51 protein-coding genes (2 of these 51 only partly in view) are annotated in these 57,671 nt (G+C 39.7%); 19 read left to right on the top strand and 32 right to left on the bottom strand.

The window, feature by feature from the left end:
* The 8 genes from R2800_12825 to R2800_12790 form a co-directional block, all read right to left on the bottom strand.
* Positions 1–608: the 5' portion of a lysophospholipid acyltransferase family protein gene (locus R2800_12825; protein ID MEZ5017934.1), read on the bottom strand. It extends 136 nt beyond the left edge of the window; only the first 608 of its 744 coding nucleotides appear in the window; its start codon is at positions 606–608; its stop codon lies beyond the left edge, outside the window.
* A 4-nt stretch (positions 609–612) separates the two neighbouring features.
* Entirely contained in the window at positions 613–1,071 is a 459-nt protein-coding gene (locus R2800_12820; GenBank protein ID MEZ5017933.1) for a hypothetical protein, read from the bottom strand.
* A 72-nt stretch (positions 1,072–1,143) separates the two neighbouring features.
* On the bottom strand, positions 1,144–1,683 hold the full coding sequence (locus R2800_12815) for a putative metal-dependent hydrolase (GenBank protein ID MEZ5017932.1): 540 nt from the start codon (positions 1,681–1,683) through the stop codon (positions 1,144–1,146).
* Positions 1,684–1,685: 2 nt separating this feature from the next.
* Positions 1,686–2,861, bottom strand: a complete 1,176-nt coding sequence (locus R2800_12810; GenBank protein ID MEZ5017931.1) for a DUF3298 domain-containing protein — start codon at positions 2,859–2,861, stop codon at positions 1,686–1,688.
* A gap of 549 nt (positions 2,862–3,410) precedes the next feature.
* Complete coding sequence (locus R2800_12805) at positions 3,411–3,983, bottom strand: hypothetical protein (GenBank protein MEZ5017930.1); 573 nt, start codon at positions 3,981–3,983, stop codon at positions 3,411–3,413.
* Positions 3,984–4,100: 117 nt separating this feature from the next.
* Complete coding sequence (locus tag R2800_12800; protein MEZ5017929.1) at positions 4,101–7,436, bottom strand: vitamin B12-dependent ribonucleotide reductase; 3,336 nt, start codon at positions 7,434–7,436, stop codon at positions 4,101–4,103.
* Positions 7,437–7,751: 315 nt separating this feature from the next.
* Positions 7,752–10,277 (bottom strand): T9SS type A sorting domain-containing protein, encoded by a 2,526-nt coding sequence (locus tag R2800_12795; GenBank protein ID MEZ5017928.1) that lies wholly within the window; start codon positions 10,275–10,277, stop codon positions 7,752–7,754.
* A gap of 191 nt (positions 10,278–10,468) precedes the next feature.
* Positions 10,469–12,835: a T9SS type A sorting domain-containing protein gene (locus tag R2800_12790; GenBank protein MEZ5017927.1), complete on the bottom strand. Its 2,367-nt coding sequence runs from the start codon at positions 12,833–12,835 to the stop codon at positions 10,469–10,471.
* A gap of 269 nt (positions 12,836–13,104) precedes the next feature.
* Between R2800_12790 and gcvH the strand changes: the two genes are divergently transcribed.
* The 5 genes from gcvH to R2800_12765 all read left to right on the top strand — a co-directional run bounded on the left by gcvH (position 13,105) and on the right by R2800_12765 (position 16,793).
* A complete protein-coding gene (gene gcvH, locus R2800_12785; GenBank protein MEZ5017926.1) occupies positions 13,105–13,482 on the top strand; it encodes a glycine cleavage system protein GcvH in 378 nt (125 codons plus the stop codon).
* Positions 13,483–13,496: 14 nt separating this feature from the next.
* Positions 13,497–13,883 (top strand): VanZ family protein, encoded by a 387-nt coding sequence (locus tag R2800_12780; GenBank protein ID MEZ5017925.1) that lies wholly within the window; start codon positions 13,497–13,499, stop codon positions 13,881–13,883.
* A gap of 68 nt (positions 13,884–13,951) precedes the next feature.
* Complete coding sequence (locus R2800_12775; GenBank protein MEZ5017924.1) at positions 13,952–14,974, top strand: dehydrogenase; 1,023 nt, start codon at positions 13,952–13,954, stop codon at positions 14,972–14,974.
* A 5-nt stretch (positions 14,975–14,979) separates the two neighbouring features.
* A complete protein-coding gene (locus R2800_12770; protein MEZ5017923.1) occupies positions 14,980–15,678 on the top strand; it encodes a nucleotidyltransferase family protein in 699 nt (232 codons plus the stop codon).
* Complete coding sequence (locus tag R2800_12765) at positions 15,675–16,793, top strand: glycosyltransferase (protein ID MEZ5017922.1); 1,119 nt, start codon at positions 15,675–15,677, stop codon at positions 16,791–16,793. Before R2800_12770 ends, R2800_12765 begins: the two co-directional genes overlap by 4 nt.
* On the opposite strand, the gene ruvB is transcribed toward R2800_12765, so the two are convergent.
* On the bottom strand, positions 16,790–17,815 hold the full coding sequence (gene ruvB / locus R2800_12760; protein ID MEZ5017921.1) for a Holliday junction branch migration DNA helicase RuvB: 1,026 nt from the start codon (positions 17,813–17,815) through the stop codon (positions 16,790–16,792). The two genes, R2800_12765 and ruvB, sit on opposite strands and share 4 nt — an antisense overlap.
* 123 nt (positions 17,816–17,938) lie before the next feature.
* Here ruvB and R2800_12755 point away from each other — a divergent pair, with 123 nt between their 5' ends.
* Positions 17,939–19,093, top strand: coding sequence for a cystathionine gamma-synthase (locus tag R2800_12755; protein ID MEZ5017920.1), 1,155 nt, complete (start codon positions 17,939–17,941; stop codon positions 19,091–19,093).
* Between the two features lie 49 nt (positions 19,094–19,142).
* Here the strand turns inward: R2800_12755 and R2800_12750 are convergent, their stop codons facing one another.
* From R2800_12750 to R2800_12740, 3 genes are all read right to left on the bottom strand, one after another.
* Complete coding sequence (locus R2800_12750) at positions 19,143–19,883, bottom strand: GLPGLI family protein (GenBank protein MEZ5017919.1); 741 nt, start codon at positions 19,881–19,883, stop codon at positions 19,143–19,145.
* Between the two features lie 6 nt (positions 19,884–19,889).
* On the bottom strand, positions 19,890–22,709 hold the full coding sequence (locus R2800_12745; protein MEZ5017918.1) for a TonB-dependent receptor: 2,820 nt from the start codon (positions 22,707–22,709) through the stop codon (positions 19,890–19,892).
* Between the two features lie 113 nt (positions 22,710–22,822).
* On the bottom strand, positions 22,823–25,831 hold the full coding sequence (locus R2800_12740; protein ID MEZ5017917.1) for a glycoside hydrolase family 3 N-terminal domain-containing protein: 3,009 nt from the start codon (positions 25,829–25,831) through the stop codon (positions 22,823–22,825).
* Between the two features lie 117 nt (positions 25,832–25,948).
* Between R2800_12740 and mutL the strand changes: the two genes are divergently transcribed.
* Both mutL and paaE read left to right on the top strand, forming a co-directional pair.
* Positions 25,949–27,793 (top strand): DNA mismatch repair endonuclease MutL, encoded by a 1,845-nt coding sequence (gene mutL / locus R2800_12735; protein ID MEZ5017916.1) that lies wholly within the window; start codon positions 25,949–25,951, stop codon positions 27,791–27,793.
* Positions 27,794–27,866: 73 nt separating this feature from the next.
* Complete coding sequence (paaE, locus tag R2800_12730) at positions 27,867–28,952, top strand: 1,2-phenylacetyl-CoA epoxidase subunit PaaE (protein ID MEZ5017915.1); 1,086 nt, start codon at positions 27,867–27,869, stop codon at positions 28,950–28,952.
* 4 nt (positions 28,953–28,956) lie between these two features.
* Here paaE and arfB read toward each other — a convergent pair whose 3' ends face one another.
* Positions 28,957–29,349, bottom strand: coding sequence for an alternative ribosome rescue aminoacyl-tRNA hydrolase ArfB (gene arfB / locus R2800_12725; GenBank protein ID MEZ5017914.1), 393 nt, complete (start codon positions 29,347–29,349; stop codon positions 28,957–28,959).
* A 57-nt stretch (positions 29,350–29,406) separates the two neighbouring features.
* The gene (locus tag R2800_12720) at positions 29,407–30,921 is read right to left on the bottom strand and encodes a sigma 54-interacting transcriptional regulator (protein ID MEZ5017913.1); all 1,515 of its coding nucleotides are present in this window, start codon (positions 30,919–30,921) and stop codon (positions 29,407–29,409) included.
* A gap of 114 nt (positions 30,922–31,035) precedes the next feature.
* On the opposite strand from R2800_12720, the gene R2800_12715 reads away from it, so the two are divergent.
* Positions 31,036–31,986, top strand: coding sequence for a hypothetical protein (locus R2800_12715; protein MEZ5017912.1), 951 nt, complete (start codon positions 31,036–31,038; stop codon positions 31,984–31,986).
* A gap of 3 nt (positions 31,987–31,989) precedes the next feature.
* Here the strand turns inward: R2800_12715 and R2800_12710 are convergent, their stop codons facing one another.
* The 8 genes from R2800_12710 to R2800_12675 form a co-directional block, all read right to left on the bottom strand.
* On the bottom strand, positions 31,990–33,054 hold the full coding sequence (locus R2800_12710; GenBank protein MEZ5017911.1) for a hypothetical protein: 1,065 nt from the start codon (positions 33,052–33,054) through the stop codon (positions 31,990–31,992).
* 100 nt (positions 33,055–33,154) lie between these two features.
* Positions 33,155–33,505: an arsenate reductase (glutaredoxin) gene (gene arsC, locus R2800_12705; GenBank protein MEZ5017910.1), complete on the bottom strand. Its 351-nt coding sequence runs from the start codon at positions 33,503–33,505 to the stop codon at positions 33,155–33,157.
* On the bottom strand, positions 33,502–34,158 hold the full coding sequence (locus R2800_12700; GenBank protein ID MEZ5017909.1) for a CoA transferase subunit B: 657 nt from the start codon (positions 34,156–34,158) through the stop codon (positions 33,502–33,504). The genes arsC and R2800_12700 overlap by 4 nt, the downstream gene beginning before the upstream one ends.
* A gap of 3 nt (positions 34,159–34,161) precedes the next feature.
* Positions 34,162–34,860 carry a CoA transferase subunit A gene (locus R2800_12695; GenBank protein MEZ5017908.1) on the bottom strand — a complete coding sequence of 233 codons (699 nt, stop codon included), beginning with the start codon at positions 34,858–34,860 and terminating at the stop codon, positions 34,162–34,164.
* 56 nt (positions 34,861–34,916) lie between these two features.
* Positions 34,917–35,369 (bottom strand): hypothetical protein, encoded by a 453-nt coding sequence (locus R2800_12690; protein MEZ5017907.1) that lies wholly within the window; start codon positions 35,367–35,369, stop codon positions 34,917–34,919.
* Between the two features lie 46 nt (positions 35,370–35,415).
* Positions 35,416–35,961 (bottom strand): N-acetyltransferase family protein, encoded by a 546-nt coding sequence (locus tag R2800_12685; GenBank protein MEZ5017906.1) that lies wholly within the window; start codon positions 35,959–35,961, stop codon positions 35,416–35,418.
* Positions 35,962–36,008: 47 nt separating this feature from the next.
* Positions 36,009–38,201, bottom strand: a complete 2,193-nt coding sequence (locus R2800_12680; protein ID MEZ5017905.1) for a glutamine synthetase III — start codon at positions 38,199–38,201, stop codon at positions 36,009–36,011.
* A 102-nt stretch (positions 38,202–38,303) separates the two neighbouring features.
* Positions 38,304–38,942 carry a 4'-phosphopantetheinyl transferase superfamily protein gene (locus R2800_12675; protein ID MEZ5017904.1) on the bottom strand — a complete coding sequence of 213 codons (639 nt, stop codon included), beginning with the start codon at positions 38,940–38,942 and terminating at the stop codon, positions 38,304–38,306.
* 97 nt (positions 38,943–39,039) lie between these two features.
* Between R2800_12675 and dcd the strand changes: the two genes are divergently transcribed.
* The gene (gene dcd, locus R2800_12670) at positions 39,040–39,576 is read left to right on the top strand and encodes a dCTP deaminase (protein MEZ5017903.1); all 537 of its coding nucleotides are present in this window, start codon (positions 39,040–39,042) and stop codon (positions 39,574–39,576) included.
* A 44-nt stretch (positions 39,577–39,620) separates the two neighbouring features.
* Positions 39,621–40,247, top strand: coding sequence for a hypothetical protein (locus R2800_12665; GenBank protein ID MEZ5017902.1), 627 nt, complete (start codon positions 39,621–39,623; stop codon positions 40,245–40,247).
* Between the two features lie 20 nt (positions 40,248–40,267).
* Here R2800_12665 and R2800_12660 read toward each other — a convergent pair whose 3' ends face one another.
* Entirely contained in the window at positions 40,268–40,720 is a 453-nt protein-coding gene (locus R2800_12660) for an LEA type 2 family protein (protein ID MEZ5017901.1), read from the bottom strand.
* Positions 40,721–40,787: 67 nt separating this feature from the next.
* On the opposite strand from R2800_12660, the gene R2800_12655 reads away from it, so the two are divergent.
* Together R2800_12655 and R2800_12650 are read left to right on the top strand one after the other, a co-directional pair.
* Positions 40,788–41,303, top strand: a complete 516-nt coding sequence (locus R2800_12655) for a hypothetical protein (GenBank protein ID MEZ5017900.1) — start codon at positions 40,788–40,790, stop codon at positions 41,301–41,303.
* Positions 41,304–41,494: 191 nt separating this feature from the next.
* Positions 41,495–42,571, top strand: coding sequence for a hypothetical protein (locus tag R2800_12650; GenBank protein MEZ5017899.1), 1,077 nt, complete (start codon positions 41,495–41,497; stop codon positions 42,569–42,571).
* Between the two features lie 106 nt (positions 42,572–42,677).
* Here the strand turns inward: R2800_12650 and R2800_12645 are convergent, their stop codons facing one another.
* Genes R2800_12645 through R2800_12615 form a run of 7 tightly spaced genes read right to left on the bottom strand, consistent with a single transcriptional unit; the run spans position 42,678 to position 47,845 of the window.
* A complete protein-coding gene (locus R2800_12645; protein ID MEZ5017898.1) occupies positions 42,678–43,634 on the bottom strand; it encodes a transketolase family protein in 957 nt (318 codons plus the stop codon).
* A gap of 30 nt (positions 43,635–43,664) precedes the next feature.
* Positions 43,665–44,006 (bottom strand): translation initiation factor, encoded by a 342-nt coding sequence (locus tag R2800_12640; GenBank protein ID MEZ5017897.1) that lies wholly within the window; start codon positions 44,004–44,006, stop codon positions 43,665–43,667.
* A 52-nt stretch (positions 44,007–44,058) separates the two neighbouring features.
* Positions 44,059–45,258, bottom strand: coding sequence for a DUF3570 domain-containing protein (locus R2800_12635; GenBank protein MEZ5017896.1), 1,200 nt, complete (start codon positions 45,256–45,258; stop codon positions 44,059–44,061).
* Positions 45,259–45,269: 11 nt separating this feature from the next.
* Positions 45,270–45,491: a DUF4266 domain-containing protein gene (locus R2800_12630; GenBank protein MEZ5017895.1), complete on the bottom strand. Its 222-nt coding sequence runs from the start codon at positions 45,489–45,491 to the stop codon at positions 45,270–45,272.
* A complete protein-coding gene (locus R2800_12625) occupies positions 45,488–46,447 on the bottom strand; it encodes an FAD:protein FMN transferase (protein ID MEZ5017894.1) in 960 nt (319 codons plus the stop codon). The genes R2800_12630 and R2800_12625 overlap by 4 nt, the downstream gene beginning before the upstream one ends.
* Positions 46,444–46,881, bottom strand: coding sequence for a thioredoxin family protein (locus tag R2800_12620; protein ID MEZ5017893.1), 438 nt, complete (start codon positions 46,879–46,881; stop codon positions 46,444–46,446). The genes R2800_12625 and R2800_12620 overlap by 4 nt, the downstream gene beginning before the upstream one ends.
* A 55-nt stretch (positions 46,882–46,936) precedes the next feature.
* On the bottom strand, positions 46,937–47,845 hold the full coding sequence (locus R2800_12615) for a DMT family transporter (GenBank protein MEZ5017892.1): 909 nt from the start codon (positions 47,843–47,845) through the stop codon (positions 46,937–46,939).
* Between the two features lie 86 nt (positions 47,846–47,931).
* Here R2800_12615 and R2800_12610 point away from each other — a divergent pair, with 86 nt between their 5' ends.
* Together R2800_12610 and R2800_12605 are read left to right on the top strand one after the other, a co-directional pair.
* Positions 47,932–49,578: a hypothetical protein gene (locus tag R2800_12610; protein ID MEZ5017891.1), complete on the top strand. Its 1,647-nt coding sequence runs from the start codon at positions 47,932–47,934 to the stop codon at positions 49,576–49,578.
* 151 nt (positions 49,579–49,729) lie between these two features.
* Positions 49,730–50,566: a T9SS type A sorting domain-containing protein gene (locus R2800_12605; protein ID MEZ5017890.1), complete on the top strand. Its 837-nt coding sequence runs from the start codon at positions 49,730–49,732 to the stop codon at positions 50,564–50,566.
* Between the two features lie 143 nt (positions 50,567–50,709).
* On the opposite strand, the gene R2800_12600 is transcribed toward R2800_12605, so the two are convergent.
* Complete coding sequence (locus tag R2800_12600) at positions 50,710–51,786, bottom strand: glycosyltransferase (GenBank protein ID MEZ5017889.1); 1,077 nt, start codon at positions 51,784–51,786, stop codon at positions 50,710–50,712.
* A 151-nt stretch (positions 51,787–51,937) separates the two neighbouring features.
* Between R2800_12600 and R2800_12595 the strand changes: the two genes are divergently transcribed.
* The 3 genes from R2800_12595 (at position 51,938) to R2800_12585 (ending at position 53,979) form a co-directional block, all read left to right on the top strand.
* Positions 51,938–52,240, top strand: coding sequence for a hypothetical protein (locus tag R2800_12595; GenBank protein MEZ5017888.1), 303 nt, complete (start codon positions 51,938–51,940; stop codon positions 52,238–52,240).
* Positions 52,241–52,460: 220 nt separating this feature from the next.
* A complete protein-coding gene (locus R2800_12590) occupies positions 52,461–53,156 on the top strand; it encodes a ferritin-like domain-containing protein (protein MEZ5017887.1) in 696 nt (231 codons plus the stop codon).
* 13 nt (positions 53,157–53,169) lie between these two features.
* Positions 53,170–53,979 carry a ferritin-like domain-containing protein gene (locus tag R2800_12585; GenBank protein ID MEZ5017886.1) on the top strand — a complete coding sequence of 270 codons (810 nt, stop codon included), beginning with the start codon at positions 53,170–53,172 and terminating at the stop codon, positions 53,977–53,979.
* Positions 53,980–54,032: 53 nt separating this feature from the next.
* On the opposite strand, the gene priA is transcribed toward R2800_12585, so the two are convergent.
* On the bottom strand, positions 54,033–56,519 hold the full coding sequence (gene priA, locus R2800_12580; GenBank protein ID MEZ5017885.1) for a primosomal protein N': 2,487 nt from the start codon (positions 56,517–56,519) through the stop codon (positions 54,033–54,035).
* Between the two features lie 119 nt (positions 56,520–56,638).
* Here priA and clpX point away from each other — a divergent pair, with 119 nt between their 5' ends.
* On the top strand, positions 56,639–57,671 hold the 5' portion of the coding sequence (gene clpX / locus R2800_12575) for an ATP-dependent Clp protease ATP-binding subunit ClpX (GenBank protein ID MEZ5017884.1). The gene runs 218 nt beyond the window's last position; the window shows 1,033 of its 1,251 coding nt (coding positions 1–1,033); its start codon is at positions 56,639–56,641; the stop codon falls past the right edge of the window.

The raw sequence follows: 57,671 nt of genomic DNA, 5'->3' as shown, positions 1-57,671 counted from the left end.
CATAGCCTCCACCAGGCGCTGTAGTGCCATCTATGCACTGTATCCAGCATGATAAAAGGGACGATTGGTGTTTGGGTATTAATAGCCAGTTTAAAAGCTCCGTCGTAAAACTCCTTAAGAGGCTTATCCGTTTCGTTAAAAGTACCTTCGGGGAATATCCCTACGTTCGACTCGTTTCTAAGCACCCTGTTCATCAACCTCACACTACGCGCGCGACTATGAGGGCTGCTACGGTCTACCAATATGGCCATTTGCTTATAGATAAAACCAAAAAGAGGAATGCTTGACATCTCCTTTTTGCCCAATGTGCGGAAGTACTTGCTGATAGCAGCATATATCACCACCGTATCCATATACGATATATGGTTGCCTGCAAAAATATACTTCTTATCATCTGGCTTAAAGCCTAGTTTCTTTACAGGCATGGCTATAAGGTATAGCCATAATATGGACATATAATGCAGGAAGTAGAAAATAACTTTTCTGGCTCTTGCATCATCCCACAACCCTATGACGAATAGCACAGGATACATGAGCATAAAGAACGTAACAAACGAAAGTAGTACCCAAGCAGTATATACCGGCTGTAATAGCTTCCTCAACATCATAGCATTACATGCCCGGGAATAGAGGACGACCTACAAGCTCACGAAATGGCCAAGGTATAGTAGCTAATATGATAACGAAACCTATAAGTGTGAACCAAAATACCTTTTTGAATTTGGCCTTGTCTTCAATATTCTTCTTGATGGCACTATAACCAACGTGTATCAAAATGATACCTACAAGCATGCCGAAGATATGCTCCATAGCCCAGAAACGTTGTGCTGCATTTTTCATAAAGCCACCTGCAGTAAGCACTGTTCCCCACCCTTTGCTGATGTATAGATATAATCCTAGTAGCAACTGAATGTCTACACTTATCATTAAGAAAAGAGCAGGCTTTTTATCAGCACTGGAGAAAGCCTTGCCACCACTCATGCCGCCAATCATTTTCAATAATGTCCATACTGCAAATAGCACTACCAACCAGCGCATTAAATTATGTAGGTGTAACATTCCTGTAGCCATGATCATTCAATTTTTAGTTGCACTAAAGTACGGCTCAAATACCAAAACACCGCAAAATATATGGACAAAATACTACCAGCCCATTCGCTCTCTTAGTTGGCGTACGTGCTCCATATGATGGCGGCTATGCCATGCATAAGTACTCGTCATAGCCCATAGCGGTACATGCCTATCATCTTCAGGGTGGTAATACTCCTTCTTAAAGTCCTCAGGCGTCATATTTTCTAGTATAGCTACCCAGCGCCTATGCAATGCATGCAGTAATGTTATCGATACATTTACCGGTGTGTGCGCAACGTCGGGCAATAGCGCCCAAGCCTTTTCGTTATACGGCTTTATAGTTGGTTTATCTTCCGTTAGTGCAAACTTTAGTCTAGTAACGGCGTTTATATGACTATCCGCCAAATGATGTATTACTTGGTTTATGGTCCACCCTCCAGGCCTGTACGGCGTATCTAGCTGTGCAGCATCTAAGTTTTCTATACAATGGTCTAGCCATTGTGGTAGTGCGGCTATAACTGATATCCATTGTTTCAGCTCTGCTTCTGTATAGCTTTCAGGAACAACACATTCACCTATCGGGTATTGTAATTCTTTAATATCTGTACTCATTACTAAATGGGTTCATTCATATTCATCCTCTTTTTAAATGCAGGTGTTAATAGATGTGCTATCTGTTCATATGGAACAAATACACTCACTTCACCATCCGCATAAGAGGCAATTTCATAAGAGGTATACACAAAGGTTAACCCCTTATTGGTAAGAAAAAAGTTATCCGTAACGTGCATTTCGTCCACTAGCAATCTGCTATTAAGTGGCTGCCCTTTCCTTATAGCAAACTGCTTTCTAACGTCTTTTTCAACAATAGGTAGTAGTGCCGCTTTATCATTGATAACATCATCCAGAGACCAAATGCGTGTACCCGAGACATCAATACAAGTATAGCTGCTATTATAATTACCATGTGCGCCACCGGTATACATCCACAAATAGCTGCTTACACATAGCCATCCATTGCTATTGTAATAAACATATTGATTTTCAGCAGCGCCATAGTTTAGTGCATATCCTTTATCGTATACCCCCTGCTCTTCCATATCGGCCAGGTCTTTGAAGTACACCTCATAGTATTCTTCATTCTTTTTATCTATGCATTGTGCCAATGTGTTTCTGCTATGCACATCGCAAGACGTTAGCTTGCCAATAGCTGTAAAAACATATTTTGCATCCTGCCGCTTGGGAAAGATATATTGATATGTATTAGTGGCGTGAGGTTCAGTCTCCTTACCTTTATAATACCTGTCGTCTTCTTTATAAATCACTCCTAATGGTATTGCACTAGTATAATCTTCTTTTAAGTCTATCTTGTACGACTTGTGCGTTTTTTTATCTATCCAATTCCCGGTAATAATATTTTCATTTATATCCAATACCCACTTAATTGAACTTACATCTTCACTCCTCACAGCAGGATCTTCTGTTAGTATTATCTTACCTGTAGCACTATCAGGATTACTGGTACCATATAAGTTTATTATCTGCCCTATCTTATCATAATAGTAAGTACCACTTATGGTGTTGCTATACTGTACAATGTTCACAGTAACGGGTATATCTGCTATAACCCCCACATAGCTTTTATAATAGCCATTTAAATCGCTAACATCTTCTTGCTCATCAATAAATGCAGTACTATCTTCTGCTACTACATCCTCTCCTTCAGTAGACTCCTGCCCGCAACCTATTAATAGAAATAAAACGGCTAATGAGGTAATGTATTTTTTCATTATAGCTATTTAGCGTCTTGTGTTATTGAAACATCTTTTCCTCCTTCCATGGTCGTGATTTCTGCACTGCTTGATATTGTCAATTCCTTATCAGATTTTAATTAGTCAAATGTATAAAGAAGAATGCTCAATAATTCATATTTATGATACTGATTGTTTAAAAATGTTACGTTTTGTTACAGTTTTTGACCTCTACCACCAAAAAGGGATCTAAAACATTGATTATCAAACATAGGAGCTTTCAATAATTGATAAAATGTTACAGTTGTAACAAAATAATTAGTACGGTATCTCATGGTTTGTTATCCTTATATCTATAACAAATATACAATATTATACCGTTATTATAAAATCAATTTATACTAAGCTGCATAGCCGATAGATTAAAGGATACTTATTGTCACCCAACCTTATATTATGCTCAAAGGTCTATATATACAAGGGCATATAATTAGGAGTACCCTATAAAAGGGGCAAATCAATAAGGCGATTTTTTCATTTTCATACCGTTTAAGCCATTCTTTATAAAGAGTGGCTTTTTACTACCCATCATTTTACTTTTCTTCCTTTATAGTTGTAGATATAGGTAAGCGTAGGGCTAGTGTACGCGTGATCTATGTAAATACTATCGTAGTAATAAGATTTAACACTAGGGCTTATAAAGCCACCTTTATTAATATTGGAATCGATAGTGGACACATAGTCTCCTACTATCACTTCATTTTTCTGTGTACCTTCCTTTATACCCCATAGCTCATACTTTGTAGTATCGGTAATTCCATTATCATCTCTTATACTAACTCTTATAGCAGGCAACCGATACCATGGTGTAGCACCGCTTTTATTATAATAGGTAGAGTCTGTGCTTCTATAAAAAAAGGTGTAGTACTTGTTTTTATACACGGTGTCAAGTGTCGTCTTAGTGTTGCTCACCCTTCTATGAGTTACATCTAGCTTATATACCCCTATATATTTTTCTCTAAAATCTACTTTGACAGGTAGCTGTAAGGTAGTATCTAAGATCATCTTCCCGTCATCGGGCGATACTGGGGTTTTGCTACAGGAGAGTAGTACTGTACATGCAGCTACTACTAGTGCTAGGATAACGATAGGCGGCTTCATATATACAAGTTACATAATGCCTTTGAACCATTATTCACCAATTTGTAAAATAACACAGCCCACCTCATTTGAGGTAGGCTGTTTGCTTAATATATCAACTTGGTTAGTAGTTCTTCTTTAGCTACATCCTGTAGTAGTACCGCAGTTAGGGCACATATAACAAGTACCGTTGCGTAGGGTAATGTTACCACAGTTTCTACAAGCCGGAGCATCAGCACTGGTACCCATCATTTTCTTGATATCCGCTTCATTTTTAGCCGATACTTTTACCGCTTTCGGAGCTACAGATCTTGTGTCAGGCTTATTAGCAGGCATGCTTTTAGGAGCCGTTACACGCACTTGTGATAACTCTTGAGGTGTTGTATCCTCCGGCGCGATACGGTCGGCATCTAAAACATGAACCAGATCGTTTCTGTCAAGATACTCATAGGCCAACATACGGAACATATAGTCTAACACCGAAGTAGCACGCTTAATATTCGGATGCTCTACCACGCCGGATGGATCGAAACGAGTGAAGATGAACTTGTCTACATACTCTTCTAAAGGAACACCATATTGTAAACCTACAGACACGGCAATAGCAAAGCTATTCAGCAAACTACGCATAGTAGCACCTTCTTTCGCCATATCTACAAATATCTCTCCTAGCGTACCATCATTATATTCACCCGTACGAACGAATACCGGTTGTCCACCTACTTTACCTTTATAAGTATATCCTCTACGCTTAGCCGGCAGTTGTTTACGCTCTACTATTCGGCTCAGTTCTCTTTTCAGTTGCGTATCAGGGCTTTCTTGTACACGCTTGTTCACTTCAAATAGTAGCTCTTCAATGGTCAACTTGCCCATATCTACTATTTGGCTGTCTTCTGCGCTTTCTACTTCTGCAGTAGCTTCTGCATCGTCTGTTTTCTTTTTCTTCTTATCACTCTTATTACTCAATGGTTGGCTCATCTTAGAACCATCACGGTAAAGCGCACAAGCTTTGATGCCTAACTCCCAGCTTAGTTGGTAGCAGTCTTTAATTTCATCAACTGTAGCCTCATGTGGTAGGTTAATTGTTTTAGAGATAGCACCACTGATGAATGGCTGTGTAGCACCCATCATACGGATGTGACCGTGTGCATGGATGTAACGCTCTCCTTTCTTACCACATTTGTTAGCACAGTCGAATACTGGTAAGTGCTCATCTTTAAGATGTGGTGCACCTTCTACTGTCATAGTACCACATACATAATCGTTAGCAGCATCTATTTCTTCATCTGTAAAGCCTAGCTCTTCCAATAAGCTAAAGTCAGGTGCAAAGTATTGCTCAGAAGTGAATCCTAAGCGCTTCATGCATTCTTCGCCAAGTGTATAAGCGTTGAATACGAAACCTATTTCAAAAGCGCTTTCTACTGCTTTATCCAGTTTCTTCAATTCTTCTCCCATCAATCCTTTCTCGCTTAGCGTTTCGTGGTTGATGTAAGGCGCACCTGCAAAGGTTGCATGACCTTTAGCATACTTCACAATAGCACTAGCCTGCTCAGGTGTGTAACCTAATTTCTTCAATGCTACCGGTATAGATTGGTTGATGATCTTGAAATAACCACCACCTGATAATTTTTTGAATTTCACTAATGCAAAGTCAGGCTCGATACCTGTAGTATCACAATCCATCACTAAACCAATAGTACCTGTAGGTGCTATTACTGTAGCTTGCGCGTTACGATAGCCATGCTTCTCACCCAATTGTACGGCCTCATCCCATGCCTTGGTAGCCGATTTCAACAAGTAGTCAGGGCAATATTTAGCATTGATACCCATTGGCTTGATCTCAAGACCTTCGTAAGCATCGGTAGCATCGTATGCCGCAGCTCTGTGGTTGCGCATTACACGTAGCATATGCTCACGGTTCTCTTTGAAGCGAGGGAAAGCACCAAGTGCTGCCGCCATTTCCGCAGAAGTACGATAAGCTACACCATTCAAGATAGCAGTGATAGCACCTGCTATAGCGCGCGCTTCATCACTATCGTAAGGGATACCGCTTACCATTAGCATTGAACCAAGGTTAGCATACCCTAAACCTAATGTACGGTACTCGTAGCTTAGCTTAGCTACTTCAGGAGAAGGGAACTGGGCCATCAGTACCGAAATCTCCAAGACTACGGTCCACAAACGTACACCGTACTCAAAGCCTTCCACATCAAAAGTACTAGTCTCTTCATCGAAGAAACGACGTAGGTTCAATGATGCTAAGTTACAAGCCGTATTATCTAAGAACATATACTCTGAACATGGGTTGGACGCTCTGATCGGTCCACCTTCAGGACAGGTATGCCATTCGTTAATTGTAGTATTGTATTGTGTACCTGGGTCAGCACAACGCCATGCTGCATAAGCTATTTTCTCCCACATAGCTTTAGCAGGAATAGTCTTCATTGTTTCACCGTTAGTACGGTTGGTCATGTGCCAGTCTTCATTGTTAGCTAAGCAACGGAAGAACTCATTTGGTATACGAACTGAGTTATTCGAGTTTTGGCCAGAAACAGTACGGTATGCTTCACCTTCATAGTCAGATGCATAACCTGCGGCAATTAGTGCACCTACTTTCTTTTCTTCTTCTACTTTCCAATCAATAAAGTCTACAACCTCAGGGTGATCTAGATCAAGGCAAACCATTTTAGCTGCACGACGAGTAGTACCACCACTCTTGATAGCACCAGCAGCACGGTCTCCTATTTTCAAGAAGCTCATTAAACCACTAGAAGTACCGCCACCACTTAATGTTTCACCGGCAGCACGGATGTTAGAATAGTTGGTACCTACTCCTGAACCATATTTGAAGATACTCGCCTCACGCACCCATAGGTCCATGATACCGCCTTCATTTACTAGATCATCATCTACACTAAGTATAAAACAAGCGTGTGGCTGAGGACGCTCATATGCATTTTTAGAACGCTCTACTTCTCCTGTAATTGGGTCTACATAGTAGTGTCCTTGTGCTTTACCATCAATACCGTAGCTGTTATACAACCCTGTGTTGAACCATTGTGGTGAGTTAGGTGCACAACTTTGGTTCAGTATAAAGTATACCAACTCATCGTAGAATACTTGTGCATCTTTCTTGCTGGCAAAGTAATTATACTTTGTACCCCAAACTCTCCAGCAATCTGCCAAACGGTGAGCTACTTGCTTCACTGTTGTTTCACGACCTGTAGAGCCATCTTTTTGAGGAACACCTGCCTTACGGAAGTATTTTTGTGCAAGAATATCTGTTGCTATCTGAGACCAATGCTTTGGCACCTCAACATCTGTCATCTCAAATACTTTCTCACCGTTGGGGTTACGAATTACTGAAGTACGATAATCGTACTCAAACATATCAAAAGGGTCTACGCCATCTTTAGTGAAGTGACGAGTGAAAGAGAGCCCTTTACCATTTGCTTTTGTCTTAGTAGCAGCCATATGGGTAAAATATTTTTATATAGTGTAAAGAAATTTTCTCGAAGCGAGTGTATACGAAAGTATCTAAAAACTATGGTTTGAGTAGAAAGAAGAAATCAACCGCTGTGGAAAAAGAAAGCTGAACATGTCGATAGTCACTTACTGATTGATTTACAACTAGTTTTAACTATTTGTTTTATTTCTTGGCAAAAAGAGATTTTGAAATCTCATCTTTTCTTTTATATTATATATCCTCTACTCTAAAAACATATTTATAAACACAAAAAAGGGTTAGCAAATTTGCTAACCCTTTTGATATATAAACTAGATTATAACTTAGTCTACTATTAATTTACGCATTAGCTTTTGACCATCAGCTTGTAGCTCTACAAAGTATACACCACTTGGTTTACCTTCTAAGCTTAATGCTTGGTTGAACGTACCACCATTATGTGTGTATGTTGCTTCAAACAACTGCTGACCTGTAACGTTTGTAATACGTAGTTTCACTTCTTCTACTTTGTTTGGTGTGTCAAACTGTACGTGGAATTTACCAGTAGTAGGGTTAGGATATAATCCGAAACCATCTAACTTACCATGTACATTACCAATTGTAGTAGGGAACCTTCTACGGAAGATAACGATCATATCTTCAGTTTCACCTGATGTATACGGACCGCAAGCTTCGTCAGAAGGAACGTTTGGACCTACTTCATTGTTCAATACAAAACGCATACCTGTTGGAACGTCTGTGATCACATTATAAGGTATCTTCATTTGGTCAACTAATGTATGACCACTTACACTTGTGAAGCCTGTAAAAATACGTTCTTCAGGAATATCGTATTCTTTGTTATTATTAAAGTCAACGAATACTGTGATCTTAGCATCTCCATGTTGTATCACAGGTAGTGTATGATAAACAGTGAACTTGTAAACACTATCTGTAAAGAATTCTTTCGGTTTATCATCTGTATAATCCGTACGAGGTCTGTTTGCAACTGGATTTAATAAGTGTGGTCCGCCAGTATTAGTATTGAAATCTCCGATAGTAATACCACCAATATCACTGGTATCAACACCTTTACCACCTATTGCTTTACTATAGCAATAACATTTGTAACCAGCTTTTGCATTTACAAAAGTAGGTGTTGAGTACGCTGTATCATCTGTAGGAGGACATACTGTACGTAAACGGTAGTATAAAGGCTGACCGGTAAAGAATCTTTGAATAGTATCTTTATCAGCATCATTTGGTGTAGTGAACCAGTTGATATTATCAGCAGAAACCTGCCAATGACGATAGAAACCAGAACGTGCTCTCTCGTATGTTGTATCTGTCATTACGTAATCGTAGTTCTTACAGATAGAAGTATCTGATGTAAGTACTGTACCTGCATTCATCTTACCATCACATGGACGGTAATCGATCCTAACGATGTAATCTTCCACTTCACCATCATCTACTACTGAATCACAAGGAACTTTTGCTTCTTTTTTACCAAGAATAATACGCATACCAGTCAAGCCGATCTTAGCATTGCTAGGTACTTTCATATTAGCGATCACTAATTCCTTAGGATTGTTTGTTCCTAAAATAGCTTCTGTAAAGATGCGCTCACCTGATGCTTTAGAAGTATCATACTCACCATCTCTATTGAAGTCGATAAATGCTGTAACTATACCTGACTCAAATGTAGAGCTTGAGTTAATTTCTTTTATTCTGAATTCATAAGAGCTATCTCTATAAATAGAGAACGGTTGTACTAAATAATTATATTCAGTATAAGTGTTGTTCGCTTTACTATTATTTAATCCAGGGTTTGGATCACCATTGTTCATTAGAGTATCACCAGACTGTGCACTAATTACTGTTACATTACCTATGTCTAAACCTTTTGCGCTTTTAGCATAGCTAACACAGTAACAGAAATAGAATGGAGAAATTCCTACATGCTTAGGTGGTGTAGTAAATGTAAGACCACTGTTGTCACATTTGATAACACAACGATACCATCTTTGTGCGCTGATAGCATCAGATAGAACCGCAGCATTAGCACTAGCACCAGTAAAGTTTGTCCAACCAGTACCTGCACTCATATCAGAATATTGCCACTGATAAGAAAGGTTAGATAAAATTGGACCAGCAAGCGTTAAACTAAATAATCTGTTAGGACATACTTGGTATGGACCGTCAATTGTGAAACCAGACGGAACACCTGTACAAGGTGCAGCCCAAGACATAATAACATTAGAACGTCTTGTAGTAGAATATGACGTTTGTGTACATTGGCTACCAGAGCAGTCTCTTTGTACATATATACCACTATTAAAAGAAGTAGTAGTATACTCTACAGAACAGTTACGGGTATAACCACCGCAACGACCTGTAACACCATGACAAGTTTGTATCACAATGTTATCAGTACCATTCCATACTAATGGCGTAGGGAAGGTGAACACGTTCATACCTGTAGTAGCCGTGTAGTTAGCAGGACCATAAATAGTAGTACTTGCAGCAGTAGACCATCCCGTTAGAGAACTAGCTGTTGTAGTACCAATAGATACAGTATAGCCAGGTACAGTACCTTGACCATTGGTATTTTTCACATCCCATTTGATGGCTGTAATAATACCAGGCCCCATACCTGCAGCTTGCATTTCTGAAGCTAGGTATAAGAATTGGTGCTTATCTCCATCATACCAGTCATGTATAGGGGAAGGTGTACCTGTTGATGAGTTTACAGCAGTACCATTACCAATTTTGAAATCGGTTTGTGCAGTTGCCGTCATAGACAGACTGAACAGAACCGTAATAATGGCAGCTAACTTGCTAAGTTTGAGTAAAGAACTTGGTTTCATTGTTCTATATAGTTTTATGCTTACCTAAATTATTTTAGTTGGCCCGAATTTAGTCGGGCAATAAATATATATCTATTATATGATAAAATCGACATGAATATACCGAAATTTTATGATTAGTGTAACATTCACAATTAAAAAGGGGTAAAAATTGCTTTTTACCCCTTTTTATATTAATTAATAGCTAATATCTACTCTACTATCAGCTTCTTAAGCAGCTTCTGTCCATCGGCCTGCATTTCTACAAAATACACTCCACTAGGCTTGCCTTCCAGGCTTAATGCTTGGTTGAATGTACCACCATTATGTGTGTATGTTGCTTCAAATACTTGCTGACCTGTAACGTTTGTAATACGTAGTTTTATTTCAGCAATTTTATTTGGCGTATCAAACTGTACATGGAATTTACCAGTAGTAGGGTTAGGGTATAATCCGAAGCCATCCAACTTACCAACTACATTGCCAATTGTTGTTGGGAATCTTCTACGGAAGATTACCATAACATCTTCTGTTTCTCCTGAAGCATAGCCTCCACAAGCCTCATCAGAAGGAACGTTTGGACCTACTTCGTTATTCAATATAAAACGCATACCTGTAGGCACATCTGTGATCACATTGTATGGTATTTGCATCTTATCAACTAATGTATGACCACCCACACTTGTAAAGCCTGTAAAAATACGCTCATCAGGGATATCGTATTGTTTGTTGTTATTAAAGTCTACAAATACGGTGATCTTAGCATCTCCATGTTGTATCACAGGTAATGTATGGTATACAGTAAATTTGTAAACACTATCAGTAAAGAATTCTAGTGGTTTGATATCTGTATAATCAGTTCTAGGCTTAGTTGCCTTCGGGTTTAATACATGCGGGCCTCCTGCATTTGTATTGAAGTCCCCAATTGTAATACCACCTATATCACTACTATCGGTTTGACTACCACCAGTTGCTTTACTAAAGCAATAGCACTTATAACCATCCTTAGCATTTATAAATTTAGCTGCTGAGTAGGTAGTGTCATCCGTAGGCGGACATACAGCACGCAAACGATAGTATAAAGGCTGACCGGTAAATATTCTTTGAATAGTGTCTTTATTAGCATCGTTTGGTGTAGTGAACCAATTGATATTATCAGCAGACACCTGCCAGTTTCTATCAAAGCCTGAACGCTCTTGCTCATACTCCATACCAGTTACTACATAATCATAAGCAGGACAAAGCGCCGTATCAGAAATGCTAACAGTACCTGTTGTTATAGGACCATCGCAAGGGCGATAGTCAATTCTTACAATATAATCTTCAACCTCTCCGTCTACTACTACAGAGTCACAAGCAGTTGCTGCTTCTTGTTTACCTAATATGATACGCATACCAGTTAAACCTATTTTTGCATCAGAAGGTACCACCATTTTAGCAACTACCAGTTCACGAGGATTGTTAGTGCCCAATATAGCTTCTGTAAAGATGCGCTCACCAGCTAGCTTAGAGGTATCATATACACCGTCTCTATTGAAGTCGATAAATGCTGTAACAATAGCCGACTCAAATGTAGGACCAGAGGTCATCTCTGTAATTCTAAACTCATAAGAACTATCTCTATACATAGAGAATGGCTGCACTTGATAACTGTATTCTGTATATGCTTTGCTAGCTGCGCTATTAGCTACACTAGGTAATGGATTACCATTATTCATCAATATATCGCCCGACTGTGAGCTGATCACCGTTACATTACCAATGTCAATACCCTTAGTTGTTTTTGCTTGCGATAAGCAATAGCAAAAATAGAAAGGAGAAACCCCCACACGATATACAGGTGTTTGGTAAGTTTGGTTAGAGCTAAGACAAGTTACCGTACAACGATACCATCTTGGAGCCGTTATTGAATCTATAATTTTGCCACCAATAGCAGTTGCCGTTCCCGGGAAGCTCTGCCAAGAAGCAGCATTGTTATCTGAATATTCCCAGTTAAAGCTTAAACCAGAAGTGATCTGCAAACCGTTTAAAGCAAGTACAAAAGGTCTGTTAGGACATACTTGCGATGGGGCATCTACAGAAGTAACAGGCGTACCGGTACAAGGTATAATACCAGAATACACTTCAATTTCTCTATGGTTTGGGTTACTGCTACCTCCTACACCTGTGAAACGCAGGCGTGTAGTGGTAACTGTAGGGAAAGTAACAGAGTCAATACAAGTGACATTGTTATTATAGTTCATGATGTTTTGAAACTGTGTACCATCCCAATACTGAATAGTACAAGTTCTCATAGGTCTATTATCCTTATAGAAAATAACTTTACCTACCAGCTGGGGTGTAGTCCATGTATATTCTATCCACCCATTGGTACTCACCCAACCCCATGGCTGGCTTCCACAGTTGCTGATCACACCATCATTATATTCATCCGGCCCGAAGTTGAAGGCTGTTTGACCACCTCCCGAATGTGAGGCAACCGCTGAAAGGGCTAAGTTTGTTTGCGTTTGCCCTATTGCTACTCCACTATAGGAGACAACAATAAGCGCAATAGCTAAAATGTGTAGAAGGCGCTTCATATAAAATAGTTTTAAAATATAGTATGTCGTTATTAACATGTAGACAATAATTTGCAATAAATGGTTGGATTAAATTGGTATTAATGCCCTATATCTATGCTAACGACTAAAAAGCAACAAACATGAGTAACAATACTGTCATATTACCCCATAGCAGGATGGGCTGCACACGAGTGTACATATTATATAAAATGCCGTATAATTAAATACTATCTAATGATTATAATCATTAGGTTTTTTACTCTATTTTTATGGCAAATAATAAGATTATGCAATTTCCAGACAATCTGAAATACACAAAAGACCACGAATGGGTAAAACTAGAAGGCGATGTAGCTACTGTTGGTATTACTGACTTTGCACAGAGTGAACTTGGTGATATCGTTTTTGTGGACGTAGATACTGAAGGACAAGAACTAGCTGAAAACGATGTTTTTGGTACAGTAGAAGCTGTAAAAACAGTTTCTGACCTTTTCTTACCAGTTGCAGGAACGGTAACTGAAGTAAACGCAGAGTTAGAAGGTAATCCTGAAAATGTAAATAAGGATCCTTATGGTGAAGGCTGGATGATAAAAATGAAAGTAAACAACGTTGCTGATCTGGACGGTCTAATGGACGCTGCAGCTTATCAGGACTTAGTAGGTTAATAGCATTAATACATATGTGGCAGTTATTTTCAGAAAACTCCCCATATAAGAAAAAAGCAAGGTTTGCAGCTATACTGTGGACCTTGCTTATTTTTATACTATGCTTTTTGCCCGGCAACGATATACCCGATATCAATATACCCTTAGCAGACAAATGGGCACATATGGTGCTATTCGGCGCCTTTTCTTTTCTGTGGCTCTGTGCCTCACCTACTAAGAGTATTACTTATGCCTTTATACTGCTTGTCATTACCATATTTGTTGGCTGGCTTGTAGAGTATATTCAAGGGCACTACATACCCGGGCGGGCGCAAGACAGTATGGACACACTTGCGGATAGCGTTGGCGGCCTTTTAGGCATTATACTATTTCACCTTCTTGCACGCATAGGTGCAAAATGATTAGCTTTTAATTAATCCGTAGAACTTACTTACTTTTAAGGCTAAGTCTTAATACAACCAACTAGTAGATGATCTATAGAAGTAAAGCGCCCTTGCGTTTAGGTTTAGCCGGAGGTGGTACCGATGTGAGCCCTTACTGTGATATGTTTGGTGGCAATATTCTTAACGCTACTATATCTCTTTATGCTCATGCCAGTATAGAACTAACTGATGATAACAACATAACTATCGTAGCTACAGACAGAGGAGAATCCGTAACCTATGATAAAACAAACAAGCTACCTATTGATGGCCAACTAGATCTTGCCAAAGGTGTTTATAACAATCTTGTAGCCACCTATGGCGAAATGAGTAGCGGCTTTAAGCTGACTACTTTTGTAGATGCACCTGCAGGCTCTGGCTTAGGTAGTTCTTCTACACTTATGGTAGCTATTCTTGGTGCTTTTACAGAGTGGTTGCAACTTCCGTTAGGCGAATATGACATTGCACATTTATCCTACAAGATAGAACGTGAAGAACTGGATATGGCTGGTGGCAAGCAAGACCAATATGCGGCTACTTTTGGTGGGGTCAACTTTATGGAGTTTTATGAAGGCAATCGTGTGATCGTTAATCCTTTAAGAATAAAGAGACGTTACCTTTTTGAGCTGGAAAATAATTTATTGTTGTATTTCACATCTACCAGTCGCCTGTCTTCTACTATCATAGAAGCACAGACCAAAAATGTGAAAGACAAAAATGAAAAATCCATCGAAGCGATGCACCAACTAAAGGAGCAAGCTAAGATGATGAAAGAAGCCTTGCTGAAAGGGGAGATCGATAAGATAGGTTCCATACTAGACTACGGTTTTAAGTTTAAAAAACAAATGGCGAGTGGCATCTCCAATCCTGCCATTGACAAGATATACGATACTGCTATTAAAGCAGGTGCAACAGGAGGAAAGATCAGCGGTGCAGGTGGTGGTGGTTTTATGATGTTTTATTGTCCTGCCAATACACGTTATGCAGTGAAAGAAGCCTTAGCTACTTTTGGCGGAGAGTTTAAGAATTATCAATTTACAGAACACGGGCTGTATAGCTGGAGTATATAATAAGTATGGAGTGTATTATACTTGCAGGTGGTTTAGGTACAAGGCTACAAAGTGTTATTGGGGCTTACCCTAAATGCATGGCAGAGGTCAACGGACAGCCATTCCTGTATTACTTACTACAATATCTTAAACAGCAAAATTGCACCAAAGTAATACTCTCTCTCGGATTCAAAAGTGAGGTAGTACTCGATTGGATCAAGGATAAAGAGCTTCCATTTAGTATAGATTATGTGATAGAAGAAGAACCTTTGGGCACAGGCGGAGGCATTAGCTATGCCCTAAGTAAAGCTACGGAGGAAAATGTTGTGGTGCTGAATGGTGATACCATGTTTCAAGTACCTCTACAAGATATGTTGAAGGTGCATATTGCTAACAACGCGGGAACATCACTTGCGTTGAAAAAGATGTATGACTTCGACAGATATGGTGTAGTAAATTTTGATGATAAGGGCTGTATCTCTTCTTTCGAAGAAAAGAAAAAGCAAACGGAAGGTTACATAAATGGAGGTGTTTACATCATCAACAAAAACTACATTGCTACAAAACAGTTACCTACTAAATATTCTTTTGAGAAAGATTATCTGGAAACGTTTGTTGTAGACAAAACCTTATTTTGCTATGCCAGCGATGCTTATTTTATTGACATAGGCATACCTGAAGACTACCAAAAAGCACAAGTAGATTTTAAAGCATTATTTAAATGAGAGTAGCCATCATTGGTCCGGCACACCCCTTGCGTGGAGGCTTGGCAACATATGACGAGAGACTTGCTTTGGAACTGATCAACCAAGGGCACGAGGCAGTGAACTACTCTTTCTCCTTACAGTATCCTTCTTTTCTTTTTCCTGGCACTACACAGTATACCGATGAGCCAGCTCCTGAAAAACTCACTATACATTCTATTATCAACTCTGTAAATCCTTTTAACTGGATAAGCGTTGGCAACAGGCTAAAGAAAGAAAGGTATGACCTTATTATTGTGCGCTACTGGTTGCCTTTTATGGGACCTTGCCTAGGCACTATACTTCGTAGAGTAAGAAAAAACAACCATACTAGGATATTATGCATCGCCGACAACATCAACCCTCACGAAAAAAGACCCGGCGATAAACAATTCACCAACTACTTTATCAAGCCCGTACAGTCATTCATTACTATGAGTGAGCAAGTATTGAAAGACTTGAACGAAATAGCCAGAGATAAACCTAAGCAGTTTCACCCACACCCCACTTACGACAACTTTGGTCACCCTGTTGCAAAAGAAGAAGCCTGCAAAAAAATAAACCTCAATGCCGACAAGAAATACATTCTTTTCTTCGGATTTATAAGAAAGTATAAAGGCTTGGATATTTTGCTTGAAGCCATGAATGATGAGCGTATCAAGACTGCAAGAATTGAACTGATAGTAGCAGGAGAATACTATAGCGATAAAGAACTATATACAGACATTATCGATAAGCATCAGCTGAGTAATGTACATATGCTTACGGAATTTATTCCCAATAGTGATGTACGTTATTATTTCAGTGCAGCAGACTTGGTAGTACAACCCTATCGTACAGCTACACAAAGTGGCATCACACAAATTGCCTACCATTTTGAGAAACCAATGGTGGTCACCAATGTAGGCGGACTACCCGAAATAGTACCAGATGGTAAAGTTGGTTTTGTTACAGCAATAGACCCTACCGCTATAGCAGATGCTATTCTAAAATTCTATACTGAAGGCATCCCTAACATGGAACAAAACCTGATAGAAGAAAAGAAAAAATACAGTTGGGAGATGTTTGTAAAAAAGCTTTTAGACACCGCTTTTTAAAACAAAGAATTATCTGCACCTCTAAATCCTGTACGTCCTAAATGTTTATAAGCTTTTTCTGTTGCTTCTCTACCTCTTGGTGTGCGTATCAAATAGCCTTCCTGTATTAAGAATGGCTCATAGACCTCTTCCAAAGTACCAGACTCTTCACCCACAGCCGCTGCAATATTATTGATACCTGCTGGCCCACCTTTAAACTTTTCGATCAGCGTAGAAAGTATCTTATTATCCATATCATCCAGTCCGTTCTCATCTACATTCAGGGCTTTCAAGCCATGATCCACAATACCAAGATCAATTACGCCATTGCCCAATACTTGTGCAAAATCGCGCATACGGCGCAACAAAGAATTAGAGATACGTGGTGTGCCTCTACTCCTACTAGCAATAGCCATTGCTGCATCGGAGGTTATCTTCACATTCAGCAAATTGGCAGAGCGCATCACAATACGTTGTAGTACCTCAGCATTATAATATTCTAAACGCGACTTGATACCAAAACGGCTTAATAATGGTGAGGTCAACAAACCGGAACGCGTGGTAGCGCCTACCAGCGTAAAAGGATTCAAATTGATCTCTATAGAACGGGCAGCAGGACCTGTGTCTATCATGATGTCTATCTTAAAATCCTCCATAGCCGCATATAGATACTCTTCTACTACAGTGCTTAGCCTATGTATCTCGTCTATAAAAAGTACATCCCTATCTTCAAGGCTAGTGAGTAGCCCTGCTAGGTCAGCGGGCTTTTCTATTACAGGGCCACTTGTTTCTTTTATGTTTACCCCTAGCTCATTGGCCACAATTCTTGATAGCGTTGTTTTGCCCAAACCCGGAGGGCCATGAAACAACATATGGTCCAACGCTTCGCCACGCAGGTTGGCCGCTTTTATAAAAATGCGGATGTTCTCTACAAGCTTAGGCTGCCCCGAAAAGTCATCTATAGACTGGGGGCGTATACTATTCTCATATTCACGATCCTGCGGACTTAAATTACCATCCTGCCTAACGTGCGAATTCTCCATACTCAAAGTTAGTTATTCTACTTGCCATTATGCACTTATACATACAATACAAATATATCACCTACTATCGGTTTGTAAATCTATTACAAATAATACCTTTGCACACGGCAAAAGATATTTAAAATGGATAACAAAAATTACAAAATAGCTACTAAGCTAATACATGCAGGTGTAGAACCAGACCCAACTACCGGGGCTATCATGACACCTATTTACCAAACATCTACCTACGTGCAGGCTGCACCTGGCGACCATAAAGGATATGAGTATTCTCGTACACAAAACCCTACTCGTCATGCTCTAGAGAAGGCACTTGCCGCCTGCGAGAATGGAAAACATGGCCTATGCTTTGGTAGTGGTATGGCTGCTGCCGATGCTGCCATCAAACTACTATCTCCCGGCGATGAGGTGATTGTAGCTAACGATCTATACGGTGGTTCTTATCGTATCATGACAAAGGTATTTGTCAACTACGGTATCAAGTTCCACTTCATTGATATGAACGACCCGGAAAACATTCGTGGGTATATCAATGACAATACTAAAATGATATGGGCGGAAACACCAACCAACCCAATGCTAAACATTGTGGATATAGCTGCCTGCTCTAAAATAGCTAAGGAGCACAACCTTATTCTACTTGTAGATAACACATTCGCGTCTCCATATTTACAAAACCCGATAGACCATGGTGCTGACATCGTTTTGCACTCTGCCACTAAATATTTGGGCGGTCACTCTGATGTGGTTTTAGGCGCATTGATCGTAAATGATGATAGCCTTCAAGAGCGTTTGGCATTTATACAAAACAGTTGTGGAGCTGTACCTGGCCCTCACGATAGCTGGTTGGTACTTCGTGGCATTAAAACACTACACATTCGCATGCAGCGCCATTGTGAAAATGGTAAAGCCATTGCAGAGTGGTTATTAACACAACCAAAGATCGACAAAGTATTATGGCATGGTTTTGAAAACCATCCTGGTCATGCAACAGCGAAAAAACAAATGCGCGACTTTGGTGGTATGATCTCTTTCACTTTGAAAGAAGATACTATTGAAGCAGCTACTGAAATATTGAAGAAGACAAAACTATTTACACTAGCGGAATCGCTTGGTGGTGTCGAGTCATTAATCGGTCACCCACCAACTATGACACATGCGGCTATTCCAAGAGAAGAGCGCATCAAAAATGGTCTTACCGATTCTTTAATTAGACTTAGTGTAGGTATTGAAGATATAGACGACTTGATAGAAGATCTGAAAAATGCTATCGGGTAATTAACCACATACATAAAAAAGCCAGCAAAAACTTGCTGGCTTTTTTGCTTTATAACATCGACCACCAAATGGCCTTATAAGCATAGTTGCCCCACCGTTCCAGACTTGTGCTTATCATAGTATACATTTCCTTCTGGGTTACTTCCTTGCCTTTTTTAGGCACTTTAAAAGCATCTTCTTCTGGTTGTACACTTACTTGTGTTGCTATCCAGGTAGTATGCAATCTTGGTATGGCTATCTCCAATATCATACCGGGTAAACCTCCAAACATTTCAGGGCCACCACTCACCATGATATCATCGGTATAGAATGCGATTACATATACAGAGTCACATATTCTACCCACTGCTTTTCTGCATTTATAATTGGCGATCATCCTGATCTCGTCCATCACTTTCCATTCTATTTTTCTGGCAGAGTCTTTCACCAAAAACTTCTCCTCATATATATGCTTACGTGCCGTCACTCGACTCGTCGTAAAATCTGTATACACTTCGTTCTCATTTGCAGGAGAGCGGGCAAACCACATATTAAACGGTTTCTCTGGCTCTCTTCCCGGCTTGTAGATGCTATGCTTGGTAGTAAAGTTCAAATCATAATAACGAACATTATGCGTTGGGATTTTATCCCTTATACGCTCAATCCATTCCTTATTGTCATCCTCCATATCCTCTATTACCCTTTTCAGGTTGGTCTTTCTTTCGTACTCTATTTTGCCCTGATAGGTATGCTGACCAAATGCAGCAATACTAATCAGCAATAGAACAAATATGTTTATAGTGTGTTTCATGCTATACTAGTTTTTCTTAATTATCATTGATGCTGCATCATTTTCAGGTGTTGCTCCCATAGCTGTTTTTGTAAAGTTCCAAGTAAGGGATAACATACCATATCTACGTATCGTATTATAGCTTTGCTCTGTTACATAGTTGTTACTTGCATTACGTGTAAAACCAAGGTTTTGATTCAAAATATCGAAGACCGAAGCTCTTAGTTCTAGTTGATCGTTTTTCAGGAAACGCTGACTGATATATGCATTCCAACGGAAGACATTGTTGTTTCTATCAAATACAGCCGTTTGCTCCCTTACCGACCAATCAAAATCAGAACCTATCCTTAACTTGAATGGGAACTCGTATGAAGCATCAAAATTATAGTTGACCGACCAGTAGCTAGTTACCTGTGTGCTGATAGAAGAAGAGTTATCATTATAGCTAGGACCTACACCTAAGGATACCATTATCTTTTCATCTTTCGACTCATAGTTGGCATATGCATTCACGGAGTAGGAGTTATAGTTACTCGCATTTTTTACCCCATTTACAAGGTTATTCGCTTTTGATAAACTTACTCTTGTACGCCCTCCTATTTGTGTATTCAGTTTTCTGATACGCTTACCTACGTTGATACTGGCGCTACCATTATAGTTACCATCCAAATTAACGTACTGATAGGTAGTTCTACCCAAAGAGTCAATCGTTTGCGAACGGCTAATGGCATTATCCACTACATTGAAATAAGCATACATCCAGATATGTCTTCCGGAGAATACTTTGTAGTCAGAGAAGTTGGCATTGATGCTATGGCTGAACTCCTGATTCAAACCAGGATTACCAATTGATTGGTTGAGTGGATCTATATTGTTTTGTAATGGTTGTATTTGTTCTAACGAAGGTTGTCTAGTACGACCATTATAGCTTAAACTTACTCTGGTTTGTTTTTGAATATTATATCTGATACTTGCCGACGGGAAAAAGTTGGTAAATGAATATCTACGAGAAGTATCGGTCATTAAGTTGTCTTGTAAAAAATTGGCACGAGCTATAGATCCTCCAATTGAGGCATTCAATTTCTTCTTGTAGCTATACCTTAAAAAGGTAGACCCGGTATGTGTAGTAATATTGAAGGCGTAATTACTACTAAAGATAGAATCCAACTGGTCATAAGAATCAGAAAACGGTGCACTTTTACTAAATGTATTTCGTTCTGCACTATTATTCGTTACGTTTAGTCGATAGCTAAGGCTTAATGATAGATATTTAGATAACGGCTCTGTATAGCTGGCATAACCTGTCAAAGAAATATTCTTATCCTCATTCCTTTTTTTCTGATCAAACGTATCGTTACGTGCTGAAAGATTAGCGTATTTTATTAATGAGTTCAATAAGATATCTCCTGTTCGCTCTTGGTAGTTTTCTGACAAGCTCACGGTGATAGTTCGCCTATCTTTCTTAAACTTTTTACGATACATCAAAGAGCTATTGATCTGTGTTGTCAGTCCTTCGCTTCTGGTTTTTGTATTGTTGCTATTTATCTCATTGCCAGATGCATCCCTTGTGTTTTGGTTCGTTTCAGAGTTCCTCAAATTCTCTGTTCTATTCACGGTAGCGTTTACCCTAATATCTGACAGGCTATCTACCTTCAACTCATATAAGGCACTTATCCTGTTTCTATTTCCTGTTTTAAACGAATTGCTTGTCTGTGTTTCGTACAGGGCAGAATCTTGTAATATTTTTTCCGTAATAGTATTGTTTACCGTCTCTATATCTTGTTTTGCATAGCGATAATTACCTGCTACATGATGTTTATCCTCGTTCCATTTATTCGAGTAGTGCAGCCCACCTGTCCAAGCTCTTGGGTAGCCTCTACCGTTATATTGTCCATCCCAACTTTCAAAATCATCACTGCTGTAATATGTTGTTATCGACCCATCATCCCCAACACTGGTATTACCTCCTCCTGCATTAAACTTATCTTGATCTTCCCAACCCAAACCTATGGTACCTGTATTGGCCATGATGCCAAAAGCAGATAGCTTTCGCTTGCCTTTGAAGGAATTGATCATGGCTTGGTTCTCAAAATAGTTTTGTAGATCTCCTGCACCACCTCCGGCTTTTATCTTGCCGAAGTATCCTTTCTTCATATTCTCCTTCAACTCAAGGTTTATTGTTTTGGTGCGCTCTCCATCGTCTATACCTGTAAACTCTGCCTCGTCACTTTTCTTATCGTATACCTGCACTTTATTAACAGCCTTAGCGCCTAAACTTTTAGACACTACTGCGGGGTCGTCTGTAAAAAACTCCTCCCCGTCTACCAATAGCTTTTGCACTTCTGTACCTTGTGCCATTATTTTACCATCCTTATCTACTTGTATACCAGGTAGTTTTTTCAGAAGTGACTCTACTGTAGCATTGTCCCTTACTTTAAAACTATCCGCTACATATTCTATGGTATCACCTTTTACTTTTATGGCTGCATACTGGTCGGTAAGTACAAACTCTTTCAGCAAGTGTGTACGAGAAACCATCGGTAATTCACCTACATTAGTAGCAGGCTTAGTTACATTAATAACATCTATATAGTCTGCAAAGCTCGGGAAGGTAACCATGAGCAAATACTTCCCTTTGTCTTTTACTTCCAGTGCGAATGTTCCATCGGATTTAGCTCTTGCGAATGTGGCCAATACCGAGTCTTCTGCCCTGAGCAAAGTAATAGCGGCATTCTGTAGCGGATTGAGATTAACTGTGTCTGAAACTGACCCCTTGATGGTATATGTTTGTGCCTCTGCTGTAATGGTAAGGCATAATAGGACTAGGAGTAGGATTGTTTTTTGCATGAGGTCATTACATTAGTATGACAAATATTAATGTAATTAATAAGTACAGAAAACAAATTCTGTTAAAATAAATAAAACTATAGGGGTATAAAAAGGGGGATATTAACCCGCAGTTATTTTAACTGTTGCCTTTTTACCATTGGCCTATCTCTATTGATAGGAATACCTAAGGACTCATATATATAATCTTGTGCCTTGGTACGAACACTTTTTTGGTTGATCTTCCAGTTGGTAGCCGAAGGGTTAACTCTATTGCTAAGAAAAACAAATACGACACCAGTAGCTGGATCAGCCCAAGCACAAGTGCCAGTAAAACCCTGATGACCATAGGCATAACCACTAACTCTATCTCCTGTTGGTCCGGCATCATTCCGCTCCGCTTTAGGTTTATCAAAACCTAACCCCCTTCTGCTCAATGTAGAATTGTATGCAGAGAAATAGTCTATTGTCGATTTTTGAAAAAAGCGAACACCGTTATAAACACCACCGTTGAGCAACATTTGAAATACTATTCCTACATCCTCTGCTGTAGCAAACAAACCAGCATGCCCAGCCACACCACCAAACATAGCCGCGCCCGGGTCGTGCACAAAGCCATGTACCGTTTGTCTACGGAAAACAATATCATTCTCAGTAGGCGCAATGTTTTCTTTTTTTATTTTTTTCAAAGGGCGATAGGTCATTGTTGTTAGCCCCATAGGTTTGTAGAAGTTTTGCTCCATATACACATCAAGAGGCTGGTTGGTTAGTTTTTCTACAATTTTGGCTAAAAAGTAAAAGTCCAGATCACTATATACATACTTACCTTGGTTTTCTAAAGGTGTGGTCAATATGATATTCCATATGCTATCTGCATAGTCGCTACGCAGGTACAAATTTTCTGCTACCAATATACCGAACGTATTATCTCCTATCGGTCTATACAGGTCGGCTCTTAAATCGCCTAATGAGTCCAATGTTTCTTTATAAAAAGGTATCCAGCTCTTCAAGCCTGCTTGGTGCAGTAGCAAATTCTTTATCCGAAGGTTAGCCTTATCTGTTCCCTTTACCCAAGGCAGGTAATCTACCAAACGTTTATTAAGGTCTAATCGCTTTTGCTCATAGAGGCGCATTACGGCTAGTGTAGTAGAAAGTACTTTGGTCAAAGAAGCTACATCATACACCGTACTCGTTTCCACTCTACGCTTTTTGTAGACATCTTGATAACCATACGCTCTATTGAATAATATCTTTCCATCTTTGGCAGCAAAGACTTGACAACCAGGAAAGGCACCATCAGCCACTGACCTTTGCAAGAACATGCTTAACTCATCAAGCGCTGCGGAATTTACGACACCTGCCTCATCTACAAACAAGGTTTTGTCTTGAAGGTTGCCAGCTCTATCTAGCTTTTTTTTTACATCCTCTGCAGAAGGTGTAATAATTTTTATTTGTGTGCCTGCCCTCAATGTATTGCAAGGACTAACAGGTAAAGCACCTTTGGGCGATGTAATTTTCAACAAGGTAGTAGCAGCTACTTCCTCTGTGCTTTTATTATCCTCATAAGTAACTAGGATATTCTCAAAATCGCAGAAATGCTGTAGTAAATAAGGGTTGCCCAGTAAGACCAATACTACTTTTTTATCTTTTTGTATCTGCTTTAAGAAGTTCATTTGTCGGGTATCCAAACCATAGTCGTTACCTTTTGTCGGGTAAAAACTCATATTATGTACAGCAACCACAACAATATCGCTTCTGTTGATCACCTGCATTGCCTTAGCATCGCTACCCCCCTTTGGCAGGTACGCTTCTGCTACAGTACCCAACTCCAGCTTTAGCTGTTTATAGAGGGTTGTAGCGCTATTAGCGTTAATACCTACATAACCTACTTTCTCTTCCTTTCTGGCAATACGGGTACGCATACCTCCCATATCTCTCAATAAGGTAACAGAAGAAATAGCGATCTGATACTCCAATGCGTCCGTATATCTATTCAAGTCCGCTGTAGCATTTTCTGCTACTACAGGTTGCCAGCTATACAATCCTGCTCTATACTTAGCTGTCAATATTTTTCTTACTCTTCTTTCCAACTCTTCCTCACTTACCTTGCCTTCGGCAATAGCTGCTTTGATCTTGCTAATGGCCACAGGCACATTTTGCGAGAACAGCAACACATCATTACCTGCCAAGAAAGCTCTGAGGTCTACATCACCCGGCTCAAAGTATTTAGCTACACCTTGCATATTAAGGGCATCTGTAAAAACAAGACCATTAAAACCCATTCGCTCTTTTAATAGAGTGCTTATCGTATTTTTTGATAATGTAGTAGGTATATGAGGTTCTGTTTCTAGTGCAGGAACATCTAAATGCGCTACCATCATCGATTGCACTCCAGCACCTATTAGTTGTCGGAAAGGATATAGTTCTAATGCTTCGAGCTGTGTTATCGACTTTTTTATAGTAGGGAGGTCTTTATGAGAATCCGTCTCTGTATCTCCATGACCCGGGAAGTGCTTAGCACAAGCCATTATGCCATAGTCTTGCAGACCACGCATGTAGGCAATACCCATACTAGCCACTTTATACTTATCCTCACCATAAGCACGTGCGTTTATAATGGGGTTCCTAGGGTTATTGTTTACATCCACTACAGGGCCAAAATTGATATGCACACCCATACGCTTACATTGGTAAGCAATGGCAGCACCAAGTCGGTATGCCAAAGATGTATCCTCTGTAGCTCCTACCATCATCTGCTTGGGCATATCTTTCACACCCGTCAAGCGCATGCCCAAGCCCCACTCTGCATCCATACCTATTAATAACGGCACTTTAGACATTGTTTGGTAAGCATTGTTTTGCTCCGCTTGTGCTTCTGGTGTGCCTTGCATAAATATCAAACCACCTACCTGATTGGCTGCTACAAGTTTTTTTATTTGCTCTTCATTGTAGTTTTTACCCCCTGAATAGGCCGCTACCATAAACAGTTGCCCAATGCGCTCCTCAAGGCTCAGTTGCTGATATACACTATCCACCCATTGCTTTTGATGCAAAGCTTTTTGCAATGCATCTTGCGCCTGCACACCTAATGAAGTAAACAATACCCCTACCAATAAACCGAGAAAAGCCTTTCGCATTATCATGTTCACAAATATAACCTAATGTAGACAAGGCTGAAACGCTAAAACATTTTATAACTACATTTCTTGTTAAAAAAAGCAATTTGCTACCTTCGCTTTTGCGATCAAAAAAAAGGGAAGGTGCCTGACATAATACAATTATTATCTGACCATATAGCTAACCAAATAGCTGCAGGAGAGGTGATCCAAAGACCGTCTTCTGCTGTGAAGGAGTTGTTAGAGAACGCCATAGATGCGGGTGCGACTGATATACAATTGATCGTAAAGGATGCCGGCAAGGAGCTGATACAGATAGTGGACAACGGTTGTGGCATGAGCGCTACCGACGCGCGTATGGCTTTTGAGCGGCACGCCACTTCTAAGATCAGAAACATAGAAGACCTATTTTCTATACGTACAATGGGTTTTAGGGGAGAAGCCTTAGCCTCTGTTGCCGCAGTAGCACAGGTAGAGCTAAAGACCAAAACCAGGGATAGTGATGTAGGCACTCATATCGTAATAGAAGGTACAGAAGTGAAATCGCAAGAGCCATGCGCTACAACAGACGGCACTTCTATATCTATCAAAAACCTCTTCTTCAACGTACCAGCGAGAAGGCATTTCCTTAAAAGTAATGCTACCGAGTTCAGGCATATTATTGATGAGTTTACCAGAGTAGCTTTGGCACATCCTGATGTTGCCTTCCGTTTGTTTCACAATGATAAAGAACAATACCATCTTGAAGCGGGTAACCTTAAAACAAGGATAGTAGGACTACTGGGCAATACTTACCAAAAGAATCTGGTACCGCTGGAAGAGAAAACAGACTTGCTGAACATTAGCGGTTTTGTAGGTATGCCTAAAGCTGCTACGCGCACAAGAGGCATGCAGTTTTTCTTTATCAATGATCGTTTTATTCGTAGCCCATACCTACACCATGCTGTAGTGAATGCTTACGAAGGGTTGATAGAAAAGGAAGCTTTCCCGTTCTACGTACTTTTCTTAGAAGTAGACCCTGCAAGGGTAGATGTGAACGTACACCCTACAAAACAAGAAGTGAAATTTGAGGATGACCGTATGATGTACGCCTATCTGAATGCTGCCGTAAAGCATTCTTTGGCAAAATACAACATCGCCCCTTCTTTAGACTTCACCCTAAATCCTGAAATACAGGAACTCCCTTCGGTACAACTACCCAAGACTGAGGAGCAAACAGAACAAACTACAAAAGGTTATCTATACAATACCTTTACTAATAAGGGGCAGGCACATTTCATTGAAAAAAAGGATAGCCTTAAACAATGGAAAAACCTTTATCAAATTGCACAGGAATCTGCAGAGCAGCCTAGCGAAGAGCTGCATCAAGAGCCTAATGTGCAACAACAAACCTCTATTTTGAGTGGCGATAGTGGCTTGCCTGTCAATTCAGAACATAATATTCTTTTAGTACAAGGCGCTTATCTTGTCACCACCGTCAAATCGGGAATGATGCTGATACATATACGCAGGGCACAAGAACGTATTTGGTACGAGCGACTATTAGAGCAATGGAATGAAGGCAGTACACCTTCTCAGCAATTACTCTTCCCTGTATCTTTAGAGCTTCCACCTCAGGATGCCATACTACTCAATGAAGTGCTGGCTGACCTATCTAAGATAGGTTTTGATATTTCTCCCTTTGGCAAAAACACTTTTGTAGTGCAAGGGTTGCCTACAGGGCTGCCTAGTGGTGAAGAGAAAAATGTGCTGGACGAAGTGATAGATCAGTTAAAACACGAATCGGACGATGCTGTAGGCAAAAGACAAGATACATTATTGGCTAATATGGCCAAACGCCTATCTCGCAACCAAGAGGCCATGCACCAGGCTGAAATGCAACAATTGCTTATTGACGAGCTATTTGCTTGCGCTCAACCTGAATATACTCCTAGCGGTAAAAAGATATTTACCATGCTCCGCAAGGACGATCTGGAAAGTATGCTATAAACCTAACTATTATCATAAAATGGATACCTTATTTTATTTAGCTTTACGACTCAATTTTAATACCTAGATAGTAATGGCAGTACCAAAATTTCATGAACTAAGTGTTTTAGATATTAGAAAAGAAACAGAAGATTGTGTGTCTGTATCGTTTAAATTAAGCGAGGGACAGGTAGCCAACTTTGGTTTTACGCCCGGTCAATATCTTACTTTCAAGAAAGATATTAATGGGGAAGAGGTGCGTCGTTCATATTCTATATGTGCCGGACCTAATGATGGAGAGTTAAGGGTAGCCATAAAGAAAGTACCAAATGGTCGTTTCTCTACCTATGCCAACGAAGAGCTTAAAGTAGGCGATGTGTTGGAAACCATGCCCCCTATGGGCAACTTCTCTGCCAAAAAAGAACTGGATAAGAAAAACTACTTAGCCTTTGCTGCAGGTAGTGGTATAACGCCGATACTTAGCCTGATGAAGGCGACACTTGAAGGCGACGACAAAAGTACCTTCACCTTAGTTTATGGCAACAAAAGTAAGAACACCATCATATTTCGTGAGGAGATAGAAGCCCTTAAAAATAGATACATGCAGCGCCTTCGTGTTTATCATGTACTAAGTAGAGAGCTGATGGATGTACCGATGTTCAATGGTCGTATCACTGCTGAAAAATGTAGTGAGTTTTGCGATACATTAATTGATATAGCTACAGTTGACGAAGCCTTTATTTGCGGGCCAGAAGACATGTTGCTTTCTGTACGCAAGCAATTGGTAGAACAAGGCATGACAGAAAGCGATGTTCATATTGAGCTATTTACATCACCCGATCAGCAAAACGCTACCCATAAGCAATGGGCTGAAGAGCACAAAGCTGACGACGGGAAAATGAGTAAGGTAAGTATCCGTTTGGATGGCACTACTTTTGAGATGGACCTAGCATATAATGGGGACACTATACTGGATGCTGCATTAAAAAATGGTGCTGACCTACCTTATGCTTGTAAAGGTGGGGTATGCTGTACTTGCCGTGCTAAAGTAACAGAAGGCAGTGTAGATATGGAGGTAAACTATGCCTTAGAAAAAGACGAGATCGAAAATGGCTTTGTATTAACTTGCCAGAGCCATCCTACTACAGATAAAGTAACGATAGACTTTGATGCCAGATAACAGACTACCAGTCTTTTTTACGCATCTCTTTTTTTAATGATTTTTGGCGCTTGTATTCCAAGCGCTTTTCTTTTGCCGCTTTCGATATCTTGGTGGGCTTACGTTTCTTAGGTATTACCAAACTCTTATCTACGAGTGCCAACATCTTCTTCAACGCTATTTGCTTGTTCTCTAGCTGCGACCTGCTCTCCGTACTTTTTACCAGTAGGTAGCCCTCTTTATTCATACGGTTGCCCAGCTTAGCTGTTATCAATTCTTTCTCCTCCTCAGAAAAAAACTGAGACGAAGCTACCAGCCACAAAGCCTCAACAGCAGTTTCTACTTTATTTACATTCTGACCGCCCTTGCCTCCACTACGTGCTGTTTTATAGGTTATTTCTGTTGAAAAATCTCTCATTACCCCACAAAAATAGCGATGATATTCATCATCGCTATCTATTATTTATTCTTTGCTTTAATATTCCTCTTCTTCACCATCAAAATCCATATTCATCATGCTACCCAATATATCTCCAAAATTATATCCTCCACCTTCTATGCCTTTTTTACTTATCAGAGAGTATTCAGATAAACCATGCAACATAAACTCCATCAATAAAAGAACTTCTTCTTTCTCCGTATCAGGATAAAATTGCTTCACCGCACTATACAAACCGTCTACTTTATAAAGATTATCCCTGTAGGCATTATCATCTTCATCTTGTACCATTAATAGATCATTGCCTTTACCAAACCAGTCTATCACCGGCTGGTACGGATTAGGTTTGGGCTTAGCTCCCTCAGGAGAGCGACCTGCCTTTTTGAAGGTTTGAGGGTCGGGGAAATATTGTGTGAATAACGAACGGATAGCCTGACCTAACATCCTATAAGCTACATTCATAGCACCTTCCTGTTCTCCTTCATATACCAACTCTACCTTACCCGTTATGGATGGCACTACCCCTACAAAATCTGCTAAGCGCACCCAAGTATTTTCAGCTCCTGTTTTCAATGCTCTGCGCTCTGCCGTACTCACTAAATTTTCATAAGCTGCTATTGTAAGTCTTGCAGATACACCACTCTTCTGATCTACATACTCACTACTACGCGCCTCCATTGCCAATTGCTCTATCAATAGGCTACACAGCTCGGGCACAAATACTTTCTCCGTTTGCTCTTGCAACACATTGGCTTCCTGCTCTGTTATAGTACGCGATATAGCTACCGACTTAGGATAGTGGGTTATGATTTGGCTTTCTATTCTATCTTTTAGCGGTGTCACTATGCTACCACGATTGGTATAATCCTCGGGATTGGCAGTGAATACAAAGAGTATATCTAGAGGCATCCTTAGTTTGAAACCGCGTATCTGTATATCTCCCTCTTGTAAAATATTGAACAGAGAAACCTGTATACGTGCTTGTAGATCGGGCAATTCATTTATCACAAATATGCCTCTATGAGAGCGTGGTATGATACCGTAGTGTATCACCTCCTCGTCTGCAAAACTCAATCTTAGATTCGCTGCTTTTATCGGGTCTACATCGCCTATCAGGTCTGCAACAGACACATCAGGCGTTGCTAGTTTTTCTCCATAACGCTCACCTCTGTGCAACCATCTTATTGGTGTATCATCTCCTTTTTCTTCAATTAGTTTTCGGGCGTAAGAAGAAATGGGTGCAAATGGGTCATCGTTTATGTCACTACCATCTACTACAGGTACCCACTCATCCAATAGATTCACCATCTCTCTGGCCATCTTTGTTTTAGCCTGCCCACGTAGGCCTAAGAACAATATATTGTGCCGTGATAACAATGCACGCTCTACATCAGGTATCACGGTATCTTCATAGCCAATGATACCTTTAAAGGGTGTATCTTTTTCCTGAATACGTTTTATTAAGTTTTCCCTTACTTCTTCCTTTACCTTCTTGGGTTTGTAGCCCGATTTTTTGAGTTCGCCTAATGTCTTTATTGTAGGTACTGCCATAATTACTTCTTAAAGAATACAAATAAAGATACAGGATGTAACTATGCCTTTTATAACCTCTTAACAATAGCCGTATAAAGATTTTCTTTTACTTTACATCAAAATCTAATTGATATGAGATCGCTATACCTATCCTTCTTCTTCCTTGCACTATTGGCTTTAACTAATAGGAGCTTTGCCCAAAATCAATATTTCCAATTTCTGAATAGTACTATTGTTATTGCAGATAGCTCAACGGCTGCTACCTTCGTTAGTACACCTGATAACTATACTGCTAACTTCTCCACCTTCGACCTACAAGGAAAAATAGGAGGTACTGGTAACTATACAGAAAAAGACTATTTAGCTCATGCTGCCAAGGGCATGCGTAATTGGACAGTTAGTCAAGCCAAAAGCATTGAACAATCAATGGGCACTATAGCTAGTTTCATTAAAGACAACAAGCTGCAGCTACAACTACCCGACAGTATTTTAATTATAAAAACAAACGCACAAGAAGAGTTTGGCGCAGATGGATACACGCGAGGCAATGCTATTATACTCAACTCGGGTAGTAGCCTTGTAGGAACAGGTATATTATCTCACGAGTTATTTCATATTTTTTCAAGGTACAACGAGGCAACCCGAGATGCTATATATGCACTCTTTGGGTTTAAAAAATGTAACCCCATAGATGTGTCCAAAGCATTGCAGCAAAGAAATATCTCTAACCCTGATTGTCCTGTCATCAACCATTACATTACAGTAAATGGTCAGGATATGGTGCTGATATTATATAGTAATAGAGACTATACAGGTGGTAGTGTTTTTGAAGAGTATGTTGCAGTTAGCCTACTGGTAATAGAAGGCAAAGGAAATAACAAACAGCCTAAGATCAGCAATGGAAAACCTGTGATCATAGAGTTTCAAAACGCTATGGAAATATTTCAGCAAGTAGGCACTAATACCGACTATCTATTACACCCTGAAGAAATTAGCGCAGAGCATTTTACATTTCTGATAACAGGCAGAAAGGTAAGGCAACCATCTTATGTAGAACAACTAAAAAAGGTACTGCAGCAATAGTAGCTATTCCCCCCATAGCCAATCATCCATCATTTTATCTAGCTTAAACAACTGTCTGCCCTTTACCGATTCTTTTTCGGTAAGCATAGCTTCGTATTCAGTATTATCTCTAAAAGATATCCAAGCCCCCATAAGGTTTTTGCCCACCTTCTTTAGTTCCATAACCCCTACATCCTCTTCCTCAAAAGCCCATGTACCATCTTCCTTTCGTGTTACGGTTAGTATAAGATACTCATCCAGATCACCGAATTTATAAATGGCCTCATAATGGCAGGCAGGCTCAGGGCAGCTACCTTTCAGTCCTCTCACGTATAATACAATGTCTATTTCATTATCCAACTTGCCTACATATAATTTACGCTCTGTAATTTCCTTAAATATTTTTACCGTGTCTTCTTGGTTACCATCATCATCGTAGCTCACAACTACATTCGTTTTCTTAATACTATCCTGAGCGGCAATAATACTGTCCAACTCTCCATTTTTGAGTGCTACCCAAAGCTCATCCATCACTCGTCTTTCTATAGCTGCCTTTCTATGGTATTCTTCTGTACTCTCTGCCTCAATTATATTCAGCACTTCTCCACCATACCAGTTGTCATCTATCAAAAAGAGATTCCTTAACGCTATCCCAAACTTCTTTCTGGTAAGCATATCTTTTACAAATAATATGCCGTGCATACGGATAGGTGCTATAACCTCGAAACCACGCATCTTATGATTTAGTGGTTGTTTCTCTAATTCATATCCGGCAATGAGTAGATCTGCCCAGTGAACATTGGAGTCTACACCTTTTTGATATACATTATTGAATGTCTTTACTATTCTGTCATTAAAGGCAGGATCGTGCTGTCTTACCAATTCAGGGTGTGCTCTCATATTAGCAACACGGCGCATGCGCCACACATTAGTATCCTGAAACTGGACTAGTTTACTCCACAGCAAGCCGAACTTAGGAAACAATGTAGCATATGTAGAATCATCGTTTGTCTGCAAAGCCATAAGGACTTCACTTACCAATTGCTTTTCCGTTTTTATTTGCGCAGTAGCTATAGTAACTGTTGCCAAAAATATCAAACAAAAAAAGGGTAACCGCATAGATAAACTACTTGTGAATTACCCAATATAAAAAAACATTCACAGAATGTTTAATGCAATAATCTATTGCTTACAGTATCTCTAACACTTTTTCAGGAGGGCGACCAACAACTGCTTTATCTCCTTTGATAACAATTGGTCGTTCTATGAGTATAGGATTTTTAGATAGCACTCTTATCCATTCTGCCTGAGTAAGTTGCTTACCTGCATACTCTTCTTTATATAGCTTTTCCTTCTTGCGCACTATATCTTCTGCCTTCAGACCAAGCTTTTTAAGCAATGCCTTCAACTCTACTTGTGTAGGGGGCTCGTCGACATATAATCTTATTTTAGGCATCACCTTATTTTCCATAAGTAGTTGTAGTGCCTTTTTACTGGTACTGCATGTCGTCTTATGAAATATGGTTACATCATTTATCATATCGCTACTTCTTTTACATCATCAGCAATTACCAGTCTGCCTGCTGTCTTTTCTTTTATCTCTTCAATACTTACACCCGGTGCGTATTCTATGCAACGGAAACCATCTTCTGTAACTTCAAACACACCAAGATCCGTTACTACTTTAGTGATACACTTAACACCTGTAAGAGGCAATGTACATTCTGAAAGTAATTTGCTTTCACCTGCACGGTTGGTATGCTGCATGGCTACTATGATATTCTTAGCAGAAGCTACCAAGTCCATTGCGCCACCCATACCTTTTACCATTTTACCGGGAATCTTCCAGTTGGCTATATCACCTGTATCTGTTACCTCCATAGCACCCAAAACTGTTAGGTCTACCTTGCCGGCACGTATCATACCAAAGCTGGTAGCACTATCAAAAAATACGGAACCGGGTACTGTAGTAATAGTTTGCTTACCTGCATTAATTAGATCTGCATCTTCCTCTCCTTCGAAAGGGAAGGGCCCCATACCTAACAATCCATTCTCACTTTGTAGTACTACGTCTACCCCTTCAGGTATATAGTTAGCTACTAGTGTTGGGATGCCAATACCTAAATTCACATAGTAACCATCTTTTAGCTCCTTAGCTATGCGTTGCGCTATTTGTTCTTTTGTCAATCCCATGATTTAGTTTCTTTGTCTTACTGTGCGTTGCTCAATACGTTTTTCATAATCAGCACCCTGGAAGATGCGGTGTACATAAATGCCTGGCGTGTGGATGAAGTTAGGATCTAACTCACCTGCTGGCACTAATTCTTCAACCTCAGCTATAGTTATTTTACCTGCCATAGCCATCATTGGGTTGAAGTTGCGCGCAGTATCTTTAAATATCAAGTTGCCTTGCGTATCACCTTTCCATGCTTTTACTATGGCAAAATCAGCATCAAAAGCTATTTCCATCAAATACTCTTTGCCATTAAACACGCGGGACTCTTTTCCTTCAGCCACCTCCGTACCCACACCTGCGGGTGTAAATACTGCTGGCATTCCATAACCAGCTGCCATGCAACGTGTAGCTAGTGTACCTTGTGGTATCAATTCTACTTCCAACTCGCCACTCAATAGTTGACGCTCAAATTCCGCATTCTCACCCACATAAGAGGAGATCATTTTCTTTACCTGCTTGCCTTGTAGCATCAGCCCGATACCAAAATCGTCTACACCTGCATTGTTAGAAATACAAGTCAGATCATTAATACCGCTCTTTACTATGGCTGCAATGCAATTCTCAGGAATACCACATAATCCAAAACCGCCGAGCATTAAGGTCATGCCCGATCGTATATCTTTTACCGCCTCATCTGCGTTGGCTACTACTTTGTTCATCTATCAGAATATTTGTGCTAAAATAATGAATTAAGGTTGTTATCCCGACCCTGCTATTATAATATTTGCTTAATGTTATAGTCTCTATTATTCAAGGAAAAACTATCTCCTTCTTTTTTACCTTTTAGTTGCATACCTATGGGCGAGGATAAAGAAATAGCATAGAAAATTGCTCCGTCTATATTTAGCTTTCCTGCACTTATCGCCACATAAAAATTACCATTATTTGTATATACTAAACTACCTTCTGTTACAATCGTAGTTGTAGTTTCAGAATCTATTCTTTGTAACACCACTTCCTCAACTTGCACTTTTGAAAGACGATTCAGATTCATATTGATATCCTGCTGCAGCATCTCGCGTGATGTCTCATACTTATCCCCCATACTACTTTTAGTATCACTCTTTATAGCCTCTCTCCTTTCATCAATAGCTGCTTCTATTTCTTGGATTGTTGTAGCTATATGCTCTGAGCAAATTTTATGTAGAAGTTCTTTTATATTACTCATAAAATAAAAACTTACCTAAATATCCTAATATACACTAATAATTAACCTAAGACTTCAGCTTGTCAATAGGCCTTGGTTTTTCAATGCCTGCTATATACTCCCCCAATTGTTTCTGAAACCATTTGACACTATGCCATTCATTATTCTTAAAGCCGATGTTCTTGAACACACCTATCTCTTCAAAACCACAGGATAAATGCAAGGCCTCACTTCTTTCATTGGGCATGGTCATACCTGCAAAAGCAGTACGATAACCTTGTTGTGCTAATAACTCGAATAGTTGTTCATATAGCTGTTTGCCAACACCCTTGCTTCTATAATCTTTAGCAATATATATAGCTACCTCTGCCGACCATTGATAGGCTGTTCTGCTACGGTGTGTCATACCATAAGCATAGCCAACGACCATACCATTTTGCTTAGCTACCAACCATGGATACTGTTGTGTAACGGCATTTACTCGCTCTGTAAATTCTTCCATACTTGGCACTTCATACTCGAAGCTGATCGATGTTTCTTCAATATAAGGTGCGTATACTTCTAGCACCTCTTTAATATCTTCAGGCGTAATTAATTGGATCGTAATATTCATATAGCGGTGTAATAAAAAAGCCCTGCGTTGCAGGGCTTGAATTCAAATTATCTTAAGAACAATAGCTCACGATACTTTGGCAACGGCCATAATTTATCGTCAACGATCAATTCCAGTTTATCAATGTGGTAACGTATTGTATCAAACAATGTTTTCACATCATTGCAATACATCGTTGCACGTTTATGAGAGTCTTCCTCGTTATTAGCCAGCTTACGCGCTGCTATCATCGCCTCTACATTTCTGTTGATGTTTTGAATATGCATGCCAATAACATTGATGATATTCAACTGTGCTTCATAATTGCTTTCTACTATACCTAAGTCTTTCAGTCCTTTTACATTCTCTATCAACGTATTCATGTAGTTAACTGCTGCAGGCACTACGTGGTTGGTAGCAATATAGCCCATCATACGCGCTTCTATCTGCACTTTCTTCACATACTCTTCCAGCATTATTTCCACACGTGCTTCCAACTCACGATCGGTAAATATGCTATTGTCAATGAACAGTTGTTTTGCCTTATCAGTGATGTAAGACTGTAACGCCTCAGGAGTAGTTTTCATATTACTCAAGCCACGTTTTGCCGCTTCTTCAGCCCAAGCTTCACTGTAGTTATCTCCTTCAAAACGTATTGCTTTCGACTCAGAGATATACTTACGCAATACTTGTATGATAGCGATGTCTTTCTTATCACCTTTCTCTATCAATGCATCTACTTCTGACTTGAACTTCTTCAAGCTGTCTGCCATGATGGTATTCAATATCACCATAGGGCCAGCACAGTTTGCTGCAGAACCCACTGCACGGAACTCAAACTTATTACCAGTAAAAGCAAATGGAGAAGTACGGTTACGGTCGGTATTATCCATCAACAACTCAGGGATTTGCTTATGGATATCCAATTTCAAGATCACCTCATCCTGCTCGTTGAATTTATCTTTTACACGCTCCTCTATCTCATTCAATACTTCAGTAAGGTACTTACCTATGTATACAGATATGATCGCAGGTGGCGCTTCGTTAGCACCAAGACGGTGATCGTTACCTGCCGATGCTATAGTAGCACGTAATAGGTCTGCATGCTCATGTACCGCTTTAATGATGTTGACAAAGAAAGTCAGGAACATCAAGTTAGTACGTGGCGTTTTACCAGGAGACAATAGATTAACTCCTGTGTCTGTTGCTAAGCTCCAGTTGTTGTGCTTACCACTACCGTTCACACCAGCAAATGGTTTTTCGTGTAGTAGTACTTGCAACTTATGACGCTTTGCCACTTTATTCATTAGATCCATCAACAAAGAGTTGTGGTCTACTGCTATGTTTACTTCTTCAAATATTGGTGCACACTCAAATTGTCCCGGTGCTACCTCATTGTGACGGGTACGTAATGGAATACCCAGCTTGTACGCCTCTTGCTCAAAATCTTGCATGTAAGCATATACACGCTCTGGTATCGTACCAAAATAGTGGTCGTCCAGTTGTTGTCCTTTTGCAGGAGCATGACCTACTAGTGTACGGCCAGTCATTACCAAGTCAGGACGTGCATTAGCCATCACTTCATCTATCACAAAATACTCTTGCTCCCATCCTAGTGTCGCTGTTACTTTAGATACATTCTTATCAAAATAATGACATACATCTACCGCAGCACTGTTTAGTGCGTGGATAGATTTGATCAACGGCGCTTTATGGTCAAGCGACTCACCATTGTAAGCAATGAATATAGTAGGAATACAAAGAGTCTTACCTTTTCCGCTCTCTAAAATGAAAGCAGGAGATGAAGGATCCCAAGCAGTATAACCACGTGCCTCGAAAGTGGCACGGATACCGCCGTTAGGGAAGCTCGATGCATCGGGCTCTTGTTGTATCAATGCGTCACCATCAAATATTTCTATTGCAGTACCATCACTCTTAATGGTAAAGAAAGAGTCGTGCTTTTCAGCAGTAGTACCTGTAAGTGGTTGAAACCAGTGCGTGAAGTGAGTAACACCCATATTCTCCGCCCAAGCTTTCATACCTGCAGCTACCTGATCCGCCATTTTTCTATCCAATCTTTCACCTGCATCAATAGATGCTTTCAAGCTTTTATAAGCCTCATCACTCAAATACTCACGCATAGAATGGTCGGTAAACACATGGCTACCAAACATTGAGGTAATACGCTTACCTGAGTAATCTTTTATCTTACGCTCCTCGCGAGCTAGGTCTTGTAATGCTAAATAACGTAATGACGACATTAGATTAAATTTTTTGCAAATTTAATAGAATTTCTGTCAAAACATCAAAAAAACGAGTGAAACCTAAAAAATAATTAATATTATTATTTTATTTAATAAATATTAGAATTTAGGATGTACTATCTCTTGGTGTACGATATAAGCACACGCAAAGTCTTGACGTATAACGCCTTGTGAGGAAATTTCCATCTTAGGGTTGGTAAGTTGCAGCTCAATATCCAGATCGTAGTGAAATTCCTGTTCTTTAAAATTTACCAATGGAAGATGGTCGATAAACTCCACGCCTCTTCGTCCCTGCCATTTATAAGCAGCCTCTTTAGCACTCCATGCCAGTGTAATGAGCTTGGTATCATTATTAAAGTAGGCTTGCTCCTCAGGAGAGAGAAATTTATTCTGCAAAGCCTCCATTCTTTTGTGCCAGCACTGTATATCTATACCACATTCTACATAGGGGCTTACCACAGCGGCCACGTAGGGCCATGAGTGGGAGATGGAGAAATAATACTCATTATTAGCCAAGCGGGGCTTATCGTGCTCATCCTTCTGTATATTCAATAGCGGAAAGTCGTTTTTCAAATATTTGAGCAGAAACCTACCTGCCAGTCGCTCTATTCTTCTTTTTTCATTCTTTATATCTGAGGTGATACCCGTACGGTCAATAAAAAAGCTTTCAGGCTCTTCTATCTTCCATATTGCGGCTAGGCTGTAGGCATCGCTACTCCATTCTCTGAATAGTGGCATACTGCAAATATACCCTGTTAATAGCTGAAGATGTAATGAGGATAAAAACATTTTCTTACCCTTTAGCGGTTACAGGGCTTTATATATATTTGCGGTCATGATACTTTCTGATAAGCGCATACTAGAAGAAATGGAAAAGGGCACGATCAAGATTGAACCTTACAATCGTGCCGACTTGGGTAGCAATAGCTACGATGTACATCTTGGCTCTACACTGGCTACTTATAAAGAACATATCATTGATGCAAAGAAGCATAATCAGATAGAAACCTTTGAAATCCCTGAAGAGGGTTTTGTATTGTATCCGCACGTGTTTTACTTAGGCGTTACAGCTGAGTATACGGAGACACATGCGCATGTGCCTTTCTTAGAAGGTAAATCATCTACAGGCCGTTTGGGTATAGACATACACGCTACAGCGGGTAAAGGTGATGTTGGCTTCTGTGGCAACTGGACTTTGGAAATTTCTGTAAAGCAGCCTGTAAAAGTATATGCGGGTATGCCTATCGGTCAGCTCATCTACTTCCCAGTAGATGGTGAGATAGAGGTGAAATACAACCAAAAGAAAAATGCTAAGTATGGCAACCAACCAAACAGACCTATTGAGAGTATGATGTGGAAGAATAAGTTTTAGTCTCTACCTATACAGACTATTAAACTTTATTACTTTCACCCTTTATGAATGAGGGAACAATATCTAAAAAGAGACTAAGAACAGCATTAAAACTTGTTGTTAGTTATCTCATAGTTGTCTTTTTTCATTATCATATTGATAAGTTTACTAAGGGCTACATTATTATACCGCTTGCTCTATTTTATTCAGTCTTAACGGTTGTTTTCTTCATTAAGTTCATAAAGACATTAGTAAGAACATTACTGTTAGAACCTATAAATAAATATGTTCTAATCACGCTTATTCTATACCTATTCGCTTTTGCTGGAATACCATATGCTTGGATAAATAAAAAAATACCTTCATCTGAACTTTTTGAAAGCAAGGTGGTACTAAAGGGATGTTTTGAAGGGACAATGAACCAGGCTAATTTAAAATTTCGCGCTGACAGCACATTTGAATTACATTGGACTGGTGCATTTTTAGGAAATGCATGGTATTATGGTAAATGGCATGGAAACAATGACACAATCACGATTGTGAATGACGGAATAGCTATAACACCATTAAATGACACTTTAATACTTGTAGATACTCTTCGCAATCAATTTTTTATCCCTTACGCCGATAATTACAAGACAATTTTTGACAACCGCTGGTTTTATAAAGGTGATTGTAAAGGGTACAATTGATACTTTATCAAAAAGTAATTTTAAAATCCTATATCCAGTTTCTGCTTTCCTTTATAGCGTATAGGTATAGGAATATATACGCCTCTGCCAGCTTTTACGGTTCCTTTTAGTTCTACGTCTACTTCTTTGTTGAGTAATAGCGCTAAGGTATTGGGCAGCACCGCCTTCATATCTGCATTGAGCCTTACGGGCAATATAAAAGTATCTAAAGCAGGTACATCGTAGCTCTTCATCAACTCGGCATGCCCTACCTTTTTATCATTGATGTAAAGATCCATATCGGCATCTTTCATAGTCATGCCATGCTTGTTGGGGTTGTAAAAGGCTATCTCCAGCTCTACCAGAGGTGTCATACTAATTTCCTTTATAGACATCCCCTTCACATCTACATACTCCAGATCTTTGGGGTTGCCACAAGACATGACCATGCCTAATGCTGCTACTATTAATATGCTATAGACTATCCTCATCATGCGACTAAGATAAGTATAGATTTTTGTAGCGTTAGTTATGTCTCTGTCAAAAAGCTATTTTTAGGATATGAATAACAAACAGTTTTCCGTTCTATTCGCATGTCTGCTACTAGTAGCCTGTGGCAATAACCCAAGTCAAACTACAACCAACAATACAGATACAGCTGCACAAGAAGAAGTTGTGACCGATGAAGCCATGGCGGAAGACATACCCGACGAGATAGACGAAAACCCTTATGAAGAATTTGTACCTAAAGGCTATACCTTGTACAATGCTTATAAAGGCGACCTGAACAGAGACGACTACGAAGATGCCATCATTATACTTGAGCCACTCAACAACCCAGACGATATGACCAATAGAGCCGTTGCCCTACTTGTTGGCGATGCCGAAGGTAAGCTCTCGCAAGTTGCCTATTGTGCCAATGCAGTACTTTGTAAAGAATGTGGTGGTACGTTTGGCGACCCCTTTTCTGATGTAGTTATCAAGAATGGCTACTTTACCTTAGAACATTACGGAGGCTCTAGCTACCGATGGACGCACGACCCTACTTTTAAATATAACGCGGCAGACGGGAGATGATACCTTCATCGTGTAAGCGTACAAGAGCATACCACCTTCGACCCAGAGACCTCCCACAAATCGACTATCAAAACACCAAAGGATTTTGGCGAGGTAGTATTTGAGGAGTATAATATTGTGAATTAAAAATAGAGTGAAAACACCCTGTTGTAAGGATTTAGAAATATATACCTTTATTCAAACTCGTCTATATGTCTACACAAGACCAAACATCAAAACATAAGGATTTTCTTGAATGGTATATTAATAATCAAAAGACTTATGCTACACTTGCTAGAAAAGTTGAGAGCATTTTGAAAGAGCTTCTTGATGTAGAAAAGGTAAATTACCATTATGTTTCCTGTAGGGAAAAAGACATTAAGAGCCTTTCTAAAAAACTAGACACCAAGAACTATAATAACCCTAAAGAAGAAATAACTGATTTAGCAGGAGTACGCATTGTAACATATGTTGAAGATGACAATGCTAGAGTAAGCAGAATAGTAGAGGACAATTTTACAATTGATAAAGAGAATTCTGTCAATAAAGGTGAGGAGCTTGGCGTAGATAAAGTAGGTTACAAATCAATACATTATATAGCTTCTATGTCTGATGACAGATTAGCTTTACCTGAATATAAAAGATTCAAAAATCTAAAATTTGAAATACAAATACGAACAATTCTACAACATGCATGGGCTGAAATAGAACATGACAGAAACTATAAATTTTCTGGCGTTCTACCCGATGATATTCAAAGAAGGTTTGGCTTGTTAGCTGCTGCTATGGAATCAGCAGATAGAGAATTCAATTCAATATCAAATAAAATTGATGAAATTGCTCAAGAAGTGAAAGAGTCTGCATTAAAAGGGAATTTAGACTTCCCCATCAATTCTACAACGATAAAAGAATATTTTAAAACAAAATTCAAAAACTTATTTGACAATAATATTATACCTGAATTTTTTGATTCAGAAAGAGAAAAATTAGCGTTAGAAGAACTAAAAAAATTCGGGCTTGTAACCCTTTCAGATCTTGATAAAATAATCCCAGAAAAATTCGAAGAACATGCGATATCACATTTTGCAGACTATAGAAATTTTAATGCCTTAAATGCAATTATTGTAAGCATACTTATCACACATGATTATAAAAAGTACCTTGAAGAAGTTAAAACCAAAGAACACTGGGAAAACAATACTGCAACTTCTTACAAAGACTTTTGGGGTAAATTTAATATAGATACAGACCTACTAACAGAAAAGTATGGTATAACATTTTCAAAGTAATGCTAAAACCGCATTTCATAAAGGTATGTACTTCTCCTAAACACACAATACAGCCCCAAGCATTGCTTGGGGCTGTGAACTATTAATTTGCCAAACTGTATTTGTCTTATTTACGCTGCATTACTTTCTTCACCGCAGCTACAATATGCCCTTTACCCAAGCCATACTTCTCTAACAGGTCAGTAGGTTTTCCACTTTCTCCAAAGCTATCATTCACCGCAATAAACTCCTGAGGGGCAGGTCTGTTTTGTGCCAGTACTTGTGCTACTGCATCGCCCAAGCCACCATTGCGTTGGTGCTCTTCAGCAGTTACCACACAGCCTGTTTTACCAACAGATTTTATGATCGCTTCCTCATCCAGAGGTTTTATCGTGTGCATGTTTATTAATTCAACAGAGATACCTGCTTCTGCTAGTTCTTTAGCCGCTTCTACTGCCGTCCATACCAGATGGCCACAAGCAATGATGGTTACATCCGTACCCTCTGCCATTATCTGTGCCTTACCTATCTGAAAGTCTTGGTCTTCGGTAGTAAATACAGGCCATCCCGGGCGACCAAAGCGCAAATACACCGCGCCTTCATCTTCAGCAATAGCCATAGTAGCCAGCTTGGTTTGTGTAAAGTCGCAAGGTACGATCACCTTCATACCCGGTAGCATACGCATCATACCTATATCTTCCAATACTTGGTGGGTAGCACCGTCTTCACCCAAAGTAAGCCCCGCGTGCGATGCACATATTTTTACATTCTTACCACTATAAGCGATAGACTGGCGTATCTGGTCATATACACGAGAGGTAGAGAAGTTGGCAAACGTAGTGGTGAAAGGTATTTTCCCACCAATGGTTAAACCAGCTGCTACGCCCATCATGTTAGCCTCCGCAATACCGCATTGTATATAGCGGTCTGGAAACTCTTTCATGAATTTGCCCAACTTTAGTGAGCCTGCCAAGTCAGCAGTAAGTGCCACTACATTAGGGTTTTTACGAGCCGCTTCTACTATGCCTTCTCCAAAGCCAGAGCGCGTGTCTTTCTTGTCTAGTTGTTGTATATCTTGTAACATGTGCTAAAAGTCAGTGCAAAAATAAGTTTATCATTTGGTTAATACATAACCCATGCCCTTCAATAAGTCGATTATTTTCTGTTTGTAGTCTCCCTGAACGATTATTTCGCCGTCTTTCACGCTACCACCCGTGCCACACTTGGTTTTCAGCTCCTTGCCCAAATCTTTTCTGTCCTCCTCCGTACCTTCAAAATTGGCTACAATCGTCACCACTTTACCGCCACGGTGCTTGGTTTCTATCCGTACACGTAGCTTTTGTTGGTTTTTGGGGAGGGTTTCCCCATCCAGATTATCCTCTTCAAAATCGTTGTAGTAGTCTTGGTTGGTAGAATAGACCAACCCATCAGCACGCCCTTTGTTTTTCTTAGACATAGTACAAAGGTATATGCTGACGGATTAATCTCCATATCATAAACATGAAAACTTATTTAAACTTCATACCCAGCGTTATAATATCAGACGTTAAGCCCGTGCTGCGTATATAATGACCATACCTCAGCTCCAGCACAGCAAACTGGCGCACCCCAAACACACCACTCTCCGGTGCCCATCGTATGCCTGTACCTATCAAATGGCTGTTGAACTTAGAGAGGTCGTAATCGCTGGTATAGAATTGATCGCTAGGCGTATGCTGCCCATAGGCGGCAAAATACTTCACTGCCGACTGATCGTAATACCTATAGTTAGGGCTTACAGACAAGTAAGGGTTGATCTTGATAGGCACTTCGATACTTGCCGTATGTGCCGTTAGCCCCCAGTCGTCAGTATAGAACCTATAGTAACCACGTAGGATGATGTTATTCCCTAAGAAGTAATTAGCCCTTACTCCTATTGGTATTTTCAACCTATTGTCGGGCAAGTTTTCAGAACGAACAGTGCCATCTGTCAAATACACCCTATGAAAACGGGTGGCCAATAAACCTTGTTGATAGATACCGTCCAGCATAAACGCTATTTGCAATCGCTTGTTGACCACCTGAGAGAAAGTCAACGAACCACTAATAGAATTACGAGGTTCTTGCGTAGCAGAGTTATCGTCATCACCATCCTTACCCATACTACCTGGCGGGCGTAGCTCTACAGGAAGTATGGCCGTCCATGTATCAAAATAGGCCTGTACGTTTAGTGCCAGCTCTCTATTTTTATCTGCTGATGTTTTAGCAACATTCAACCCTATACCAAAAGAAGTATAATCGTACTCGTTAGAGAAAGAGGCTATAGCGCCGTAACTCCAACCTGTTTTCTCATTATTAACCGTCCAGCCCAGTTTTGGATAAAAACGAGTATCACCAGATGAAGCTGAAGATATTGTTGTCGGGTCAATTTTATCAGAAGACGCTGAGGTATAGTTATCAAGACCAATGCTTGCAATAATGGTATGTATTCTGTCTTTCTTGTCTTTTTTGATCAAGCGCAGATCTAGCTGGTTGGCAAAGTCGGTCAGGTGCTCCGAACCTATACCACCCGTTACGGCAGCATTATTACCTTCTTGTGCATAGTAAGAGGTTACAAAATTCACCTCTTCAATGCTTAATTTTCTATCGTCGTAGTTCGATTCCGTTTGTGCAAAAGCCCCAAACAAATTCATAAATAAGGCTACGAAACCTAAGGTTAATTTCTTCATAAGGGGGGATTTTAATTACAACCGCAACCGCCACCTGTCTTGCCACCATTTGCTCCTGACGCACCTTCGCGATATGATTGAAAACTGTTTTCGAATACTTCTGTTTTTCTGGCACTCAACTCCATTTCAGAGTCGTTGATGTATTGCTTCTGATACTCCTTTACAGGGGCGCAGGAGGCAACACTCAACATCAGGACCAGCGCTCCGATTATTACTGTGGGGGTCTTCCTCATGCTGCTGTTAGTTTTATGTTGTTTGATGTATATATATCGTCGTTGTCATCGATAATGATGCAAGCGATACCTTTCATTTGATTGATCATACCTAGCCCCGCTTTTATACCCATGATGATAACAGGGGTGGTCATGGCATCTGCTATCTCTGCATTAGGGCATATAATCGTCACACTCTTAATACCATTAACAGGGTAGCCCGTTTTAGGGTCTATGGTATGACTATATTTTTTACCGTCTATCATCACATACTTCTCATAGTTGCCCGACGTAGCTACGGCCATATTGGTAATATCAAAATAAGAGAAGGGTTGATTGATGCTTTCGGGGTCTGCTATACCAATCGTCCACGGTTTGCCATCGGGCTGATGCCCCCAGGCAGAGAGGTCGCCTGCTGCATTTATAATACCACTCTCCACACCTTTGCTTTGCAGCAATTGTTTCGCCCGCTCTGCCGCATAGCCTTTCCCTATACCACCAAACCCTATACGCATCCCCTTCTCTTTTAAGAAAACTGTTTGTTCGTCTATATTAAGTTTTACGTTCTTGTAATTAATTAATCGTACTGCTTGCTGCGCCGTTGCTCTATCAGGCAGCTTGGTCATGGTCGTATCAAAATTCCAGAACCGTTTGTCAATAGAACCGTAAGAAATATCAAATGCCCCCTGCGTTAGATCAGCAATTTTGTTGGAACGATAGATGATGTCAAACACCTCCTTATCTACCTTCACTGGCGCTACGCCAGCTGCTTCATTTATCCTATTAGTTTGGCTATCGTCAGCAAAAGTGGTAAGTAGTTTTTCTATTCTTCTTATCTCTTCTATAGCCATGTCTATGTACTGCTCTGCTTTGTTTTTATCCTCATTCACCACGCTTATTTCAAAGCGGTTGCCCATGAGCCGTAACAGTTTTTTGTGCAAAGCACCTTTGCTTACAAATGTTACTTCACTACTCATTTTATAGCTGCTTTTATTTCACTAACAAATTCTTCTGGTGTAGCATCTTTATAACCATCCCATGTTTTAAGCACTTTGCCATTTGCATCTAACAATAACGTATATGGGAAATGACCTGACTTGTTGTATTGCTCAGCCAGAGCTTCGTTGGCTTTAACCAATTCTTTATCTAGTTTATTCTTTTTCTGTCGAGGAAAGTCTGCATTGATGAGTATCAGATTTCCGTTTGCATAGTTTTGAAAAGGTTCTTTATCAAAAATTCGCTTCTCCATTTTGATGCAAGGAATACACCAATCTGAGCCGGAAAATTTAATGAGGATATACTTATGTTCTTGTTTTGCTTCAGTTTTTGCTTTTGAAAAATCTGTACGCCAAGTAGCAGACATCAGTAGTACGGCACTGAACAATAAAAATATTTGTGGGAGCTTCTTCATTGTGCTTCTTTAATGATTTTTTAATCTTGATTTCATAACGAGAAGCATTTAAAAATTATTGCTTCTTTGTTTTTCGTTTTAACCCGAAGTTAACAAGATAGACACTTATAAATAATAATACAGTTGCTAGAATTTTAGGCAAGGTAATATCTTCACCCATAAATATCACAGAGATCACCCCTGCAAAAAATGGCTGAGAATAGATATAACCACCTGCTATTGATGGGCTTAAATGCTTTAGTGCGTAGGTGTTCCATAAGTAGGCAAAAAAGGTAACCCCCAACACAATAAACCCTAACCACAGAAAATCTATCGGTTGGAATAGCGCCCATTCGATCTTCGCAAAGTCTTGCCAACAAAAAGGAGTAACAAATAGTAATCCGAATAAGAATACCCAGCGTATCACAATTATTGGTCTATACTTAGACATCAACCTTTTGATGATAACCAGATATATAGCATAGCTGGTAGCATTTAGAAAAACCAGGAAGTCTCCCCATGCCGTGTCCTTGCCCAAGGCGGTCACTTCTTTACCAGCACTCATCAGCAAGGCTGCTCCACCTACACCCAATGCAAGACCAAGCGCCTTGTCCCAAGTGATGCGTTCTTTCAAAACAAACAAAGCAATAATGGTAATGAGTATTGGCGTACTCAGCATCACTAGCGATGCATGTATCGGCATCGTATTATTGAGCCCGAGAAAAAAAAGCATTTGGTTTAGTGCCACACCAAATAAACCACCCAGTATTAATATCACCCAGTCTTTCTTCTCTATTGTTGCACGATACTTTTTACCAAAGAACCAGCTCATCCAAAACAGAAGGCAAACCACACTCACACGTATAAAGATAAAACCCAATGGCTGTATCAGTCTTGGCATGAGTAGCTTAGCTACCGTAAAGCCCGCACCATAAAAGATATTGGTACCCAGCAAGGCCAGGTGCGCTTTGGTTGTACTGTTCACTGCGCGCAAAGGTACAATCCTAATTACAAGAAAAATATTATACCAAGCATTGTATATTTATAAACTATACAGGCATAAGCAAACACATGAACAAGTTTCTTTTCTTCTTACTATTTCTTCTTATTACAAGCTTTAGTGGTATAGCTAAAATAGACTCTACTGCTATAGCTAAAATATTAAGTAATGCTCAGAAGCATATATACTCCAATCCCGACTCTTGCTTATCCCTCACACAGAAAGCACTACAGTATATCGAAAAAGATGATCATGACAACTTAAAACCATGGGCTTATAATATTACAGGTAGTACTTACTGGGTAAAGGGCAACTATGTTTACTCTCTTAAATATTTTCAAAAAATCGTAGACTTTGCTAACGACCATAATATGCCTGACCTAGCAGCGGCTGGCAACGGTAACATTGCAGTTATATACATTGATCTGGGAGATTTGGATCTGGCCTACAACTACACGCACCAATCGCTAGCATCATATAAAAAAACCAATGACACTAATGGTGTAGCTGTAGCCGTCAACAACCTTGGTATCATATTCGAAAAAAAGAAAATTTACGACTCGGCACTATACTACTTCGAAACAGCAGCTCAATATTGGGGCTATAATAATGATAAAAACTGGCTGACACTTGTAGAAAGTAATAGAAGCAATATATATGCCGCAAAGGGTGATGTAAACAATACATTAAGGCATGCACTAAAAGCTACGGAATATGCTAAAGATATTGACAACGAAAAAAGTAAAGGTCATGCCTACATCAGTCTAGCGCGAGCCATGCGCATGAAAAAGCATTATAAGGAAGCTGAATTCTACGCACGTAAAGCACTGGCACTTGCAAAGCCCAATAGCATTATAGAGATAATACGAGATGCGCATGAACAACTATATCAAGCTTACATAGACCAACCTCAACAACTTAAATCTGCCCTTTATCATTATGAGCAGTTCAATGTGATCAAAGATAGTATGCTTGATGCCAGTAAACTGAACCTTGTCAATCACCTAAAAAATAAGGTAAAGCTGGAGCAAAAAGATAAAGCAATAGCACAGAGAGACAAACAACTATTGGCATCGGAACAAGCCAGACAAAGAAACCTGCTCTACTACTCCATAATAGCTGGTAGCTTATTGTTCATCATGAGTATGCTCTTTGGACTATATAGAAGGCAAAAACTACGTGTAAAAGCAAAAACACAACAACTACTTGTAGAACAACAAGCACATGAACTAGCAGAACTGAATTTAAAAAATGAACAATTATTTAATAAAGACTTGAGCACACAGCTTGATTTCAAAAAACAAGAGCTACTTACTTATGCGCTATCCATGACGCACAAAAACCAAATACTTCAGGAACTACAAGAGCAGATCAACACGTTGCATAAAAACGGGCAGGAAAAAGAAGTAAGACAAATAAAGAATAATATTAATGCAGCAATGGGTTCTCAGGAAAACTGGGAAGAATTCAAGTTACGTTTTGAACAAGTACATCATACTTTCTTTGATACATTAAAAGCATTATACCCTAAACTATCTGCCAACGATCTGCGCATGTGTGCTTTTATTAAGCTCGACCTTAGCTCAAAACAAATTGCCTCCCTTCTAAATATTGCGCCTAGTAGTGTAGATATGGGCAAATACCGACTAAAAAAGAAGTTTGGTTTGGAACAGGAAGAAAGTTTATCCGAACTTATTAACACAATCAATAAGTCGTAATTATTTAATATTCAACTATTTATTTTCTTGTAGAGATAATGTAGAGATGGTTTTTTCAACCAATCGAGACAGCATGCAGTCATTACCCAACGATGCACACCAACTATGTGTATCACTAACTTTTTTCTGTTCATGCTAAAATCAATTTATTATGAAAAAACTTTTATTACTCTCTTGTATTACTCTTTTTTCTTTTGGCGCAGCACAAGCGCAATGGACTACCTTATCAACAGATGCTAGTGGTGATGGTGCCAACAGTAGTTACCTAGATGGTACAAAGCTAGAGTACCGTTACGACGATATGACGGATAGCGTTTGGTTTAGAGTAACCGTTAGCCAATACAAAGCATATGCTTTTGGTATCAATATTATTTTGGATGTAACAGGTGCCGGCTCAAAAGGTACTTGGTGGGGCAACCAAAATAGCTCTTTCCAATACAACAGACTTATAACTGCGTGGATGAGCAACCCGCCAATGGGTACTGTTGGTATAACAGACGCTGCAGGTGCGGCTTCAAGCAACTATACTAAAATAGCAGGCGCTAATAAGATCACTATTGTTGGGAATACTACAGATAAGACCTACACATTGGGTATGAAACGTACAGACATCTACAATGGAGCATCTCTTAATGCTAAAGTAATAGCTGCTGTAGGTGCGCACAATGGCTGGAATGACGACTTGCCAAATACAGGTTCAGGCTCTATCAATCTTACTCCAAATACAACTGCTGTTCACCATCTAAGTAAAGAGAAGCACCAATTCTCTATACATCCTAACCCTTCAAACGGCGTGTTCTCTCTAGTGCAGAACAGTAATAACGAAAGCCAAATAACTGTATACAATATCACAGGTATAAAGGTTTTTGAAACTACTACTAAGCAGAAAGAAACCAATATTGACCTATCATCACTTAGCTCAGGTACTTACGTTATCAAGTTAACGAATAACGGTACAACAAGTGCGCAACAAATAACGATACAGTAATCAATGAAAATACTAACAGTCTCACTTGTGTGCCTATACATTATTATAGGCATCATTACATTAATAATCTAGTGGACTACAAACTCGTTCCGGACTAGAGCATGGAACAGAGGGCAAATAGAGGGGGCCGGGCAGCCCCCTCTTCATATTTTATCCAGCCATTTATCAATGGCAACTTTGTATTGATCAAATATCTGTTCCTCTATATTTTGAGTCGGTGATTTTAACTCTGTGTTCAACATTTTAGCCAGATCAAAACTCTTTTGCCCTGCAGCAGTAAATTGAGGTTTTTGAGAAAGATAGGCGCCCAAATATTCTTGTTCTGTTTGCCCGGGTGTGGGTATGAAGATGGCTTTTTTGCCCAGCTTTACTAAGTCCATAACAGTAGAATAGCCACTACGGCATACAACTACTGCAGCTTGTTGCATTAACTTATCAAGTACACTCTTGGTAACCCTGCCATAGTAATGTATATGCTCGGGAATGAATGCTGGTGGCTCCTGTTCATTGCTACCGGTTACAAATACTACTTTCCTATCTATTGTTTGCACTTGCTCCCAAAGTTTATCAGCAAGTATGGTGCGTTGAGGTTCTGGTCCTGAAAGTAATACCAGAATATAGTCTTGCTCCAGATCGTTGGTTTTATCTAACTGTGATAATAAACCAATGTATTGGGCATTGTTGGACAAGGTATCGGGATGTGATAATTTTCCAGCATAACCGTCTTCTGCTATATCCACTACCCAACAATCTTTAAATCTTTCCAGGTATTTATAGTGTTGTGGCCTTAATACATTATCTACCATACTGCCCATACCACTCATTGGTCCTAGCTGATGGGTCATCATTACCGTTGGTATGTCAGGGTTATTCAGTCCATATCTATTATCTGATATTACCCCATCTATACCTAGCTCTTTTATCAACTCTTTTAACCACTCGTGCTCTCTCTTTATTATTTTGTTCAGCCTCGGCATCTGCCCCAGTAGCTTAGGCATCAACCCCACTGCAGAGCTAGAGTACTCTACATTGTAACCTTCCAGTGGCAAGTAAGTGATCTTGTCATATGTTTGAGATACATAGTCAATTTGAGCTTCGTTACCGGCAAAGAAAACATGGCAATCTCTTTCTAATAAATAGGCTATAATAGGCATGCACCTTGTAGTATGCCCTAATCCCCAATCTAATGGAGCTACTAAAATTTTATGACGCTTTTTCAATTGCTGATATTCGTTAACTTTACAAAAGTAGACTTGAAAAGCATGAGCCGAAACAATTTCTTTGTTTTTTTAATGATAGCGGGACTTAGCCTATTTCTAGTTAGTTCATGCAATTCATCAAAAAGTACAACTTCTAAAAAGGGTTGTGGGTGTGGCACAGACATCAACAGGGTTTATAACGCACCTAAACATCGTAGATAGACAACATATGTGGAGTAGTAAGAAAGATAAAGTATGGATACAATATAGAGATAACATCATTGCTCAAGATGTTGGAACAGGTATCTTTTTATCAACCTACTTGCGCCAACTGAATCTTCAGAAAGCCTATGTACACTATTATGAAGTAATAGACCTACAGCATTACAAGCATATCTCTAAGCCACATAAAGTACGCGCTGCAATGAATATGCATAAAAACACGCCTTTTATTTTCCCAATTTGTATCAACTAGTCTTTTTTCAGCGTGATACATACACATTAAACGTAATTTATTAGCCCCTTTAGGGCAATAATGTGTACTACAGATAATTTTCATAATGAAATGTTATGAAAAGCAGATTTCATATATTAGATTTACTTACTGCTTTTTGTATTTTGGCGAATATTCTCAATACCGACTGGTAAAGGAATTGCTATCGCTAAAGCGAAATGATTTTAATAAATAGCTACTTATGAAAGAAGCAATGGAGAACAATGCCGTTGAAAAAAGTGCCGATGCCACTGCAGGTTTGTCAAGAAGACGATTTTTGACCTTTGCAAGTGGTGTACTAGGTGCAAGTGCATTGATAGCTGCTTGTAATAAAGATGATGATAGTCCTGCCCCTGCCTCGGATGGCACTATAGATATTGGTGCTAACGATACTGGGCTTTTAAACTTACTATTTGCGCTACAACAAATTGAAGCCGCTTTTTATGAGCAAGTATTCTTCAATGAGTTCATTGGTATGACAGCAGATGAACGTACCAAAATTTCAGAAATACGCAATCACGAAATTACACATAGAGAGTTCTTTAGAAACTTGCTAGGTAGCAATGGCACAGAGCTAGAAGTTGAGTTTCCTAGGGTAAGATTTACGGATAAAAACAGCGTACTAGAAAATGCAAAACTATTAGAAGACCTCAACGTAGCTGCACTTAACGGTATGGCTACATTAATGGTAACACCCGACTTCTTAACTCTGGTAGGTAAAATGGCCTCTGTAGAAGCAAGACATGCTGTTTACGTAAGTGAGCTAATTGCTAAAAATACATTTGACAACACTACAGACCCTTACGGAATGGAACCCGGCAACGCACCTAATAATGTTATAGCTGTGGCTAACAATTTCCTTAAGACTAAAATATCAGGCAAGAACTTGCCCTCTTAACTAAATGAATGCTATGAACTTCAAGAATATACTTGACGATATCAACAATACTGACGAGGGGTTTTATGAGAAAGAAAGCCCTAGAAGAAGCATTTTAAAAAGCTTTGGGGCTAAAGTGGCTATTGCAGCATTACCGATTGCTATCAGTTCTGTTTTCACAAAATCATATGGTCAAACCAAAGCTACTCTCATAGATAAGCTTAACCGTCTTTTAAAACTAGAGTATTTACAGTCTGGTTTTTATAGAGAAGCTTTAGATAACACAGGATTGATCGATGGTGAAACCAAAGCTTCTTTCCAAAGAATTTTAGAAGATAACAATTCTCATGTTGCTATACTATCAGCTGCTATAACAGAATTGGGAGGCACACCTATTACCACTCCAAACATAGATTATACAGGAGGTCGCGGTAATAATAGTGGCCCTTATAAAGATTCTTTACAAAAATATTCAGACTTCTTAGTTATGGCTCAAGTGCTAGCAGACTCTGCAGTACGTGCTTATAAAGGAGAATTCAGCAGCTTTATATTGAATAAAAAAATACTACAAAATGTAGTTAATATCCACTCAATGGAAGCTAGACATGCTGCATATATCAGAAATCTAAGAAACATTCCTGCTTGGACAACAGAATCAAATAACTATACACCTGTTGCGGCTGCACAAAGCACGTATATTGACGAGGATCAAAAAACACAGAATGGTGTGTTCTTAGTAGACATTAATGGCTTCAACCTTACAGAAAATGCTATTACTGAAGCTTTTGATGAGCCACTAGGTGAGGCAGATGTTGATATCATTCTTGGACAATTTGTACTATAATATACTTTTCATATTATCAAAAAAGGCAAGCCATATAGCTTGCCTTTTTTATTTTAAGACAATGGGTCTACATCAAAAAGTATATGTACCAAAGAGTTGCCACGCTGGCTTGTGATACGGTTTCGCTCTGCAACAACAAAAGCTTTTGTTTCCTTGATCACTTTTGCATCTCGTGGACATTTTATCCATACCTCTTGTATGTATTGGTTACGCACTCTTGGCACTAGTGCTGCAACCGGACCTTGCACCATAATGGTATCTAATAAATTCAGCTCTTTAGCCATATCTGCAGCAGCAACTATGGCCTTTACTTCATCCCTGTGTTTAAACGTCACCTTGATCAACCGCACAAAGGGGGGATAATGAAAATGTTGGCGATACTGTATCTCATGATTATAAAAGGCAGCTACATTATGTGCCTTCACCCAAGCCAGTACAGGGTGTGCTATATTATGTGCTTGTATCAATACAACACCTACTCCATCAGTTCTTCCTGCCCTACCGCTTACTTGTTCCATTAGTTGGAAAGCCCGCTCATTAACTCTAAAGTCGGGATAGCTGAGTAAACTATCAGCACTTAGAATACCAACAAGAGAAACATTAGAGAAATCCAGCCCTTTTACCACCATCTGCGTACCTATCAACACATCCACCTTCTGCTTGGCCATCTCTTGCATCAAACGTGAATAGTTGTCTTTACCACGCATAGTGTCCACATCCATTCGTGCAGTCTTTGCCTTAGGGAATAGCTGCCTTACTTCTTCTTCTATTTTTTCAGTACCAAAAGTTTTACTCTGCAAACGATTGCTACCACAAGAGGGGCAGTTGTGCACCAGCGCATATCTCAACCCACAATAGTGGCAGTGCAGCTTATCCGTACTTTTATGATAGGTAAGTGATACTGCACAGTTTTTACACTGCGGCACCCAACCACATACGGTACATAGCTGAAAAGGGGCATAGCCTCTCCTATTTTGGAAAAGAATTACCTGCTTGCCTGCATCTAGCGTTTTGCTAATTGCTTCAAACAGCTCTGGTGTTATAAGGTTGATACCTTGCTTTTTGTAGGCAGCCAAAGATTTAGTATCTATCATTTCTATTACAGGCATGTTTACCCCCAGATACCTTTCTTGGAGTGTTACATATCCATACTTACCTGCTTTGGCATTATACATGCTTTCAATAGACGGTGTGGCCGTTCCTAAAAGCACCTTAGCATTGTGTAATGCTGCTAAATAAATAGCTGCATCTCTAGCATGAAAACGAGGTGCCGGGTCTTTTTGCTTATAAGATATATCGTGCTCCTCATCTACTATTATCAAACCCAGCTCTTCATATGGCAGCCATAGTGCCGAGCGTGGCCCTACTACAACTTTATAGTCCCCTCGCCTTACCTTCTCCCATATCTCTACGCGCTCATTATTACTAAATCGGGAATGGTAAACGCCTAACTCTTCTCCAAAGTAGGCATAGAGCCTTGTCATGAGTTGCGTTGTTAAGCCTATTTCGGGTAATAACAATATTGCCTGCTTACCCTGAGCTATACATTCCTTTATTTTATTGATGTATAATAGCGTCTTACCGCTACCTGTTACCCCTTCCAACAGTACTACATTCTTCTCTTCAAACTCTTTTTCTATATACTCAAAAGCTTCCTGTTGTGCTTCTGTAAATATAACTTCTTGTGCTTCTTGTTGCTTGTTAACCCCAAGTCTGTCTACCGCTACTTCTGATATAATGAATATACCCTTATCGGCTAGCGCCTTTATCTGTTGTGCACTTGCACCCGACCTATCCAGTAGTTCTATTTGCCTTACCGCACCAAATTTCACCGATAGCTCCACATAAGCCATCAATAGTTCTAGCTGCTTTGGTGCGCGCGATAGTGTGTCAAACAGTTCATGAAGCTTTTCCTCCGCTCTATACGTCTTAGCTAATGTTACTATTCGTTCTTTCTTGGTCTTATATACTTCCTCCAGCTCATCCCTTACTACTATCACTTCTTGCTCCAGCAGCTCACCTAGCACTTTGGTAAAATGCCTAGCCCCTACCATACTTCTCAGCTCACTTATGGTCAGTTCATTTTTTTGCTCCAGCTCCTCTACTACTACAAATGCCTCATCACTCCACTCATACACCACATCCTCATGTTGTGGTGACCACATGATCCGAGTTTCGTTCATTAGCTTCAGGTGTGCTGGTAGGGCGGCTTGCATCACCTCACCCGGGGTAGCCATATAATACTCTGCTATCCAGTCCCAGAACTGTAACTGTTTATCAGTAATTATAGGCTGCTCGTCAATAATGCTTCGAATCGGTTTTACCTGGTACCCCTCGGGCTGCTCGTTGTGTAGCCGCTTTACAATTGCAGAGTACAGCTTGTTTTTACCCAATGACACCTCTACACGCATACCCGCTACTATAGCCCTCTGTAAATCTACAGGAATACCATAAGTAAGTGACTTTGATAGACTTAAAGGCAGAATCACATCTGCAAAACGCGCTTCTTCTTCCCGTCTTGTGCTAGCGATCAACGACATAGAATATGCAAGATACATAATAGCCTAGCAGATTGTCTTGCTCAATAAAAGGAAATAGAAAAATGCTATTACTTGCTTTCTTTGTACCTTTGCCGTCTATATTTATTTTTGACTAGAGTATGGCTAAACAAAACGAGCGTAAGTGTTCCTTTTGCGATCGCGTAGAAAGTGACGTAAATATCCTGTTTACAGGTATAAAAGGTAATATCTGCGACCAATGCATAGAAAATGCCCATCATCTGCTTCATGAAACCATGAATGAAGGGCAGCAGAAAAAAAGCGACAAAAACGACCTCAAAAAACATAAAGTATTGAAACCAAAAGAAATGAAAGAGTTTCTCGATCAATACGTTATAGGTCAGGACGATGCTAAAAAGGTGATGTCTGTTGCGCTATACAACCACTACAAGCGACTGTTGCAACCCAAGCAAGACGATGTGGAGATCGAGAAATCGAACATTATCATGGTGGGAGAAACAGGTACTGGTAAAACACTTATAGCTAAGACCATAGCCAGAATGCTACAAGTGCCTTTTGCCATCGTAGATGCTACCATATTTACAGAGGCGGGTTATGTAGGCGAAGATGTTGAAAGTATTTTATCAAGACTATTACAAAGCTGCGATTATGATATTGAAGCAGCGCAAAACGGTATTGTATATATAGACGAGATAGATAAAATAGGTCGTAAAAACGACAACCCTTCAATCACAAGAGATGTAAGCGGCGAAGGGGTACAGCAAGCTATGCTGAAACTATTGGAAGGTTCTGAAGTGTTAGTACCACCACAAGGCGGTCGTAAACACCCTGAACAGAAAATGGTAAAAGTAAACACACAGAATATCCTGTTCATATGCGGTGGTGCTTTTGAAGGTATTGATAAGATGATAGCAAGAAGAGTACAAACTTCCGCTATTGGTTACAATGCGATCAAAGCTACCGACTCGCTAGACCGGAGCAATTTGTTACAATACGTCAATGCTCAGGACTTGCGTACATTTGGTTTGATACCTGAGTTATTAGGTCGTTTGCCAATTGTTACCTACTTGAACCCACTAGACCCTGTGGCATTGAAACGTATCCTTACAGAACCTAAAAATGCACTCATCAAACAATACACTAAATTGTTTGAATACGAAGACATCAAACTTG

Origin of the sequence: Flavipsychrobacter sp. (assembly GCA_041392855.1) — a bacterium.
Taxonomy (GTDB): Bacteria; Bacteroidota; Bacteroidia; order Chitinophagales; family Chitinophagaceae; genus UBA5543.
The sequence above is the reverse complement of the archived record's forward strand: the minus strand, read 5'-3'. Positions and strand labels throughout refer to the sequence as shown.

Bases quoted from the DNA above. Each gene is read 5' to 3' on its own strand.
- R2800_12820 (MEZ5017933.1), bottom strand. From the start codon at position 1,071: ATGGCTACAGGAATGTTACACCTACATAATTTAATGCGCTGGTTGGTA.
- R2800_12815 (MEZ5017932.1), bottom strand. From the start codon at position 1,683: ATGAGTACAGATATTAAAGAATTACAATACCCGATAGGTGAATGTGTT.
- R2800_12810 (MEZ5017931.1), bottom strand. From the start codon at position 2,861: ATGAAAAAATACATTACCTCATTAGCCGTTTTATTTCTATTAATAGGT.
- R2800_12805 (MEZ5017930.1), bottom strand. From the start codon at position 3,983: ATGAAGCCGCCTATCGTTATCCTAGCACTAGTAGTAGCTGCATGTACA.
- R2800_12800 (MEZ5017929.1), bottom strand. From the start codon at position 7,436: ATGGCTGCTACTAAGACAAAAGCAAATGGTAAAGGGCTCTCTTTCACT.
- R2800_12795 (MEZ5017928.1), bottom strand. From the start codon at position 10,277: ATGAAACCAAGTTCTTTACTCAAACTTAGCAAGTTAGCTGCCATTATT.
- R2800_12790 (MEZ5017927.1), bottom strand. From the start codon at position 12,835: ATGAAGCGCCTTCTACACATTTTAGCTATTGCGCTTATTGTTGTCTCC.
- gcvH (MEZ5017926.1), top strand. From the start codon at position 13,105: ATGCAATTTCCAGACAATCTGAAATACACAAAAGACCACGAATGGGTA.
- R2800_12780 (MEZ5017925.1), top strand. From the start codon at position 13,497: ATGTGGCAGTTATTTTCAGAAAACTCCCCATATAAGAAAAAAGCAAGG.
- R2800_12775 (MEZ5017924.1), top strand. From the start codon at position 13,952: ATGATCTATAGAAGTAAAGCGCCCTTGCGTTTAGGTTTAGCCGGAGGT.
- R2800_12770 (MEZ5017923.1), top strand. From the start codon at position 14,980: ATGGAGTGTATTATACTTGCAGGTGGTTTAGGTACAAGGCTACAAAGT.
- R2800_12765 (MEZ5017922.1), top strand. From the start codon at position 15,675: ATGAGAGTAGCCATCATTGGTCCGGCACACCCCTTGCGTGGAGGCTTG.
- ruvB (MEZ5017921.1), bottom strand. From the start codon at position 17,815: ATGGAGAATTCGCACGTTAGGCAGGATGGTAATTTAAGTCCGCAGGAT.
- R2800_12755 (MEZ5017920.1), top strand. From the start codon at position 17,939: ATGGATAACAAAAATTACAAAATAGCTACTAAGCTAATACATGCAGGT.
- R2800_12750 (MEZ5017919.1), bottom strand. From the start codon at position 19,883: ATGAAACACACTATAAACATATTTGTTCTATTGCTGATTAGTATTGCT.
- R2800_12745 (MEZ5017918.1), bottom strand. From the start codon at position 22,709: ATGCAAAAAACAATCCTACTCCTAGTCCTATTATGCCTTACCATTACA.
- R2800_12740 (MEZ5017917.1), bottom strand. From the start codon at position 25,831: ATGATAATGCGAAAGGCTTTTCTCGGTTTATTGGTAGGGGTATTGTTT.
- paaE (MEZ5017915.1), top strand. From the start codon at position 27,867: ATGGCAGTACCAAAATTTCATGAACTAAGTGTTTTAGATATTAGAAAA.
- arfB (MEZ5017914.1), bottom strand. From the start codon at position 29,349: ATGAGAGATTTTTCAACAGAAATAACCTATAAAACAGCACGTAGTGGA.
- R2800_12720 (MEZ5017913.1), bottom strand. From the start codon at position 30,921: ATGGCAGTACCTACAATAAAGACATTAGGCGAACTCAAAAAATCGGGC.
- R2800_12715 (MEZ5017912.1), top strand. From the start codon at position 31,036: ATGAGATCGCTATACCTATCCTTCTTCTTCCTTGCACTATTGGCTTTA.
- arsC (MEZ5017910.1), bottom strand. From the start codon at position 33,505: ATGATAAATGATGTAACCATATTTCATAAGACGACATGCAGTACCAGT.
- R2800_12700 (MEZ5017909.1), bottom strand. From the start codon at position 34,158: ATGGGATTGACAAAAGAACAAATAGCGCAACGCATAGCTAAGGAGCTA.
- R2800_12695 (MEZ5017908.1), bottom strand. From the start codon at position 34,860: ATGAACAAAGTAGTAGCCAACGCAGATGAGGCGGTAAAAGATATACGA.
- R2800_12690 (MEZ5017907.1), bottom strand. From the start codon at position 35,369: ATGAGTAATATAAAAGAACTTCTACATAAAATTTGCTCAGAGCATATA.
- R2800_12685 (MEZ5017906.1), bottom strand. From the start codon at position 35,961: ATGAATATTACGATCCAATTAATTACGCCTGAAGATATTAAAGAGGTG.
- R2800_12680 (MEZ5017905.1), bottom strand. From the start codon at position 38,201: ATGTCGTCATTACGTTATTTAGCATTACAAGACCTAGCTCGCGAGGAG.
- R2800_12675 (MEZ5017904.1), bottom strand. From the start codon at position 38,942: ATGCCACTATTCAGAGAATGGAGTAGCGATGCCTACAGCCTAGCCGCA.
- dcd (MEZ5017903.1), top strand. From the start codon at position 39,040: ATGATACTTTCTGATAAGCGCATACTAGAAGAAATGGAAAAGGGCACG.
- R2800_12665 (MEZ5017902.1), top strand. From the start codon at position 39,621: ATGAATGAGGGAACAATATCTAAAAAGAGACTAAGAACAGCATTAAAA.
- R2800_12660 (MEZ5017901.1), bottom strand. From the start codon at position 40,720: ATGATGAGGATAGTCTATAGCATATTAATAGTAGCAGCATTAGGCATG.
- R2800_12655 (MEZ5017900.1), top strand. From the start codon at position 40,788: ATGAATAACAAACAGTTTTCCGTTCTATTCGCATGTCTGCTACTAGTA.
- R2800_12650 (MEZ5017899.1), top strand. From the start codon at position 41,495: ATGTCTACACAAGACCAAACATCAAAACATAAGGATTTTCTTGAATGG.
- R2800_12645 (MEZ5017898.1), bottom strand. From the start codon at position 43,634: ATGTTACAAGATATACAACAACTAGACAAGAAAGACACGCGCTCTGGC.
- R2800_12640 (MEZ5017897.1), bottom strand. From the start codon at position 44,006: ATGTCTAAGAAAAACAAAGGGCGTGCTGATGGGTTGGTCTATTCTACC.
- R2800_12635 (MEZ5017896.1), bottom strand. From the start codon at position 45,258: ATGAAGAAATTAACCTTAGGTTTCGTAGCCTTATTTATGAATTTGTTT.
- R2800_12630 (MEZ5017895.1), bottom strand. From the start codon at position 45,491: ATGAGGAAGACCCCCACAGTAATAATCGGAGCGCTGGTCCTGATGTTG.
- R2800_12625 (MEZ5017894.1), bottom strand. From the start codon at position 46,447: ATGAGTAGTGAAGTAACATTTGTAAGCAAAGGTGCTTTGCACAAAAAA.
- R2800_12620 (MEZ5017893.1), bottom strand. From the start codon at position 46,881: ATGAAGAAGCTCCCACAAATATTTTTATTGTTCAGTGCCGTACTACTG.
- R2800_12610 (MEZ5017891.1), top strand. From the start codon at position 47,932: ATGAACAAGTTTCTTTTCTTCTTACTATTTCTTCTTATTACAAGCTTT.
- R2800_12605 (MEZ5017890.1), top strand. From the start codon at position 49,730: ATGAAAAAACTTTTATTACTCTCTTGTATTACTCTTTTTTCTTTTGGC.
- R2800_12590 (MEZ5017887.1), top strand. From the start codon at position 52,461: ATGAAAGAAGCAATGGAGAACAATGCCGTTGAAAAAAGTGCCGATGCC.
- R2800_12585 (MEZ5017886.1), top strand. From the start codon at position 53,170: ATGAACTTCAAGAATATACTTGACGATATCAACAATACTGACGAGGGG.
- priA (MEZ5017885.1), bottom strand. From the start codon at position 56,519: ATGTCGTTGATCGCTAGCACAAGACGGGAAGAAGAAGCGCGTTTTGCA.